The organism is Pseudomonas parafulva, from assembly GCF_000800255.1.
GTDB lineage: Bacteria > Pseudomonadota > Gammaproteobacteria > Pseudomonadales > Pseudomonadaceae > Aquipseudomonas > Aquipseudomonas boreofloridensis.
On the sequence record NZ_CP009747.1, the window covers coordinates 626,642 to 681,071 of the forward strand.

At 64.5% G+C, this 54,430-nt stretch carries 56 protein-coding genes (2 of these 56 cut by a window edge); 33 read left to right on the forward strand and 23 right to left on the reverse strand.

Features of this window, described 5'->3' with window-relative positions:
* A protein-coding gene (locus tag NJ69_RS02780) for a response regulator (RefSeq protein WP_039576052.1) crosses the window boundary here: on the reverse strand, positions 1–530 show its beginning. Its footprint begins 2,227 nt before the window's first position; the window shows 530 of its 2,757 coding nt (coding positions 1–530); its start codon is at positions 528–530; its stop codon lies off the left edge, out of view.
* Between the two features lie 239 nt (positions 531–769).
* On the opposite strand from NJ69_RS02780, the gene cysM reads away from it, so the two are divergent.
* From cysM to NJ69_RS02805, 5 genes are all read left to right on the forward strand, one after another.
* The gene (gene cysM / locus NJ69_RS02785) at positions 770–1,669 is read left to right on the forward strand and encodes a cysteine synthase CysM (RefSeq protein WP_029612915.1); all 900 of its coding nucleotides are present in this window, start codon (positions 770–772) and stop codon (positions 1,667–1,669) included.
* The gene (gene rlmD / locus NJ69_RS02790) at positions 1,669–3,033 is read left to right on the forward strand and encodes a 23S rRNA (uracil(1939)-C(5))-methyltransferase RlmD (RefSeq protein WP_039576054.1); all 1,365 of its coding nucleotides are present in this window, start codon (positions 1,669–1,671) and stop codon (positions 3,031–3,033) included. Before cysM ends, rlmD begins: the two co-directional genes overlap by 1 nt.
* A gap of 96 nt (positions 3,034–3,129) precedes the next feature.
* Positions 3,130–5,370: a GTP diphosphokinase gene (relA, locus tag NJ69_RS02795; RefSeq protein WP_029612913.1), complete on the forward strand. Its 2,241-nt coding sequence runs from the start codon at positions 3,130–3,132 to the stop codon at positions 5,368–5,370.
* Between the two features lie 84 nt (positions 5,371–5,454).
* Complete coding sequence (gene mazG, locus NJ69_RS02800; RefSeq protein ID WP_039576056.1) at positions 5,455–6,288, forward strand: nucleoside triphosphate pyrophosphohydrolase; 834 nt, start codon at positions 5,455–5,457, stop codon at positions 6,286–6,288.
* Positions 6,289–6,314: 26 nt separating this feature from the next.
* Complete coding sequence (locus NJ69_RS02805) at positions 6,315–6,854, forward strand: DUF2058 domain-containing protein (protein WP_029612912.1); 540 nt, start codon at positions 6,315–6,317, stop codon at positions 6,852–6,854.
* Positions 6,855–6,898: 44 nt separating this feature from the next.
* On the opposite strand, the gene NJ69_RS02810 is transcribed toward NJ69_RS02805, so the two are convergent.
* From NJ69_RS02810 to purM, 4 genes are all read right to left on the reverse strand, one after another.
* Entirely contained in the window at positions 6,899–7,081 is a 183-nt protein-coding gene (locus tag NJ69_RS02810; RefSeq protein ID WP_029614650.1) for a hypothetical protein, read from the reverse strand.
* A gap of 168 nt (positions 7,082–7,249) precedes the next feature.
* Positions 7,250–7,960, reverse strand: a complete 711-nt coding sequence (locus NJ69_RS02815; protein WP_029614649.1) for a DUF3108 domain-containing protein — start codon at positions 7,958–7,960, stop codon at positions 7,250–7,252.
* 8 nt (positions 7,961–7,968) lie between these two features.
* A complete protein-coding gene (gene purN, locus NJ69_RS02820) occupies positions 7,969–8,622 on the reverse strand; it encodes a phosphoribosylglycinamide formyltransferase (RefSeq protein ID WP_039576059.1) in 654 nt (217 codons plus the stop codon).
* Positions 8,622–9,680, reverse strand: a complete 1,059-nt coding sequence (gene purM / locus NJ69_RS02825) for a phosphoribosylformylglycinamidine cyclo-ligase (protein ID WP_039576061.1) — start codon at positions 9,678–9,680, stop codon at positions 8,622–8,624. The genes purN and purM overlap by 1 nt, the downstream gene beginning before the upstream one ends.
* Positions 9,681–9,957: 277 nt before the next feature.
* On the opposite strand from purM, the gene NJ69_RS02830 reads away from it, so the two are divergent.
* From NJ69_RS02830 to NJ69_RS22155, 4 genes are all read left to right on the forward strand, one after another.
* The gene (locus tag NJ69_RS02830) at positions 9,958–11,022 is read left to right on the forward strand and encodes a DUF2066 domain-containing protein (RefSeq protein ID WP_039576062.1); all 1,065 of its coding nucleotides are present in this window, start codon (positions 9,958–9,960) and stop codon (positions 11,020–11,022) included.
* 12 nt (positions 11,023–11,034) lie between these two features.
* Positions 11,035–12,108, forward strand: coding sequence for an AI-2E family transporter (locus NJ69_RS02835; RefSeq protein WP_039576063.1), 1,074 nt, complete (start codon positions 11,035–11,037; stop codon positions 12,106–12,108).
* A gap of 266 nt (positions 12,109–12,374) precedes the next feature.
* Positions 12,375–14,018 (forward strand): malate dehydrogenase (quinone), encoded by a 1,644-nt coding sequence (gene mqo / locus NJ69_RS02840; protein WP_029614646.1) that lies wholly within the window; start codon positions 12,375–12,377, stop codon positions 14,016–14,018.
* 250 nt (positions 14,019–14,268) lie between these two features.
* A complete protein-coding gene (locus NJ69_RS22155; RefSeq protein ID WP_052191970.1) occupies positions 14,269–15,117 on the forward strand; it encodes a phage tail protein in 849 nt (282 codons plus the stop codon).
* Here the strand turns inward: NJ69_RS22155 and NJ69_RS02850 are convergent.
* The 4 genes from NJ69_RS02850 to NJ69_RS02865 all read right to left on the reverse strand — a co-directional run bounded on the left by NJ69_RS02850 (position 15,107) and on the right by NJ69_RS02865 (position 18,650).
* Entirely contained in the window at positions 15,107–16,009 is a 903-nt protein-coding gene (locus NJ69_RS02850; protein WP_039576065.1) for a LysR family transcriptional regulator, read from the reverse strand. The two genes, NJ69_RS22155 and NJ69_RS02850, sit on opposite strands and share 11 nt — an antisense overlap.
* A gap of 130 nt (positions 16,010–16,139) precedes the next feature.
* Positions 16,140–17,033, reverse strand: a complete 894-nt coding sequence (locus NJ69_RS02855; RefSeq protein ID WP_039576068.1) for a bestrophin family protein — start codon at positions 17,031–17,033, stop codon at positions 16,140–16,142.
* Between the two features lie 21 nt (positions 17,034–17,054).
* Positions 17,055–18,059: a GTP 3',8-cyclase MoaA gene (gene moaA, locus NJ69_RS02860; RefSeq protein WP_029614643.1), complete on the reverse strand. Its 1,005-nt coding sequence runs from the start codon at positions 18,057–18,059 to the stop codon at positions 17,055–17,057.
* Between the two features lie 132 nt (positions 18,060–18,191).
* Positions 18,192–18,650, reverse strand: coding sequence for an Lrp/AsnC family transcriptional regulator (locus NJ69_RS02865; RefSeq protein WP_039576070.1), 459 nt, complete (start codon positions 18,648–18,650; stop codon positions 18,192–18,194).
* A 154-nt stretch (positions 18,651–18,804) separates the two neighbouring features.
* On the opposite strand from NJ69_RS02865, the gene NJ69_RS02870 reads away from it, so the two are divergent.
* A complete protein-coding gene (locus NJ69_RS02870; RefSeq protein WP_039576073.1) occupies positions 18,805–19,974 on the forward strand; it encodes a trans-sulfuration enzyme family protein in 1,170 nt (389 codons plus the stop codon).
* 58 nt (positions 19,975–20,032) lie between these two features.
* On the opposite strand, the gene NJ69_RS02875 is transcribed toward NJ69_RS02870, so the two are convergent.
* Positions 20,033–20,269: a YdcH family protein gene (locus tag NJ69_RS02875; RefSeq protein WP_039576076.1), complete on the reverse strand. Its 237-nt coding sequence runs from the start codon at positions 20,267–20,269 to the stop codon at positions 20,033–20,035.
* A 275-nt stretch (positions 20,270–20,544) separates the two neighbouring features.
* Between NJ69_RS02875 and NJ69_RS02880 the strand changes: the two genes are divergently transcribed.
* The 6 genes from NJ69_RS02880 (at position 20,545) to NJ69_RS02905 (ending at position 26,534) form a co-directional block, all read left to right on the forward strand.
* Positions 20,545–22,182: a phosphoethanolamine transferase gene (locus tag NJ69_RS02880; RefSeq protein WP_039576078.1), complete on the forward strand. Its 1,638-nt coding sequence runs from the start codon at positions 20,545–20,547 to the stop codon at positions 22,180–22,182.
* Between the two features lie 102 nt (positions 22,183–22,284).
* The gene (gene rnd / locus NJ69_RS02885) at positions 22,285–23,418 is read left to right on the forward strand and encodes a ribonuclease D (RefSeq protein ID WP_039576080.1); all 1,134 of its coding nucleotides are present in this window, start codon (positions 22,285–22,287) and stop codon (positions 23,416–23,418) included.
* Positions 23,415–23,708 carry a YcgL domain-containing protein gene (locus NJ69_RS02890; RefSeq protein ID WP_039576082.1) on the forward strand — a complete coding sequence of 98 codons (294 nt, stop codon included), beginning with the start codon at positions 23,415–23,417 and terminating at the stop codon, positions 23,706–23,708. Before rnd ends, NJ69_RS02890 begins: the two co-directional genes overlap by 4 nt.
* Before the next feature lie 72 nt (positions 23,709–23,780).
* Positions 23,781–24,713: a D-2-hydroxyacid dehydrogenase gene (locus NJ69_RS02895; RefSeq protein ID WP_039576084.1), complete on the forward strand. Its 933-nt coding sequence runs from the start codon at positions 23,781–23,783 to the stop codon at positions 24,711–24,713.
* Positions 24,714–24,838: 125 nt separating this feature from the next.
* Positions 24,839–25,288 (forward strand): YcgN family cysteine cluster protein, encoded by a 450-nt coding sequence (locus NJ69_RS02900; protein ID WP_039576086.1) that lies wholly within the window; start codon positions 24,839–24,841, stop codon positions 25,286–25,288.
* Between the two features lie 40 nt (positions 25,289–25,328).
* Complete coding sequence (locus NJ69_RS02905; RefSeq protein WP_039576087.1) at positions 25,329–26,534, forward strand: hypothetical protein; 1,206 nt, start codon at positions 25,329–25,331, stop codon at positions 26,532–26,534.
* Between the two features lie 10 nt (positions 26,535–26,544).
* Here NJ69_RS02905 and NJ69_RS02910 read toward each other — a convergent pair whose 3' ends face one another.
* The gene (locus NJ69_RS02910; RefSeq protein WP_039576089.1) at positions 26,545–26,886 is read right to left on the reverse strand and encodes a DUF2892 domain-containing protein; all 342 of its coding nucleotides are present in this window, start codon (positions 26,884–26,886) and stop codon (positions 26,545–26,547) included.
* A 101-nt stretch (positions 26,887–26,987) separates the two neighbouring features.
* Positions 26,988–28,034 carry a GlxA family transcriptional regulator gene (locus NJ69_RS02915; RefSeq protein WP_039583062.1) on the reverse strand — a complete coding sequence of 349 codons (1,047 nt, stop codon included), beginning with the start codon at positions 28,032–28,034 and terminating at the stop codon, positions 26,988–26,990.
* Positions 28,035–28,290: 256 nt separating this feature from the next.
* Here NJ69_RS02915 and NJ69_RS02920 point away from each other — a divergent pair, with 256 nt between their 5' ends.
* The 5 genes from NJ69_RS02920 (at position 28,291) to NJ69_RS02940 (ending at position 34,401) form a co-directional block, all read left to right on the forward strand.
* Positions 28,291–29,010: a GntR family transcriptional regulator gene (locus tag NJ69_RS02920; protein WP_052191972.1), complete on the forward strand. Its 720-nt coding sequence runs from the start codon at positions 28,291–28,293 to the stop codon at positions 29,008–29,010.
* Between the two features lie 94 nt (positions 29,011–29,104).
* On the forward strand, positions 29,105–30,424 hold the full coding sequence (locus tag NJ69_RS02925; protein WP_029613709.1) for an NAD(P)/FAD-dependent oxidoreductase: 1,320 nt from the start codon (positions 29,105–29,107) through the stop codon (positions 30,422–30,424).
* Positions 30,425–30,610: 186 nt separating this feature from the next.
* Entirely contained in the window at positions 30,611–31,939 is a 1,329-nt protein-coding gene (locus tag NJ69_RS02930) for an MFS transporter (protein ID WP_039576094.1), read from the forward strand.
* 64 nt (positions 31,940–32,003) lie between these two features.
* Positions 32,004–32,897 (forward strand): dihydrodipicolinate synthase family protein, encoded by an 894-nt coding sequence (locus tag NJ69_RS02935; RefSeq protein WP_039576096.1) that lies wholly within the window; start codon positions 32,004–32,006, stop codon positions 32,895–32,897.
* A 13-nt stretch (positions 32,898–32,910) separates the two neighbouring features.
* Positions 32,911–34,401 (forward strand): aldehyde dehydrogenase, encoded by a 1,491-nt coding sequence (locus NJ69_RS02940; RefSeq protein WP_039576097.1) that lies wholly within the window; start codon positions 32,911–32,913, stop codon positions 34,399–34,401.
* A gap of 54 nt (positions 34,402–34,455) precedes the next feature.
* Here the strand turns inward: NJ69_RS02940 and NJ69_RS02945 are convergent, their stop codons facing one another.
* Both NJ69_RS02945 and NJ69_RS02950 read right to left on the reverse strand, forming a co-directional pair.
* Entirely contained in the window at positions 34,456–34,926 is a 471-nt protein-coding gene (locus NJ69_RS02945) for an RNA methyltransferase (RefSeq protein ID WP_029613706.1), read from the reverse strand.
* A gap of 73 nt (positions 34,927–34,999) precedes the next feature.
* Positions 35,000–35,371, reverse strand: coding sequence for a YajD family HNH nuclease (locus NJ69_RS02950; RefSeq protein WP_029613705.1), 372 nt, complete (start codon positions 35,369–35,371; stop codon positions 35,000–35,002).
* 131 nt (positions 35,372–35,502) lie between these two features.
* Between NJ69_RS02950 and NJ69_RS02955 the strand changes: the two genes are divergently transcribed.
* Positions 35,503–35,772 (forward strand): hypothetical protein, encoded by a 270-nt coding sequence (locus NJ69_RS02955; RefSeq protein ID WP_039576100.1) that lies wholly within the window; start codon positions 35,503–35,505, stop codon positions 35,770–35,772.
* Between the two features lie 2 nt (positions 35,773–35,774).
* Here NJ69_RS02955 and NJ69_RS02960 read toward each other — a convergent pair whose 3' ends face one another.
* Positions 35,775–37,820 (reverse strand): S9 family peptidase, encoded by a 2,046-nt coding sequence (locus NJ69_RS02960; RefSeq protein ID WP_039576102.1) that lies wholly within the window; start codon positions 37,818–37,820, stop codon positions 35,775–35,777.
* A gap of 83 nt (positions 37,821–37,903) precedes the next feature.
* Between NJ69_RS02960 and NJ69_RS02965 the strand changes: the two genes are divergently transcribed.
* Genes NJ69_RS02965 through NJ69_RS02975 form a run of 3 tightly spaced genes read left to right on the forward strand, consistent with a single transcriptional unit; the run spans position 37,904 to position 39,725 of the window.
* Positions 37,904–38,410: a hypothetical protein gene (locus NJ69_RS02965; protein ID WP_039576104.1), complete on the forward strand. Its 507-nt coding sequence runs from the start codon at positions 37,904–37,906 to the stop codon at positions 38,408–38,410.
* Positions 38,411–38,426: 16 nt separating this feature from the next.
* Positions 38,427–39,194 (forward strand): class II glutamine amidotransferase, encoded by a 768-nt coding sequence (locus tag NJ69_RS02970; RefSeq protein ID WP_029613703.1) that lies wholly within the window; start codon positions 38,427–38,429, stop codon positions 39,192–39,194.
* Positions 39,195–39,203: 9 nt separating this feature from the next.
* Entirely contained in the window at positions 39,204–39,725 is a 522-nt protein-coding gene (locus NJ69_RS02975; protein ID WP_039576106.1) for a DUF2937 family protein, read from the forward strand.
* Here NJ69_RS02975 and NJ69_RS02980 read toward each other — a convergent pair.
* Positions 39,722–40,648 (reverse strand): LysR family transcriptional regulator, encoded by a 927-nt coding sequence (locus NJ69_RS02980; RefSeq protein ID WP_029613702.1) that lies wholly within the window; start codon positions 40,646–40,648, stop codon positions 39,722–39,724. The genes NJ69_RS02975 and NJ69_RS02980 overlap by 4 nt on opposite strands.
* A gap of 146 nt (positions 40,649–40,794) precedes the next feature.
* Between NJ69_RS02980 and NJ69_RS02985 the strand changes: the two genes are divergently transcribed.
* The 3 genes from NJ69_RS02985 to NJ69_RS02995 are packed head-to-tail and all read left to right on the forward strand — an operon-like array spanning position 40,795 to position 43,182.
* Complete coding sequence (locus NJ69_RS02985; RefSeq protein ID WP_039576108.1) at positions 40,795–41,562, forward strand: 5-oxoprolinase subunit PxpA; 768 nt, start codon at positions 40,795–40,797, stop codon at positions 41,560–41,562.
* 10 nt (positions 41,563–41,572) lie between these two features.
* Positions 41,573–42,268 (forward strand): 5-oxoprolinase subunit PxpB, encoded by a 696-nt coding sequence (gene pxpB / locus NJ69_RS02990; RefSeq protein ID WP_039576110.1) that lies wholly within the window; start codon positions 41,573–41,575, stop codon positions 42,266–42,268.
* On the forward strand, positions 42,265–43,182 hold the full coding sequence (locus NJ69_RS02995; protein WP_039576111.1) for a biotin-dependent carboxyltransferase family protein: 918 nt from the start codon (positions 42,265–42,267) through the stop codon (positions 43,180–43,182). Before pxpB ends, NJ69_RS02995 begins: the two co-directional genes overlap by 4 nt.
* Positions 43,183–43,207: 25 nt before the next feature.
* On the opposite strand, the gene NJ69_RS03000 is transcribed toward NJ69_RS02995, so the two are convergent.
* From NJ69_RS03000 to NJ69_RS03010, 3 genes are all read right to left on the reverse strand, one after another.
* On the reverse strand, positions 43,208–44,386 hold the full coding sequence (locus tag NJ69_RS03000) for a vWA domain-containing protein (RefSeq protein ID WP_029613699.1): 1,179 nt from the start codon (positions 44,384–44,386) through the stop codon (positions 43,208–43,210).
* Between the two features lie 10 nt (positions 44,387–44,396).
* A complete protein-coding gene (locus NJ69_RS03005; protein WP_029613698.1) occupies positions 44,397–45,242 on the reverse strand; it encodes an AAA family ATPase in 846 nt (281 codons plus the stop codon).
* Between the two features lie 172 nt (positions 45,243–45,414).
* Positions 45,415–46,488 (reverse strand): DUF748 domain-containing protein, encoded by a 1,074-nt coding sequence (locus NJ69_RS03010; RefSeq protein ID WP_039576114.1) that lies wholly within the window; start codon positions 46,486–46,488, stop codon positions 45,415–45,417.
* Between the two features lie 135 nt (positions 46,489–46,623).
* Here NJ69_RS03010 and cysK point away from each other — a divergent pair, with 135 nt between their 5' ends.
* Both cysK and NJ69_RS03020 read left to right on the forward strand, forming a co-directional pair.
* The gene (gene cysK, locus NJ69_RS03015) at positions 46,624–47,598 is read left to right on the forward strand and encodes a cysteine synthase A (protein WP_039576116.1); all 975 of its coding nucleotides are present in this window, start codon (positions 46,624–46,626) and stop codon (positions 47,596–47,598) included.
* Positions 47,599–47,868: 270 nt separating this feature from the next.
* Positions 47,869–48,804, forward strand: coding sequence for an aspartyl/asparaginyl beta-hydroxylase domain-containing protein (locus tag NJ69_RS03020; RefSeq protein ID WP_029613695.1), 936 nt, complete (start codon positions 47,869–47,871; stop codon positions 48,802–48,804).
* Positions 48,805–48,845: 41 nt separating this feature from the next.
* Here NJ69_RS03020 and NJ69_RS03025 read toward each other — a convergent pair whose 3' ends face one another.
* Both NJ69_RS03025 and NJ69_RS03030 read right to left on the reverse strand, forming a co-directional pair.
* Positions 48,846–49,721 (reverse strand): DMT family transporter, encoded by an 876-nt coding sequence (locus NJ69_RS03025; RefSeq protein ID WP_039576118.1) that lies wholly within the window; start codon positions 49,719–49,721, stop codon positions 48,846–48,848.
* 84 nt (positions 49,722–49,805) lie between these two features.
* Positions 49,806–50,666: a DUF6279 family lipoprotein gene (locus NJ69_RS03030; protein ID WP_039576120.1), complete on the reverse strand. Its 861-nt coding sequence runs from the start codon at positions 50,664–50,666 to the stop codon at positions 49,806–49,808.
* 123 nt (positions 50,667–50,789) lie between these two features.
* On the opposite strand from NJ69_RS03030, the gene NJ69_RS03035 reads away from it, so the two are divergent.
* Positions 50,790–51,626, forward strand: coding sequence for a CvfB family protein (locus tag NJ69_RS03035; protein ID WP_039576122.1), 837 nt, complete (start codon positions 50,790–50,792; stop codon positions 51,624–51,626).
* On the opposite strand, the gene NJ69_RS03040 is transcribed toward NJ69_RS03035, so the two are convergent.
* Both NJ69_RS03040 and NJ69_RS03045 read right to left on the reverse strand, forming a co-directional pair.
* Entirely contained in the window at positions 51,627–52,007 is a 381-nt protein-coding gene (locus NJ69_RS03040) for a hypothetical protein (RefSeq protein ID WP_037028026.1), read from the reverse strand.
* Between the two features lie 121 nt (positions 52,008–52,128).
* A complete protein-coding gene (locus tag NJ69_RS03045; protein ID WP_039576125.1) occupies positions 52,129–53,601 on the reverse strand; it encodes a right-handed parallel beta-helix repeat-containing protein in 1,473 nt (490 codons plus the stop codon).
* Between the two features lie 213 nt (positions 53,602–53,814).
* On the opposite strand from NJ69_RS03045, the gene NJ69_RS22265 reads away from it, so the two are divergent.
* Together NJ69_RS22265 and NJ69_RS03050 are read left to right on the forward strand one after the other, a co-directional pair.
* Positions 53,815–53,991 carry a CsbD family protein gene (locus tag NJ69_RS22265; protein WP_080754705.1) on the forward strand — a complete coding sequence of 59 codons (177 nt, stop codon included), beginning with the start codon at positions 53,815–53,817 and terminating at the stop codon, positions 53,989–53,991.
* A gap of 194 nt (positions 53,992–54,185) precedes the next feature.
* Positions 54,186–54,430, forward strand: partial view of a YihY/virulence factor BrkB family protein gene (locus tag NJ69_RS03050; protein WP_029613693.1) — the start only. 712 nt of this gene lie beyond the right edge of the window; only the first 245 of its 957 coding nucleotides appear in the window; its start codon is at positions 54,186–54,188; the stop codon falls past the right edge of the window.

The window sequence follows — 54,430 nt, forward strand, 5'->3', positions numbered from 1 at the left end:
ATCAGCAGCAGGCTGGTGAACAGGTTGCGGTAGCCGCGCAGCAGGGTGCCGTCGTGGGACAGTTCGATCTCGACCCAGCCCAGCAGGCGTTCGCGCTCGTCCGGCACCGCCGCGGTGGCCAGGTCGCGGTGATGGCCGAACACCGGCATCAGATAGCGCGTGGCGTCGTTGCCGCTGCGTTGCAGCAGTTGCGTGCCGGTGCCGCCGCTGGGTGGTGGGTTGAGCATGCTCGGGCCTGCGTGGGCCAGGCGTGAGCGGTTCGGGGCGAGGAACGCCACCGCGCGCACATCGGCTTGTTCCAGCGCCTCGGCGGCGATCCGCTCCAACTGCGCCGGCGTGTTCTGCGCCAGGGCTGGCGCGGCCAGCGGGGCCAGTTGCTCGGCGATCATCTTGCCGCGTTGCAGCAGTTGGCTGCGCAGTTCGTTCTGCTGCAGCCAGGTGAAATAACTGCCCAGCACCAGCGCCATCAGCCCGGCGGGCAGGAGGGCCAGCAGCAGGACGCGGCTTCTGATTCCCAAACGATCGAGCACACTGGTCTCCTGTCATGTGCGGGCGGGCCGTCCACGCAGGACGGCGAGCAGGCTGAACGTTACTCCGCGTTCGGCCCCAATGCACTGGGTTTGTGCACCTCGGTGTTGAGCGGGATCACGCAAGAACGCGCTGGAGCGATATAGCTGAATGCTATAGACCTCAACGATTGCGTGATATGGCCAAACCGGCTTTGCCGGTATGATAGTCGCCCCTGCCGTCCTGATTGCGAAACACGCCCATGACCCTGCAGTACCCAACCATCGCCGACTGCGTCGGCAACACCCCGCTGGTGCGCCTGCAGCGCATGGCCGGGCACACCAGCAACACCTTGCTGCTCAAGCTCGAAGGCAACAATCCTGCCGGTTCGGTCAAGGATCGCCCGGCGCTGTCGATGATCGCCCGAGCCGAACGGCGCAACCAGATCAAGCCCGGCGATACGCTGATCGAGGCCACCTCCGGCAACACCGGTATCGCCCTGGCCATGGCCGCAGCGATCAAGGGTTACAAGATGATCCTGATCATGCCGGACAACTCCACCGCCGAGCGCAAGGCCGCCATGACCGCCTACGGCGCCGAGCTGATCCTGGTGTCCAAGGAGGAGGGCATGGAAGGCGCGCGCGATCTGGCCGACAAACTGCAGGCCGAAGGCCGCGGCCTGGTGCTCGATCAGTTCGCCAATGGCGACAATCCCATCGCGCACTACACCAGCACCGGCCCGGAGATCTGGCAGCAGACCCAGGGCGGCGTGACCCATTTCATCAGTTCCATGGGCACCACCGGCACCATCATGGGCTGTTCGCAGTACCTCAAGGAGCAGAACCCGGCGGTGCAGATCGTCGGTCTGCAACCGATGGAAGGTTCGGCCATCCCCGGTATTCGCCGCTGGCCTGAGCAGTACCTGCCGAAGATCTTCGACGCCACGCGGGTGGATCGAGTGGTCGACATGTCCCAGGAAGAAGCCGAAGCGACCATGCGCCGGCTCGCCCGCGAAGAGGGCATTTTCTGTGGCGTGTCCTCTGGCGGTGCGGTGGCGGCGATGCTGCGTCTGTCCCGAGAAGTGGAAAATGCCGTGATGGTCGCGATCATCTGCGACCGCGGCGACCGCTACCTGTCCACCGGCCTGTTCGACGCGACCTGATGTCCAGAAAGAAAAGCACCAGCAGCAACCTGCGCTTCCAACCTGCCGGCGGCGATCGCCGCGCGCAGGTGCCCGTGGGCAAGAAACAGCGCCTGGACATCGAGCGCCTGGCCGGAGACGGTCGTGGCATCGCCTTCGTCGAGGGGCGCACCTGGTTCGTCAGCGGCGCCTTGGCGGGCGAGGCGGTCGAGGCGCGGGTGCTCAGTGCCCGCGGCAAGATCGTCGAAGCGCGCCTGGAGCGGGTGCTGCAAGGCAGCCCTGAACGTCGCGAAGCGCCGTGCCGACACTACGCCCGTTGCGGTGGCTGCACCGTGCAGCACCTGCCGCATGCCGCGCAGTTGGCGCTCAAGCAGCGTCAGTTGGCCGAGCAGTTGCAACGGCTGGCGGGTGTCCAGCCAGAGGCGTGGGCCGCGCCATTGGCCGGGCCGGAGTTTGGCTACCGCCGCCGCGCACGCCTTGCCGTGCGCTGGGACGCCAAGGCCCGCGAGCTGCAGGTCGGTTTTCGTGCCGAGGCCAGCCAGGACATCATCGCCATCGACGATTGCCCGGTGCTGGTACAGCCCTTGCAGGCGATCCTGCGCCATTTGCCGACCGTGCTGCGCAGCCTGAGCACGCCGCAGGCCCTGGGGCATGTCGAGCTGTTCAGCGGCAGCGCCGAGTCGGTGCTGGTGCGTCATGTGTCCGCGTTGCCCGAGCAGGATGTGGCGCGGTTGCAGGCGTTCTGCCAAGAAGCCGGGGCGCAGCTCTGGCTGCAGGGCGAGGGCGAGCCTGCGCCCTGCGATCCCGCCTCCAGGCTGGGTTTCAGCCTGGCACCCTGGGGGCTGGAACTGGCCTGGCGGCCGGGCGACTTCGTCCAGGTCAATGCGCAGGTCAACACGCAGATGATCGAGCAGGCGCTGGCCTGGTTGAACGTGCAGCAGGACGAGCGGGTGCTGGACCTGTTCTGCGGCCTGGGCAACTTTGCCCTGCCGCTGGCACGTCAGGCGCGCGAAGTGGTCGCGGTGGAGGGCGTGCAAACCATGGTTGACCGCGCCGCCGCCAACGCGCAGGCCAACGATGTGCATAACGTGCAGTTTTTTCAGGCCGATTTATCGCAGTCGCTGGCTGCTGCCGAGTGGGCCGCCGAGGGCTTTTCTGCGGTACTCTTGGACCCACCTCGCGACGGTGCCCACGAGGTGGTGCAAGGCATCGCCCGGCTCAAGGCCCGGCGATTGGTGTATGTATCGTGCAACCCCGCGACGCTGGCGCGAGATGCGCAGGTGCTGGTCGGCCAGGGGTACCGGTTAAAAAGGGCCGGGATTCTCGACATGTTTCCTCAGACGGCCCATGTCGAGGCCATGGCGTTATTCGAAGCGGGCCAGTAACGGCTGGCCCCTTGGTAGCGCTTCCACGGAATGGAAGCGGTACGGTTGATTGCCAGTGCGTCCGTTGGGCGCGCTGTATGGAAAGGTAAACGAAACATGGTACAGGTGAGAGTGCACCAGCCGGTCAACACCGACGGCAGTATCAACCTCGATGCATGGCTCGATCATGTGGTGAGCGTCGATTCGGCGCTGGATCGCACGGCCCTCAAAGAGGCCTGCGATTTCGCCCAGGACGTCGAGAAGAAGGGCAACCCCGCCAAGCACTCCTGGGCCGACGGCACCTCGAGTTTCCAGGCGGGCCTGGAAATCGCCGAGATCCTCGCCGACCTCAAGCTCGACCAGGATTCGCTGGTCGCCGCCGTGATCTATCGCTCGGTGCGCGAGGGCAAGGTGACCTTGGCCGAGGTCGGTCAACGTTTCGGGCCCGTGGTGTCCAAGCTGGTCGACGGGGTGCTGCGCATGGCGGCCATCAGTGCCAGCCTCAGTCCGCGCCAGTCGCTGGTGCTCGGCTCCCAGGCCCAGGTGGAAAACCTGCGCAAGATGCTGGTGGCGATGGTCGATGACGTGCGTGTGGCGCTGATCAAGCTGGCCGAGCGCACCTGCGCCATCCGTGCGGTGAAGTCTGCCGATGACGAAAAGCGTCTGCGCGTGGCCCGCGAGGTGTTCGACATCTATGCACCGCTGGCCCACCGCCTGGGTATCGGCCACATCAAGTGGGAACTCGAAGACCTTTCGTTCCGCTACCTGGAGCCCGACCAGTACAAGCAGATCGCCAAGCTGCTGCACGAGCGAAGGCTGGACCGCGAGCGGTTCATCTCCGATGTGATGAACCAGTTGCAGAACGAACTGCTGGCCACCGGCGTCAAGGCCGACATCAGCGGCCGGGCCAAACATATCTATTCGATCTGGCGCAAAATGCAGCGCAAAGGCCTGGAATTCAGCCAGATCTACGACGTGCGTGCGGTGCGCGTGCTGGTCCCGGAAATCCGCGACTGCTACACCGCGCTGGGTATCGTCCACACCTTGTGGCGGCACATTCCCAAGGAATTCGACGACTACGTCGCCAATCCCAAGGAAAACGGCTACCGCTCGTTGCACACGGCGGTGATCGGCCCCGAGGGCAAGGTGCTCGAAGTGCAGATCCGCACCCACGGCATGCACGAAGAAGCCGAACTGGGCGTCTGTGCGCACTGGAAGTACAAGGGCACCGACGTCAAGTCCAGCTCCAACCATTACGAAGAGAAAATTTCCTGGTTGCGCCAGGTGCTGGAGTGGCACGAGGAACTCGGCGACATTGGCGGCCTGGCCGAGCAACTGCGGGTCGACATCGAGCCGGACCGGGTCTACGTGTTCACCCCCGATGGCCACGCCATCGACCTGCCCAAGGGCGCCACGCCGCTGGATTTCGCCTACCGCGTGCACACCGAGATCGGCCATAACTGCCGAGGCGCCAAGATCAACGGGCGCATCGTGCCGCTGAACTACAGCCTGCAGACCGGCGAGCAGGTGGAGATCATCACCAGCAAGCACGGCAGCCCGAGCCGTGACTGGCTGAACTCCAACCTGGGCTACGTCACCACCTCGCGGGCGCGGGCCAAGATCGTCCACTGGTTCAAGTTGCAGGCGCGCGACCAGAACGTCGCGGCCGGCAAGACCCTGCTCGAGCGCGAGCTCAGCCGCTTGGGGCTGCCGCAGGTCGACTTCGAACGCCTGGCGGAAAAGGCCAACGTCAAGACTGCCGAAGACCTGTTCGCGGCCCTGGGGGCTGGTGATCTGCGCCTGGCTCATCTGGTCAACGCCGCCCAGCAGTTGATCGAGCCGGAGCGCATCGAGCAGGTCGAGTTGATTCCGCGCGCGGCGCGCGGCACCCGTGCCGGCAAGCGCAGCGACATCCAGATCCAGGGGGTCGGCAACCTGCTCACGCAGATGGCGGGCTGCTGCCAGCCGCTGCCGGGCGATGCCATCGTCGGTTACATCACCCAGGGGCGCGGGGTGAGTATCCACCGCCAGGATTGCGCCTCGGTGCTGCAATTGGCTGGCAAGGAACCCGAGCGCATCATTCAGGTGAGCTGGGGGCCGATTCCGGTGCAGACCTATCCGGTCGATATCGTCATCCGCGCCTACGACCGGCCGGGGCTGCTGCGCGATGTGTCGCAGGTGCTGCTCAACGAGAAGATCAACGTGCTGGCGGTCAACACCCGGTCGAACAAGGAAGACAACACCGCGCTCATGTCGCTGACCATCGAGATTCCCGGCCTGGATGCATTGGGGCGCCTGCTCGGGCGCATCTCGCAACTGCCGAATATCATCGAGACGCGGCGTAATCGCACGCCCTGAGACCGTACCCCCTTGTCAGGCTGACCCCGCCCCAGTGGGCGCGGGGTCAGCCGCGATGAAACCGCCACCGAAGGACTTGCCCCCATGACTTACGCCCTGGACGACCTGCTGCACCTCATGGCCCGTCTGCGCGACCCGCAGTTCGGTTGCCCGTGGGACGTGGAGCAGGACTACGCCAGCATCATCAAGCACACCCTCGAGGAAGCCTACGAGGTGGCCGATGCCATCGAGCAGGGCGATCTGGTCCAGTTGCAGGGCGAGCTCGGCGACCTGCTGTTCCAGGTGGTCTACTACAGCCAATTGGCGCGCGAGGACGGGCGGTTCGATTTTGCTGACGTGGTCGATTCGATCACCCGCAAGCTGATCCGTCGTCATCCCCACGTGTTCCCAACGGGCGACTTGTACGCACCCGTCGATGCCCCGCGCCTGAGCGAAGCGCAGGTCAAGGCGCGCTGGGAGCAGATCAAGGCCGAGGAGCGCGCCGAGAAGAGCACGCCTGAGCAGTTGTCGTTGCTCGACGATGTGCCGGCCGCCTTGCCGGCGCTATCGCGTGCGGCCAAACTGCAGAAGCGCGCCGCCACCGTCGGTTTCGACTGGCCCGAAGCGCTGCCGGTGCTGGACAAGGTCCGAGAAGAGCTCGACGAGGTGCTGCAAGCGATGGCCGAGGGCGATGCCCTGGCGCTGGAAGATGAAGTCGGCGACCTGCTGTTCGCTGCCGTGAACCTGGCTCGCCACCTCAAGTTGGACCCAGAAAACGCCCTGCGTGGCGCCAACCGTAAATTCGAACGACGTTTTCGCTTCATCGAGCAGGCACTGCGCGACGCCAGCCGCCCGATCGAAGCCTGTAGCCTTGACGAGCTGGACGCCCTCTGGGGCGAAGCCAAGCGTCAGGAAAAGAACCTGCCCAGCTGCGGCTGAGCCGATGCATAAGTGAGTGAACACCCATGAGCCTTTCCCTTCGCGATCAATTGCTCAAGGCCGGTCTGGTCAACCAGAAGCAGGTCTCCCAGACCAACAAGGCCGAGAAGAAACAGAAACGCCTGCAGCACAAAGGCCAGTTGGAGGTCGATGACAGCCAGCAGCGCCAGGCCAAGGAAGCCATGGCCGAGAAGGCCAGGAAAGACCAGGAACTGAACCGTCAGTTGCAGGAGAAGGCCGAGCAGAAGGCGCGTGCCGCCCAGGTCAAGCAACTGATCGAGGCCACCCGGCTGCCGAAGCTCAATACCGAGGACTACTTCAACTTCGTCGACGACAAGAAGGTCAAGCGCATCGCCGTCAATGCCCTGATGCGCAGCAAGCTGAGCAATGGCTCGTTGGCGATCGTTGCCCATGGCGGCGGCTATGAAGTGATTCCTCGCGAAGCCGCGGTGAAGGTCCAGGAGCGTGCGCCACAGCGCATCCTGCTGCTCAACACCCATGTCGAGGAAGCTGACGAGGACGATCCGTACGCGGCCTACAAGATCCCTGACGATCTCATGTGGTAAATGACGAAAACCCCGCCGAGGCGGGGTTTTTCGTGAATGGGCACTTACTGCGTGCGGCGCTGGTTCTCGAGGGTCTCGAGCTCCTGGCGGTACTGATGGGCTTGGTGCTCGTCATGGAACATGCCGACCAGTTGGCCCTGCTGGTGCACATCCCAGATCCGCACGCCAGCGGCCAGGCCTTCGTGGGACATTTTCGATTCGTCGCGTTCGGTTACTTGGACAGTCATCGGTAAACTCCACTTTCGTTGGTCTGCGACACTGTGTCGCACACCCTCTTTATAGAGTTTGTTAGCAGGCTAAGTAAATAAAACGACGATGAAACAATGTTCATCAATGTGCGGGGAACAAAACAAAGCCCCGCACAGGGCGGGGCTTGGGAAACAGCACAGAGGCGATCAGCTGCCTTTTACCGACTTGCCGTCGACCGTGCCGTCCTGCAGCACGATCACGTATTCCTTGCCATCGGTCTCCACCTGGCGCAGTTGCACCAGCAGGTAGTCCCAATCCTTGGCGAACCACAGCTCGGTGATACGTTTGCTTTGGCTTGGATCGCGGACACGCTCCACTTTCACGGCATCGACCTGACCGGTCTTGGTGGCGACCTTCTCGGTGCCCAGCACGCGGAAGTCGTAGGTGTCGATCTCGTCACCGTCGACCACTTGGTAGGTCATGCTCTTCTTGCCAGCCGCCACGTCATGTTGCAGCGCCAACTGGTAGGACGACTTGTCCAGCACGCCACGGTTGAGCGGCAGGCTGATGGCATCACCACGGTCGCTACCGGTGACTTTCTTGCTGCTCCAGTCGAAATCCAGGTCGACTTTCTTGGCCTTGCCCAGGCCGCCGCGTTCGAAGTGATACTTCTGCGGCAGCAGGGTGTCGTTTTCCATGCGCACCGTGCTCTGCTCGGTGAGGCTGGCGATCATCATGGAGGCTTTGAAATTGAGGTCCCAGGTGCCGTTGGCATTCTTGACCAGGCTGCGCTCGGCGGTACCGCTCATGGGCAGTTGTTTCCAGTCGGCAGTGTAGCTGGCCGAGAAGGGCTTCAGGTCAGCTGCCTGGAGCGGCAGGGCAAGCACGGCGAGAGCCAAAAACAGGGCGCGACGCATACATTCTCCTAGGGTCGAATCAAGTGGCCGCTGGCCGCCAGCGGCTGGCCATCCAGTAATGCACCGTGATCGCCCAGGCGCAAGCGTCCTTCAGCGAACCAGCGCACTGCCAGCGGATAAATCTGATGTTCCTGTCGGTGGACCCGTTGTGCCAGGCTCTGCGCATCGTCGCCTGGCGCGACCGCTACCACAGCCTGTACGACCAAGGGCCCGCCGTCGAGTTCCTCGGTGACGAAATGAACACTGCAACCGTGTTCCGTGTCGCCGGCCTCCAGCGCCCGCTGATGGGTATGCAGCCCCTTGTACTTGGGCAGCAGCGAGGGGTGGATGTTGAGCAGTCGGCCGTGGTAGTGGCGCACGAAGCCGCCACTGAGGATGCGCATGAAACCGGCGAGTACCACAAGGTCGGGAGCATAGCTGTCGACCAGGTGCATCAGCGCCGTATCGTACGCTTCACGCCCGGCGAAGCCGCCGTGTTCGAGCACGGCGGTGTCGATCCCGGCGGCGCGGGCACGTTCCAGCCCATAGGCGTCGGCGCGGTTGGCGATCACCGCGCCGATTCGCGCCGGGCTGCCCTCGGCGCGGTTGCTGTCGATCAGCGCTTGCAGGTTGCTGCCGGACCCCGACAGCAGGACGACCACATTGCAGGACTTGCTCGGCATCAGTGTGCCTTGAGGTTGTGCAGCTCGACCTGCGCGGCGCCTTCGGCGGCCACGTCGATGCGACCGATCACCCAAGGCTGCTCGCCGGCCTGGCGCAGTACGGCCAGGGCGCCATCGACCTGGTCCTGGGCCACGCAGATGACCATACCTACGCCGCAGTTCAGCACGCGGTGCATTTCATGCTCGTCGACATTGCCTTTTTCCTGAAGGAAATCGAAGACTGCCGGACGCTGCCAGCTGGCCACATCGACCACGGCCTGGGCGCCTTTTGGCAGCACGCGCGGGATGTTGTCGAGCAGGCCGCCGCCGGTGATGTGGGCCATGGCCTTGACCGCGCCGGTCTTCTTGATCAGTTCCAGCAGCGGCTTGACGTATATGCGCGTCGGCGCCATCAGCAGGTCGGCCAGCGGCTTGCCGTCGAGTTGGGTGTTGTCGATGTCGGTGTTGGACACTTCGAGGATCTTGCGGATCAGCGAGTAGCCATTGGAGTGCGGGCCGGAGGAGGGCAGGGCGATCAGGGCGTCGCCGGTGACCACTTTCGAGCCGTCGATGATTTCCGATTTTTCCACCACGCCGACGCAGAAACCGGCCAGGTCGTAGTCTTCGCCTTCGTACATGCCGGGCATTTCGGCGGTCTCGCCACCGACCAGCGAGCAGCCGGCCAGTTCGCAGCCGGCACCGATGCCGGTGACCACGGTGGCCGCGACGTCGACGTTGAGCTTGCCAGTGGCGTAGTAGTCGAGGAAGAACAGCGGCTCGGCGCCGCACACTACCAGGTCGTTGACGCACATAGCGACCAGGTCCTGACCGATGCTGTCGTGTTTGTTCAGGTTCAGCGCCAGGCGCAGCTTGGTGCCGACGCCGTCGGTGCCGGACACCAGCACGGGCTGCTTGTAGCCGGCCGGGATCTCGCAGAGGGCGCCGAAGCCGCCCAGGCCACCCATGACTTCAGGGCGTGCGGTGCGCTTGGCCACGCCCTTGATGCGTTCGACCAGTGCTTCGCCGGCGTCGATGTCTACACCGGCGTCCTTGTAGCTCAGGGAGGGTTGCTTGCTCATTGATCCAGGCCTTTAGAGGGAGGGATTCAGGAAAACGACCAGCGCGGCCAAGGCCGGCTTCGAGGGCGGCGGCTGCCTGTACGTGACTGGTCTGCGAAGGCGCGCGATTTTATCAGGGTTGCCCGGCAGCGGCCATCCTCCATTGAACGGCCGGTGGCAACCGCCAGGCGGCGAGCTATAAGAAAAGACAGGCGGTATCGCCGTGCGCTTTTGCTTGCCGCTGACCGCTCGCAGCTTGTAGCTTCTGCGAGGAACGTCACCTGGACAGGAATTCTTCATGCGTTTTTTTCATTACCTGGCAGTGGCCTGTGCAGGCCTGATCGCCGTGACGGCGCAGGCCGAGACCGTTTCGGGCCTGTATCAGGTTCGTGAGCCTGTCGAGGGCCAGGGCAGCGAGGCCCGTACCCAGGCCACCAGCAAGGCGCTGGATACCCTGGTGCTGCGCCTGACCGGCGACCCGAAGGCGATTCAGAATCCAGCCGTGGCCGCACTGCGCAAGGATCCGCGGCAGATCATCAATCAGGTCGGCAACGAGGCCGGCCCGCCCGAGGCGGTGGTGGTCGAATTCGATCCCGGCAGCACCGAGCGCGCCTTGCGCCAGGGCGGTCTGGCGCTGTGGGGCAGCAATCGGCCGTCGATCCTCGGGTGGTGGTTGAACGACACCGTCGAGGGCAGCAGTCTGGTGGGCGATGGCCAGACTAGTGCCGAACCGCTGCGCCAGGCCGCCCAGCATCGTGGCCTGCCCTTGCGCCTGCCGTTGGCCGACCTGCAGGAGCAACTGGTGGCCAATGCCAAGCAGCTCGAAGGCAAGGATCCGGCGCCGCTGCGCGAGGTCTCCGAGCGCTACAACGCCGATGCCTTGCTGGCTGTGCACGCCCAGGAAACCGACGGCAAGTGGCAGGGCAAGTGGCAGTTGTGGTTGGGCGACCAGCGCGAGCAGGGCAGCGCCGAGGGCGCCGATCAGGCGGCGTTGGCCGACGCCGTGATGCTGGCGATCAGCACCCGCTTGGCGCCGCGCTATGTCGTGCGGCCCGGGACGAGTAGCGAACTGCAGGTGCAGGTACAGGGCATGAACCTGCAGCGTTACGCCGAACTGGGACGGGTGCTCGAGCCTTACGGTCCGCGACTGCAGGCAGCCGAGGGCGACACACTCACCTACGCCGTCAGCGGCAATCGCGAGCAGTTGCGTGCCCAATTGGGTCTGGCGCACCTTCAAGAGGTGCCTGCCGAGCAGATCGCGCCTGTCGCGCCGACGCCTGCGCCGCAAACCGCGTCCGGTCAGCCAGGCGCAGCGCAGCCGGTTGCGCCGGCTGCGTTCGATGGCCTACGTTTTCGCTGGTAAGGAGTGTCGACGATGACCGATATGCGCCGTTGGGCCTGGCTGGGCGTGGCCTTGTTGATCGCCCTGTTGTTGTTCCTGCTGCACAACATCCTCTCGCCATTCCTCATCGGCATCCTGCTGGCGTACCTGGCCGACCCGCTGGTCGACCGCCTCGAACGACTGGGGCTGTCGCGCACCTGGGGCGTGGTGGTGGTGTTCGGCCTGTTCACCCTCATCTTCCTGGCATTGTTGCTGGTGCTCGTACCGATGCTGGCCAAACAGTTGGTGCGCCTTTATGAGCTGACCCCACAGATGCTCGACTGGCTGCAGCATGTGGCGCTGCCCTGGGTGCAGAGTCGTTTGGGCCTGGCTGACGGGTTCTGGAAGTTCGACAAGATCAAGGCCGCCATCGGCGAGCACATGGGGCAGACCACCGATATCGTCGGCGTCGTGCTGTCCCAGGCCACCGCCTCGAGCCTGGCGCTGATCGCCTGGCTGGCCAACCTGGTGCTGATCCCGGTGGTGGGCTTCTACCTGCTGCGCGACTGGGACCTGATGATGGCCAAGTTGCGCAGCCTGTTGCCGCGCCAGCGCGAAGAGCAGGTGGTCGGGCTGGCGGGCGAATGCCATGAAGTGCTGGGCGCCTTCGTTCGGGGTCAATTGCTGGTGATGCTGGCCCTGGGCGTGATCTACGCCGCAGGCCTGTCGTTGCTGGGGCTGGAGCTGGGGCTGTTGATCGGACTGCTGGCAGGGCTGGCGGCCATCGTGCCGTACATGGGCTTCATCGTGGGGATTGGCGCGGCGCTGATCGCCGGGCTGTTCCAGTTCGGCGGCGACCTGTACCCGATGCTGGGTATCGTCGCGGTGTTCATGGTCGGCCAAGCTTTGGAAGGCATGGTGCTGACGCCGCTGCTGGTGGGCGATCGCATCGGCCTGCATCCTGTGGCGGTGATCTTCGCCATCCTCGCCGGCGGCGAGCTGTTCGGCTTCACCGGCGTGCTGTTGGCGCTACCGGTGGCGGCGGTGATCATGGTGTTGCTGCGCCATGCCCACGACCTTTATAAAGAGTCGGACATGTATGGCGCGGACATCGACCCGCAACTCTAGCCGCCTGCGCGCCCGGCCTGCGTGCCGGGCGTCCCTCGCCCCTGGGACAAAGCGCCACCTTGACGGGCGCATCGGCAATTTGTTTGTGCTGGCATTTCAGTTACAATCCGCAACCGTTTCAGCCCACCCGCGTCAATCAGACCAAAGGCTGTCGCGCTCTAAGGGTTCTCTGGCTGCCGAATAATGATCACAAAAAGCCTGCGCTGAAGAACAAGAAACACCCGGGCCAGCCACAGGCCCTCCGTTCTACTGACTGGAAGTGATCAATGTTCAAGAAAGCTGGCAAGACCTTGCTGAGTCTGGCTGTCGCGGCGTCCTTCATGCAGGCGCACGCCGAAGACACCAAGAAAGTCGATGTGCTGCTGATCGGCGGCGGCATCATGAGCGCAACCCTGGGCGTCTGGCTCAACGAGCTGGAGCCGAGCTGGTCGATGGAGATGGTCGAGCGCCTCGATGGCGTCGCCGAAGAAAGCTCCAACGGCTGGAACAACGCCGGTACCGGCCACTCCGGCCTGGCCGAGATGAACTACACCCCGATCGATAAAGACGGCAACGTCAGCATCGCCAAGGCCGTTGAAATCAACGAAGCCTTCCAGGTGACCCGTCAGTTCCTCGCCTGGCAAGTGCGTCAGGGCGTGCTGAAGAACCCGCACTCGTTCATCAACAGCACCCCGCACATGAGCTTCGTCTGGGGCGACGACAACATCAGTTACCTGAAGAAGCGCTACGAAGCGCTGCAGGCCAGCCCGCTGTTCCGCCCGATGCAGTACTCCGAGGACCACGCGCAAATCGCCAAGTGGGTTCCGCTGATGATGGAAGGCCGTGACCCGAACCAGAAACTGGCGGTCACCTGGACGCCGATCGGCACCGACGTCAACTGGGGTGAAGTGACCCGTCAGTACGTTAGCCACCTGCAGACCCGCGACAACTTCAAGCTGAAGCTGTCCAGCGAAGTGCGCGACATTACCCGTAACAAGGACGGCTCCTGGCACGTCGAGTACAAGAACCTGAAGACCGGTGACACTGCAGCCACCGACGCCAAGTTCCTGTTCATCGGTGCCGGTGGCGGCGCGCTGAAGCTGCTGCAGAAATCGGGCATTCCGCAGGCCGAAAACTACGGCGGCTTCCCGGTGGGCGGCTCGTTCCTGGTCACGGAAAACCCGACGGTGGCCATGCAGCACATGGCCAAGGCCTACGGCGTTGCCTCCACTGGTGCACCGCCCATGTCGGTTCCGCACCTCGATACCCGCGTGCTGGACGGCAAGCGCGTGATCCTGTTCGGGCCATTCGCCACCTTCTCGCCGAAGTTCCTCAAGAACGGTTCGTACATGGACCTGCTGAGCAGCACCACCGTGCATAACGTGTGGCCGATGACCCGCGTCGGCATCGACGAGTACCCGCTGGTGGAGTACCTCGCCGGCCAGCTGATGCTCTCCGACGACGAGCGCATGGAAGCCCTGCGCACCTACTTCCCGCACGCCAAGAAGGAAGACTGGCGCCTGTGGCAAGCCGGTCAGCGCGTGCAGATCATCAAGAAGGACCCGGAGAAGGGTGGCGTGCTGAAGCTGGGCACCGAAGTGGTGACGTCCGACGACCGTACCCTGGCCGCACTGCTGGGCGCCTCGCCGGGCGCATCGACCGCCGCACCGATCATGATGGGTGTGCTGGAAAACGTGTTCAAGGACAAGGTCGCCACGCCTGAGTGGCAGGCGCGTCTGCACGAAATCGTACCGAGCTACGGCACCAAGCTGAACGACTCGCCTGCCGCCGTGCAGAAAGAGTGGAACTACACCGCCGAAGTGCTGCAACTGGACAAGCCGCCAGTGATCGACCAGAGCGTCGGCACCAGCACGGGTGCTGCGTCGAGCGCACCGGTCGAAAGCAAGGCTGCCAACGACATGGCGCTGTAAGCCGTCTGGCGAAGGCCTGTCAGCAGACGGGCCTTCACCCGAAAAGCCACGAGGATCGCCACAGGCGGGCTCGTGGCTTTTTTGTGCCTGAAGGGGTGGGGCTGGGTCGGAAGGCAGTCGTTGATAGAGGATATGCATGCATTAATTATAATTGCGTTTATGCATTGAATGGTTATGCTTTTGTGCATATATTGAGTGTGTGCGCCGCTTTGTGGCGGCACAACGTCCAATTCACTCAAGGAACTTTACGATGACTACGGTCTACTCCGCACAAAATGCCCTCCCTTTTTCTTCTCTTCCCACCACCAATGGCGTGGTTCAGCGTTTCCGCGCATCGGCTACCAATGTGGCCGACGCTTCTTATGCACCGGATGGGCTAGCCGAAGCGCCCATTTACGGCTTGGCCGGTCGGCCACTGCAGGGTGACGAAATCGTGGCGGGTGGTAATGTCACACTGGTTTCCCATCAGGGTGGGTCGCTCAATAACGGCGCGCTGTGCTGGATCCTGCTCGAATGCGAAGGCGGCGCCCAGCAGGTCGCTAATGCCACACGTAGCCAACATGCTGTAACGCTGGGTCAGTTGTCTGGCTATGCAGGCGCAGCACCTGGTGATATCAAATACACCGCTGCCAGCGTTGCGACGGAAGGTTGGCTCAAGGCCGACGGCGCGAATGTCTCGCGCACTGCATTCAGTGCCCTGTTCGCCGCGATTGGTACTACCTACGGCCAGGGTGATGGTTCTACAACCTTTACCTTGCCTGACCTGCGCGGTGAATTCATTCGCGGCCTCGACGGTGGCAGAGGCGTGGACCAGGATCGCGTCCTGGGATCCCGGCAGAAGGGCAGCCTTTATGCCTATGACACGACCGAAAGCAAACCCAATGGCATCTGGAGCGCCTCGGCGACCCAAAACACCGCTTCTGCATCACGTGTCGCAATGGGCGTCGATGCTTACTCGACAAGCGACTACGCCGGTGTGGCATTGGGGGGCGTGGATGCAACCGTGGTCTACCAACTGCCCGGCATGGCTGCGGACCGAGGCTACTCGGGCGTCATGCGGCCGCGTAACGTTGCCATGCTCGCGTTGATCAAGTACTGATCTTCACAGTCGTCCCAAACAACGCCCGCGCGTGTTCGAAGCACTGTTCGGCAATCGCCGGGCGCGGCTCGCTGCGGCGCAGCAGCAGGCCGACGGGGCTGTGGATGCTGGCGTCGGCCACCGGGACGATGCGCAGGTGCTCGTTCAGCGCTTCAAGGCCGCAGTCCAGCGGCATCACCGCGCAGCAGATGCCGGCGTTCACTGCCTGGATCAGTTGGAAGGTGGAGTCGCTTTCCAGCACTGCCTGGGGCGCCAGGCCGCGACTGCGGAAACTCAAGTCCAGGGACTGGCGGTAATGCATGCCTTTGCTCAGCAGGCCGAGCGGAACCCCTGCCAGCGCTTGCCACTGCAATTGCGCGTCTGGGAACTGGAAATGCCGGGTGTCGTGCAGCAGGCCCATGGTGGTGGTGCCCAGTTCGATCACTTCGAAGAAGGTGAGGTCGACCTGATCCAGGTAGCAAATACCCAGGTCCAGCTGATTGCGACTCAGGCCATCGACCACCTGCTGCGAGCTCAGCGAGCTCAATTGCAGGTGCAGTTCGGGGTATTTCTCGCGCAGCGGCAGTAGCAGCGCCATTGGATTGAAGCTGGCCAGCGGCACGCTGCCCAGGCGCAGGTTGCCGACTACTTGGCCGCGGCAACTGGCGGCTTCGGCCTGCAGACCGTCGTGGGCGGCGAGCAGGGTCTTGGCCCAGGCCAGGATGCGCTCGCCGGCTTCGGTGAAGCCTTCGAAACGCTGGCCGCGCTCGACCAGCACCAGGTCCAGTTCTTCTTCCAGGTTGCGCAGGCGCATTGACAGGGTCGGCTGGGAAATGTGGCACAGCTCGGCGGCCTGGCCGAAATGCCGAGTCTGGTCGAGGGCGATGAGGAACTTGAGCTGCTTGATGTCCATGGTCCGGCCTGGCAAGAAAGGGGATCGGACGGGGCGTCGTGAAGAAGGGACGCGCGTGCCGCCAGCGCCAGGGTGACGCAAAAGGCCAGCAGAGACAAATCGGTAGCGAAGCGCCTGGGCGCTGTTCGACTCAGCTCAGCACATGCTCCACCGGTTCGAGCAGCGGCGGCAACGGCTCGCCGAGCGCCGACAGCACGTCACGTTCGAGCAGGCGCACCAGCGAGTCGGTGGGCAAGTCGTTTTCGTCACGGCCGAAGGGGTCTTCCAGCTCATTGCCGATAGCGTCCAGGCCCAGGAACGTGTAGCTGACGATCGTGGTGAACAAGGGTGCCAGCCAGCCCAGTGGCTCGGCCAGGGCGAACGGCAGCAGCAGGCAGAAGATATAGATGGTGCGGTGCAGCAGCAGGGTGTAGGGGAAGGGCAGCGGCGTGCCTTTGATGCGCTCGCACGTGGCCTGCACCTCCGACAGCCCGACCAGGCGTTGCTCCAGCGTCATGTAGCGAAACTCGCTGATCCGTCCTTCGCTGGCCAGACGCGAGCAGCGCTCGCCAAGATCGCGCAGAATGCCATCGCAAACGTTGTGCGCCGAGATGTCCGCGTCCTTGGGCAGCCATGGCGTCGCGGCGTGCAGGTCGTCCTCGTTGCGCAGGCGCGCATTCAAGCCATGGGCGAAGGCGCACAGGCTGCGCAGCAACCGCGCACGCTGGGTTGAATCGTCGATCACTGCGCTTTCGCGCACGAACGAGCGCACCTCGATGATCATCCGGCCCCAGGCCTTGCGGCCCTCCCACCAGCGGTCGTAGCAGGCGGTGCGAAAACTCATGAAGATCGACAGCGACAGCCCGAGCAGTGTGAAGGGCGTAGCGCTGACCGGGTAGAAGAACGCCGGGTAGTGCCGTTCGACCAACACGATCAGTGCGGCCAGCAGGGTCACCATCAGGCAGCGCACGGCAATGCGCTTGACCACGGAACCGCGCAAGGTGAACAACATGCGCAGCAGGTCGGTGTGAGCGTGGACGATCAAGGCAGTTCCAGAGACGGCCGATCAGCCGCCGGTCATGTTCATGAAACGCAGGATCTGCACCTCGCCACCCACCTCGAAATGATGGCGGTAGGGCTTGAGGTGCAAGGCATCGCGGATCGCCTGGTCCAGACGGGCGCTGTCGCCAGGGTGGCTGCGCAATACCTGCTTGAGGTCCAGCGAGTGCTCGTTGCCCAGGCACAATAGCAGCCGGCCTTCGACGGTCAGGCGCACTCGGTTGCAGGTGGCGCAGAAGTTGTGGCTGTGCGGCGAGATGAAGCCGACCCGCGTCTGCGGGGCCTCGGTCAGGCGCCAGTAGCGGGCCGGGCCTTGGGAGGACTCGGCCGACTCGATCAGGCTGAAATGCTCGGCCAGGCGTTCGCGCACCGCGTCGCTGGAATAGAACGACTCGCCGCGCTCGTGCTCGTCGATCACCCCCAGGGGCATCTCCTCGATGAAGGTGATATCCAGTTCGCGATCAATGGCGAAACGCACCAGGTCGACCAGTTCGTGGTCGTTGCGGCCCTTGAGCACCACGCAATTGAGCTTGGTGCGGCGAAAACCGGCACGGCGCGCAGCGTCGATGCCCGCGATCACCTGGGCAAGGTCGCCGGTGCGGGTCAGGGCCTTGAAGCGCTGGGCGTCGAGGCTGTCCAGGCTGATGTTCAAGCGCGTCACGCCGGCATCGAACAGCGGTTGGGCCAGGCGCCCGAGCTGCGAGCCATTGCTGGTCAGGCACAGTTCGCGCAGGCCGGGCAGGGCGGCGATGCGCCCGCACAGCTCGACGATGCCCTGGCGCACCAAGGGTTCACCGCCGGTCAGGCGGATCTTGCGCGTGCCCATGGCGACGAAGCGCTCGGCCACCTGGTACAGCTCTTCGAGGCTGAGGATTTGCTGGCGCGGCAGGAACTGCATGTCTTCGGCCATGCAGTAGACGCAACGGAAGTCGCAACGGTCGGTGACCGACATCCGCAGGTAGTCGATTTTTCGGTTGAAATCGTCGATCAGGGCCGGCGGGTTCTGTTCCACGTTTGCGCTCGAAAGGAGGGGGCGGCGTTGTCGCCGCGCATGGGGTCCACGCTATAACCTGTGGGCAGGCACGTCAAATCGCTTTGGCCGACTGGACGATAGGTGGGCTCTATCACGCTCCAGGCCCGGCAGTCAGCGTGACACCGGAAACGCGGTGGTGTACTTGATCTGCTCCATGGCGAAGCTGGAGGTGATGTTCGACAACCCTTCGGTACAGGTGATCAGCCGCTTGTAGAAGCGGTCGTAGGCAGCGATGTCGCTGACCACCACGCGCAGCATGTAGTCCCAGTCGCCGGACATGCGGTAGAACTCCATCACCTCCTCGAACGCGGTGACGGTACGGGCGAAGTCCTCCAGCCAGGCGCTGTCATGGCGCTGGGTCTTGAGTTGGACGAACACGCTCAGGCCCAGGTTCAACCGCTGTGGATCGAGCAAGGCCACGCGGCCGCGGATATACCCTTCGTCTTCCAGGCGCTTGACCCGCTTCCAGCACGGCGTGGTGGTGAGGTTGACGGCTTCGGCCAGGTCCTTGAGCGACAGCGAGGCGTCGCGTTGGAGCAGGGTGAGAATGTGCTGGTCGAAACTGTCCATTGCCATTGCGTGCGTGCCGGTGTGTGCGGAACAAGAAGTGCGCAGCCTAGCGCACTCGGGGAACGGCTGGCCACGGGCCTGTCGCTGCGGCGAGTCAGGGCCGGATATGCCATAGTGGCACTTTTCCCCGCCCCCAGTGCAGACGGACCCGATCATGGCTGAAAAACCGCGCAGTTTCGCCACCCGAACCATCCATGCCGGCGAGCAGTCCAGCGTCGCCGACAACGCCATCTTCCCGGCCATCGTCACCTCCAGTTCGTTCATCAAGCGAGGTCTGGACGACCATCCCGAGTACGCCTACAGCCGCGTCGCCAACCCCACCCGGCATGCCTACGAGACCTGCGTTGCGGCGCTCGAAGAAGGCGTGGGTGCGGTGGCCTGCGCCTCGGGCGTGAGCGCCACTGCCACCGTGCTTGAACTGTTGCCCAAGGATGCCCATGTGGTGGTGATGAATGGGGTCTACGGCGGTACCTTCCGCCTGATGGAGGACTACCGTGCCCACACCAGTGGCCTGACCACCACCTATGTCGACCTCAACGACCTCGACGCGGTGGCGGCCGCGATCCGTCCGAACACGCAGATGATCTGGCTGGAGTCACCCACCAACCCGCTGCTGCACGTGGTGGACATTGCTGCATTGAGCGAACTGGCCCAGGCGCGCGGCATCCTCACCTGTATCGACAACACGTTCTGCTCGCCCTGGAACCAGCGGCCGATCACCCTTGGCGTGGACCTGGTGATGCACTCGGCCAGCAAGTACATCGGTGGCCATTCTGACCTGACCGGCGGTGTGGTGGTGGCTGGCAACCCCGAGTTGCTGACGCGCCTGCGCAAGATCAGCATGGCCGTGGGCGCGATCCAGGGCCCGTTCGACTGCTACCTGGCGCTGCGCGGCCTGAAAACCCTCGACGTGCGCATGGAGCGCCAGTGCGCCAATGCCTTGCGCGTGGCGCAGCACCTGGAGCGTCACCCGCAGGTCGAGCAGGTGTTCTACCCAGGGTTGGAAAGCCATCCCCAGCACGCCCTGTGTCAGCGCCAGATGCGCAGCGGCGGCGCCGTGGTGGCGCTGCGGGTCAAGGGCGACCGGGCGGCGGTCAACCGACTGGTGGAGGCATTGTCGATCTTCGTGCTGGCCGATTCGCTGGGCGGTGTGGAGAGCATGATCAACCACTCCTGGAGCATGTCGCACAACTCGCTCAGCCCGCAGCAGAAGGCGACGATGGGGATCAGCGAGAACCTGGTGCGCTTGTCGATCGGCATCGAGGACTGCCGCGACCTGATCGAGGATCTGGAGGCGGGCTTGCAGGCGGCGGCCGTGGCGTGACAGGAGAGGACTGATCGCGGCGGGGGATGCCGCGATCAGAGGGTCATTCAGCGAGGGGTCAGGCCTTGGGCGGATGGACGATCCGTTCGATCTTGTCCTTGATCAGCAGGCGCTCGCGACGCAGGCGGTTGACCGCCTCGTCGTTGGTGCCGTTGCCCTCGGCGGCCACCACCTCCTTGTCCTTGGCGTTGTATTCCTTGTGCAGCCGGTGCAGGTCGTGGTTGTTGTCGACCAGGGCCTGGAAGGCGTCTGCGCTGGTGTGCAGGTCGGCTAGCAGATCGTGCGGTACGGGCATCTTTTCACCTCGATTTCAGGGATTGCGGAAAGATCCTGCTGCTTCAGGATAGCTGTGTAAATGGACCGCCGCAGGGGCCAGAGGTGCAATTCATCTTTTATGCCGTTGCCAAGCGTGAAGATGTGAAACTTTGTTAATCATGAAATACACTTCATAACTTAATAATCCTGAAGTTTTCACGAAAAATTGATGGTAACTTCCCTAGAGTGCGGCCATCCAGCCAAGGTGCCCGATCGGTCGCGCCTGGTCGTTTCTCAACTTTAACGGCGAACGCCATGATAAAAATCAGATCCCTGCGGACCGAATGGGTCACGCTGCTGGCCAGCCTGTACCTGCTGATTGGCCTCAATCTGTTTCTCTGGAAACACCTGGAGAGCATCGTACCCCCCGGTTTGGTGGGGCTTTGGTTGAGTCTGGCGTTTGCCTTGCTGATGGTGTTCGCCTTCAATTTGCTGCTGACCTTGCTGGCCTTCAAATATGTATTGAAGCCGGTATTGATCGTGCTGTTCATGGCCGGCGCGGCGGTCGCCTATTTCATGAATCAATATGGCGTTCTTATTGATGTCGGCATGTTCCGCAATGTTGTGGAAACCAACATCGAAGAAGTACGCGACTTACTCTCGCTGAAGTTTGCCTTGTATATGCTCGGGCTCGGTGTACTGCCTTCCTTGTTGCTCTGGAAGACGCCGGTCGCCTATCGCCCCTGGCACCGTGAGCTGCTGGGCAAACTGGTGGTCAGCGGGGCCTGCGTGACCGCGCTGGCTTCGGTGGCGCTGATCAATTATCAGGGCCTGTCGTCGCTGTTTCGCAACCACCACGAGATCCGCCTCATGCTCACCCCGAGCAACATCGTCGGCGCCTCTTTGACCTACGCCAGCGAGAAACTCGGCAGCGCTGCACGGCCTTTCCAGAAATACGGTGAGGATGCCCGCCGGGACGCCGCCTGGCAGCAGCATGCGCGCAAGTCGCTGACCGTGCTGGTGGTCGGTGAAAGTGCTCGCGCCGAGAACTTCGGGGTACTGGGCTATGCCCGCGACACCACCCCGCGCCTGGCCAAGGAGCCTGGCCTGCTGGGCTTCACCGATGTGCACTCGTGCGGCACCGAGACCGCGGTGTCGGTGCCGTGCATGTTCTCCGGCATGACCCGCAAGGACTACGACCCCAGCCTGGCCAGCCGTCGCGAGGGGCTGCTGGACATTCTCGGCCGCGCCGGCCTGCAGGTGAAATGGCGTGACAACCAGTCAGGTTGCAAAGGCACCTGTTCGCGCTTCGACTACGTCAACCTGACCACGGCGAAGGACCCGGTGCTGTGCGCTGGCGGCGAGTGCCATGACCAGATCCTGCTGCAGAATCTCGATACCTTGCTCGATAACCTCGACCAGGACACCGTGCTGGTCCTGCACCAGATGGGCAGCCACGGCCCGGACTACTACAAGCGCTACCCCGAGGGCTTCGAGCACTTCACGCCGGTGTGCCGCAGCAACGCCCTGAACCAGTGCAGCCGCGAGGCGATCGTCAACAGCTACGACAACACCCTGACCTACACTGACGCGGTGCTGGCCTCGCTGATCGATACCCTGCGCAAACACCAGGACAAGGTCGACACGGCCATGATCTATCTCTCCGACCACGGCGAATCGCTGGGTGAATACAACGTGTTCCTGCACGGCACGCCGTACATGCTGGCGCCGGACCAGCAGAAGCACATCCCGCTGCTGGCCTGGTTCTCCGACAGCTACCGGCAGGACTTCGCGGTGGACACCGACTGCCTGGCCAAGCTGCGTGATACGCCCCTGAGCCAGGACAACCTGTTCCACTCGATGCTCGGCCTGTTGCAGGTGCACACCCAGGTCTACCAGCAGTCGCTGGACCTGTTCGCCGGCTGTCGGCCCTGGTTGACGGCGAAAAACTGAGGGTCGCGCTCGCGACCGCTGATCGCCACCACGGATGGCCCGGGTTTCACCAGCAGTGCCCGCGCCGTATATACTGCGCGCCAATGTTTGTGGGAGAGCCTCGTGGCCATCGAAATACACTGGATCCGTGATGACCAGACCCTGGCCGAACGCTGCCGGGCCTGGCGCGAACTGCCTTTCGTGGCCGTCGACACCGAGTTCATGCGGGTCGACACCTTCTATCCCAAGGCCGGCCTGGTTCAGGTCGGCGACGGTCAACGGGCCTTCCTCATCGATCCGCTGGCGATCCGCGACTGGCAGCCGCTGGGCGAGTTGCTCGAAGACAGCACGGTGGTCAAGGTGCTGCACGCCTGCAGCGAAGACCTCGAGGTGCTGTTGCGCCTGACCGGCAAACTGCCGCAGCCGCTGTTCGACACCCAGTTGGCGGGCGGCTATCTGAACATCGGCTTTTCCATGGGCTATTCGCGCCTGGTCCAGGACGTGCTCGGTATCGAGCTGCCCAAGGGCGAGACCCGCTCCGACTGGCTGCAGCGACCGTTGTCCGACACCCAGGTGAGCTACGCCGCCGAAGATGCCGTGCACCTGGCCGAGCTGTTCGAAGCCCTGCGCCCGCGGTTGTCCGACGACAAGTACGCGTGGGTGCTGGAAGACGGTGCCGAGCTGGTGGCGCAGATGCGCCGCGAGGTCGATCCGCAGACGCTCTACCGCGAGGTCAAGCTGGCCTGGAAGCTGGGTCCGCAGCAGCTCGCCGTGCTGCGCGAGCTGTGTGCCTGGCGCGAGCGCGAAGCCCGCAGCCGCGACGTGCCGCGCAATCGCATCCTCAAGGAGCACGCACTTTGGCCCATGGCCAAAGGTCAGCCGGACAACCTCTCGGCCCTGGCCAAGATCGAGGACATGCATCCGCGCACCATCCGCCAGGACGGCGAAACGCTGCTCAAGCTGATCAAGGACGCTGCCAGCCAACCGCCCGAGCAATGGCCGGCGGTGCTGGCCGAGCCTCTGCCGATCGAGGCCGCCGGCCTGATCAAGCGCCTGCGCGCCATCGGCCAGGCTGAAGGTGAACGCCTGGGCATCGCGCCGGAACTGATGCTGCGCAAGAAATCCCTGGAAGCCCTGCTCAAGAGCGGCTATCCCAACGGCCCCTACCAACTGCCCGAATCGCTGCGCGGCTGGCGCCGCGAACGCATGGGCCAGGCCCTGCTGGCTGATCTGGCAGGTGCCGGAGAGACGCCATGAAACGTATCTGTTCGATCTACAAGAGTCCGCGCAAGCAGGAAATGTACCTCTACGTGCTCAAGGCCGATGGCCTGGCGCGCGTGCCCGAGGCGCTGCTGCCGTTCTTCGGCGCCCCGGTGCATGCCTTCGACCTGGTGCTGTCCCCCGAGCGAACCCTGGCCCGCGAGGACATCGCCAAGGTGCTGGAAAACCTCGAAAGCCAGGGCTATCACTTGCAGATGCCACCGCCCCAGGACGATTACATCGAGCACCTGCCCGAAGAATTGCTGCGCCGTAACGATCCGGCTTGAGCCGGGTTCGATCACCCCCATTCAGGCGGTCGCTGACGGACTGCCTGCGTCGTACGTCAAGGTTTTCTAGAAATGCGCGTTTTGATCGCTGAACAGGATCATGCCCTTTACGCTCGCCTGCTGGGCGAGCTGGCACCGGACCTGGAGGTCCTGACCAGTGGCGATTCCGCCGAGCTGGCGCGTCAGGCGCCGCAGTGCCCGGTATGGCTGGGCGAGCCGCACCTGGTCGCCAGCCTGCTGCGCCAGGGGCACGTCCCGGCCTGGCTGCAGTCCACTTGGGCCGGTATCACCCCGCTGCTGGCCGAGGGCCTGCCGCGCGACTATCGGCTGAGCCGCGCCGTGGGCATTTTCGGTCAGGTCATGGCCGAATACATGCTCACCTACATGCTGATTCACGAGCGTGACGTGCTGGCGCGCCTGGTCAGCCAGGTGGAGCGGCGCTGGGACGCTCGCCCGGGAAACAGCCTGCAAGGGCGCAAGGTGCTGATCGTCGGCACTGGCGACATCGGCCAGCGCGTCGCCGAGTTCCTGCTGCCGTTCGGCGTGACCCTGTACGGCATCGCCAGTACACCGCGCGAGCAGGCGCCGTTCGTCGAAGTGGCCGGGCTGGAGGCGCTGCCGCGGCGGGTGGCAGAAGTCGACTACGTGCTCAACCTGCTGCCCGACACCCCGGCCACCCACGACCTGTACGATGCCGCGCTGTTCCAGCGCTTCAAGCCCACGGCGCTGTTCATCAATGCCGGACGCGGCGTGGCGGTGGTCGATGCCGACCTGGTCGAGGCGCTCAAGAACGGTCATCTGGCCGGTGCGGTGATCGACGTGTGCCGTCAGGAACCGCTGCCGCAGCGCCATCCGTTCTGGACCGCCTGGGGCTTGCTGCTGACCGGGCACAGCTCGGCACCGACCTCGCCCGAGGCCATGGTGCGACTGTTCATCGACAACCTGCGGGCCTACACGGCGGGGCAGCCCGTGCGCGGCGAAGTGGATTTCGCCCGAGGCTATTAACCCGTTTCCCCAGGCCAGCGCAGGGTCTGGGCGCTGACCGGCGGTCTGGCATTGCGCCGGGACAGGCTCTAGACTGGCGCCGCCGCGCGCCGCGGCCTTTTTACGTGACTGCAGGAACCTGTCTGATGATCGCCGACACCGCGCCGTTCTGGCGGCGCAAGACCCTCGACCAGCTCGATGCGCACGAGTGGGAGTCGCTCTGCGACGGCTGCGGGCTGTGCTGTCTGCAGAAGCTTGAAGACGAGGACGACAACAGCATTTACTACACGCGTATCGCCTGCAAACTGCTGGACCTGAAATCCTGCCAGTGCAGCGACTACCCCGGGCGCTTCGCCCAGGTGCCCGATTGCATCCAGCTCACGCCGGGCAAGGCCGACCAGTTCAAGTGGCTGCCGACCACCTGTGGCTATCGTCTGGTCAGTGAGGGCAAGGACCTGCCGGCCTGGCATCACCTGGTATGCGGCGATCGCGAGCAAGTCCATGAGCAGCGCATTTCCCAATCCGGACGCATGTTCAGCGAGAACGATGTCGACGAAGACGATTGGGAAGACCATCTGATTTTCCGCGCCGGTTGAGCCCCGGCGTCTGTCCTGTTGCCGAACGAGGAACCTGAATATGCGCCCGTGGTTGTTGCTGCTAGGTCTGCTGGTCAGCGTGCCGGCCTGGGCGAAGAAGGTCGATCTGGATTATCAGGTGCGCCTGTTGCCCAAAAGCGGCCAGGCTGAGGTGCGTGTGACCCTGGCCGATGGCAGCGCCGTGCGCAGCCTGGACTTCGATCTCGGGCGTCAGGGCGTCTACAGCGATTTCCAGGCCGACGGCCAGTGGCAAACGCACGACGGTCGTGGCGTCTGGCAACCCGGTCCCGGCAAGACCCGTCTCAGCTACCGGGTGCAGTTGGACGTCAAACCGGCGAACAGCGCCCACGAATCGCGGATCACGCCACACTGGGCGTTGTGGCGCGGTGAGCAACTGGTGCCGGCTGCACGCCTGGATCAGCAGGACGGCACCGAGCTGGTGGCGCGCCTGAGTTTCGAGCTGCCGTCGGGCTGGCAAAGCGTGGAGACGGCCTGGCCGCGCATCGGCAAGCGCAGGTTCCGTATCGATGACGTCTCGCGGCTGTTCGACCGGCCCACTGGCTGGATGCTGGCGGGCAACCTGGGCAGTCGACGCGCCCGCCTGGGCGATACCGAAGTGACGGTGGCCGCGCCGCAAGGGCAGGGCATGCGACGCATGGACACCCTGACATTGCTCACGTTCGTGTGGCCGCAGGTGCAGGCGGTCTTCCCGCGAACGCCGGCCAAGCTGCTGGTGGTCGGCGCGCGTGACGACGTGATGCGCGGCGCTCGGGCCTCTCACAACTCGCTGTACCTGCACAGCGGCCGTGCATTGATTGGCGAGAACGGTAGCAGTGCGATGCTGCGCGAACTGGTGCAGGTGTTCGCGCAGATCAAGGACCGCGAGCGCAGCGACTGGCTGGGCGAGAGCCTCACCGACTACTACGCCACCGAACTGCTGCGCCGCGCTGGCGGACTCAGCGACGACCGCTACCGCGTCGTGCAAGCACGCTTGCAGAACGACAGCGCCCAGGTAGGCTCGCTGCGCGGCGATCAGGCTGACGCGGCACAGGTGGCCCGCGGCGTGTTGCTGCTACAGGCGCTGGATCGCGAGATTCGTCTGCACACCCACGACCAGCGCTCGCTGGACGACGTCACCCGTGCCCTGATGCGTCTGCCCAGCGTGAGCACGGAGGAATTCGTGCAGATCAGCGAGCGTGTGTTGGGGCGCCAGTCCGACGTCCTGCAGAGCAAACTGCTGCGCTGAGAGGCCGTCCTCAGACTTCGCTGAGTGGATCCTTGCCGGTCACGGTCACTGTGCGCGTGGCCGATTCGGCGCTGTCCTTGAGTGCCCTGAGCTCGGCGGCGCCGCGATCGATTTCGGCGTTCAGGCGACGGTAGTCCGCGCGCTGTTTCTGCAGCCACGCCTTGGCCTGGCACTGGCCTTTGAGCCCACGGGCCAGCGCGAGGCCGCCAACCGTCACCTGCAGCAGGCCGATCAGGCCACCACGGCGCATGCCTTTGCTGACCATCAGTGCACCACCGGCCAGCGAGCTGACGCGTTCCCAGCCTGTGACGTTGTGATCGTGCTCGGCAGCGGGTGAGTGGATATCGAACATGGGGGAATCTCCTGATGGGGTGGGTTCATCAGCTGACCCAGGGGCACGACTGGCGTTCAGTACAATCGCTCAGCGGCCCGTGCGCGTGATGGGCTGCGGACTCAGTGAGCGTGGCTCGCAGGGCGTCGGCCGCCCTTGACGCAGCCCTGGCGTTTTTCCCGAGAAGGCCCATAGCCAAAGAACGATCGATAGCACTTGCTGAAGTGGCTGGCCGAGACGAAGCCGCAGGCGACGGCGACTTCCATGATCGGCAGATCCGAATGTTGCAGCAGGCGCCTGCTTTCGGTGATCCGCAGCTCCAGGTAGTAGCGCACCGGTGTGGTGTTGAGTTGACGCTGAAACAGCCGACCAATCTGACGTTTGGAGCGTCCGACGTATGCCGCGAGCTGGTCCTGGCTGAGCGGCTCCTCGAGATTGGCGCTCATCAGGGTGATCGCTTCGCGCAGCGGCTCGCTGATGTTGGCTTGCGCAGCCGGAGTCGTGCGTCGGTAGCGCGAGGACTCGAAGGCAAGAATGGCTGTGATGCCTTCGGCCAGGGCAGGGCCCCGGCGCTGGCCGATCCACTCCAGCATCATGCTCAACGCACCCGCCGGACTGGCCGCGCTGAGCCGGTCGCGATCAATGCAGTAGGCCTCGCTGCTCACTTGTCCATGGCGCGCAAGTTCGGCGAGCGCCGCGCGATGTTCTGGGTGTACCGCACATCGATAGCCGTCGAGCAGCCCAGCCCGGCCGAGGAACCAGGCACCGTTCCACAGGCCGGCCAGAGCCACCTTTCGGCGGGCCAGTTCCTGCAAGCTGGTCGCCAGATCCTCGGGCAACGTCAACGGGGTCCGTAGCCCGCCACAGATCACCAGCAGGTCCAAGGGCTGGGCCACGCATTCGCTCAGGCTTGCGCTAGGGCCGATCAGGATGGCCAGGTCACTGGTCAGTGCTGCGCTATCCAGGCTGCAGGTGCTGTGGCTGAAGGCGCCGGGCTGGATCAGGTTGGCGGTGACCAGTGCGTCCAGCGCCTGGGTGAAGGCCAACAGGGAAAAGTGCTCCAGCAGCAGGAAGCCTACGTTCAGGCCAGGGCCGCCAGTCTCCAGGTCGGCAGGAATGAAGCGGGAATTGGGGCCATGCAGGGCCGAACCGAACGTTCTCTTGGCAATCAACGTGAGGCGCCTCGCAAAGTGAAAGAGGAGGAAAAAGCGCGCGCGACTGATTGTATTCTTTGTGTATACATTGCGTCGAGGTCTGGCCAAGACGCCGGTTTACCTCGCGCCGACACCCATTTATGGTCAAATAGCGACGCCTTTGTCTGAGGCCGACCCCTCGCCTGATTCGCTGTAGACACATTGTCTAAAGCGTCCCTATATTCGTTATACAAATTGTAGACATAGACCTATGAGCCCTCGAAAAGCCGCCATGAACGTCAGTCACGATGACCACCACGCCCCCACAGTCGGGCCTGATCGCAAGGCGGTGCTGGCCGATGCCCTGCGCCGACGCATTCTGAGCATGGAGCTGGCGCCCGGTGCCGGAGTAGACGAGCTGGCACTGTGCGAAGAATTCGGTTTGTCGCGACCGCCAGTGCGTGAACTGCTGCGTCAGATCGCTGCCGAGGGCTACATCGAACTGGAAGCCAATCGCGCCCCGCGCGTTGCGGCGATGAACCATGACTCTCTGCACAGCTTTTTCCTGGCTGCGCCGCTGATCTACATCGCCACCACGCAACTGGCGGCGACCCATGCCCGTGCCGAAGAAATCGACGAGCTCAAGGGAATACAGGCGCTGTTTCGTGCGGCGATCGAGCAACAGGATGTGGAGAACCGCGTGCTGTACAACGACGCTTTCCACCTGCAGATCGGCAAGATGGCGCACAACGACTACCTGATGCCCAGCCTGCGACGGCTGCTGATCGACCACACCCGCCTGGGCAAGATTTTCTACCGTCACCCGACCACCGATGACATGCAGCGCGACCTGGAGCTGGCCTGCGTGCAGCACGATCAGATGATCGAAGCGATCGAGGGTCGCGATCCACAGACGGCTGGGGAGCTGGTGCGCGAGCACTTCGAGCTGTCCCGGCGCCGCATGGCCGAATACGCGGCACCCCAGGGAATGGAAGTGGCATTGGCCTTGTAGCTGCAGCACTCACCGTCACCCTGGACGCCGGCAGGACGCTGGCAGGGGCGAGCGTGATGAGGAACAGACGCTAACAACAATATCGGGTTCCTACATGACAAAGATCACCTCGTTGCCCGCCGACGACAGCACCTGTGGCTGGTATCACCTCAGCCAAGGCCGCCGCGTCGCGCCTGCCCACAGCGGCCATAGTCAGGCGCGGTGGGTCGTGGTCGGCGCCGGTTTTACCGGGCTTGCCGCCGCGCGTCAGTTGGCTGTGCATTTTCCTGACGATCAGGTGGTGCTGATCGAAGCCCAGGAGGTCGGCTATGGCGCATCCGGGCGCAACGCGGGCTTCGCCATCGACTTGCCCCATGACATCGGCGCTGAAGACTACATCGGTGATATCGCCATCGCCCGCAAGACGCTCAAGCTCAACCTCAGCGGCCAGTCGTTTCTCAAGGAACTGGTCGAGCGCTACGCCATCGAGTGCCAGATGACGCATTGCGGCAAGTACCAGGCCGCTGTCGAGCCACGCGGCATTGCCGTGCTCGAGGCTTACCGCCGCGGCCTGGACCGGCTCGATCAGCCTTATCAGATGCTCGAGGCCGGCGAACTGCCGGAGCACATCGGGACCGATTTTTACCGCCAGGCGCTGTTCACCCCCGGCACGTCCTTGATCCAGCCCTCGGCGCTGGTCAAGGGGCTGGCCGATAACTTGCCGGCCAACGTGACACTTTACGAGCATACGCCGATCACCGACGTGCAGTACGGCGCCAAGACGGTGCTCTCCCATGCGCGAGGGTCGATCACGGCCGATCAGTTGGTGCTCACCACCAACGCCTTTGGTATGAACTTCGGATTTCTCAAAGGCCGCATGCTGCCGGTCTTCACCTACGCCAGCCTGACTCGGCCGATGACGGCGCAAGAGCAGGCGAGCCTGGGCGGCAAGCCCTACTGGGGGCTGATTCCGGCCGATCCTTTCGGCACCACGGTGCGCCGCACGCCGGATAACCGGTTGCTGATCCGCAACAGTTTCAGCTTCAACCCGGACGGTCGGGCCAACGCCAGATACCTCGCCCGGGTCGCCCAGCGGCATCGCCAATCCTTTGCCCGGCGATTTCCGATGTTGCCGGCGCTGCCGTTCGAATACACCTGGGGTGGCGCATTGGCGATGTCGCGCAATCACATGGGGCATTTCGGCAAGTTGGCGCCCAATGTCTACGGTGCGTTGGGCTGCAATGGCTTGGGCGTGACCCGTGGCACGGCGACCGGAAAGTTGCTCGGCGACTGGTTGGCAGGCCAACGCAATGAATTGATCCAGTTCGTCCTCGACACGCCTGGACCCAGTGCCAACCCCCCGGCGCCGCTGGTGTCGCTGGGGCTCAATTTCAATCTGAAGTGGGGGCAATACCGCGCCGGGCAAGAAAGCTGAAGGGCATTGAAGCGTTCGACATCACTTGATATTCGCTGGACTCGGTAAGTCCGGCCTGCACTTTCCATTGCGTGCTGTTTCGGTTCGAAGAACAACTTCGGGCTCCCGTCGCTGACGCCAAGTTCAGTGTCGCGGGTTCGTGCGTCCTGAAAACGGCCTGCGTTCGATATAAGCAGGGGAAAAATAATGACAACGAATACTGTATCAATCGAAGACGTACCGCTTAATCGCTTTCATCAGTGGCTCACCGTGCGTTCCGGCGGTGGCTCTTTCGTCGATGGTTACGTGCTGAGCATCATCGGTGTCGCCATGGTGCAGATGACCGCCGGACTGTCGTTGGACAGCTTCTGGCAGGGCATGATTGCCGCGTCGGCGCTGATCGGCATTTTCTTCGGTGGTTTCCTGGGCGGCTGGCTGACCGACCGTTTCGGTCGCAAGCGGGTGTTCTTCGTCGGTCCGACCCTGTTCATTCTCGCTTCGCTCAGCCAGTTCTGGGTGGAGTCGGCAATGGCGCTGTTCCTGCTGCGCTTCGTGGTGGGCGTCGCGGTCGGTATCGAGTACCCGGTAGCGACTTCGCTGCTGGTCGAGTTTCTGCCCAAGCGCAACCGCGGTCCGCGCCTGGCCACGTTGACCATCCTGTGGTTCGCCGGTGCCGCCTTCGCCTACATGCTCGGCGATTTCCTCTTGCGCCAAGGGGGCGACGATGCCTGGCGTCTGGTGCTGGCCAGCCCGGCGTTGATCGGCGCGCTGCTGTTCGTGGTGCGCATCGGCACGCCCGAGTCGCCACGCTGGTTGCTCAGCAAAGGGCGAGCGGAGCAAGCCGACGCCGTGATTCGCAGCGTATACGGCAACGATTTCAGCCTGCGCAACCTGCCCGAGGAGCCCGAGCAGCAGACGCTGTCGTTTCGCAGCCTGCTGCACTCGGGCTACGGCAAACGCATGATGTTCGTCGCCGTGTTCTGGTCCTGCTCGGTGATCCCGGTGTTCGCCGTGTACGCCTTCGCGCCCAAGGTGCTCGGCGCGCTCAACCTGAAAGGAGACTGGGCCTCGTTCGGCTCGGTGGCGATCACCTTGCTGTTCGTGGTCGGGTGCATCATCGCCACGCGCCTGATCAATGGCATGGGCCGGCGCAGCATGCTGATCCACAGCTTCTTCTGGTCGGGCCTGGCATTGCTGGGACTGGGCGTTTTCCACGCCGGCGCCGAGTGGCTGATCCTCGCCTTGTTCGGTGCCTATGCGCTGTTCATCGGTGGAGCCCAGGTCCTGCAACTGGTGTACCCCAACGAACTGTTCCCCACCGAGATCCGCGCCAACGCCGTCGGCGTGGGGACGTCGCTGTCACGGGTCGGTGCGGCTATCGGTACCTGGCTGGTGCCGATCGTGCTCGATCGCTACGGCATCGCCTTCACCATGTACGCCGCTGCGGCGGTCACCTTGCTCGGCCTGGTCGTGTCCTGGGCGCTGGCGCCTGAAACCCGTTCGCTGAATCTGCAGCAAGCAGCCTCGCTGAGCTGATCCCTCCGGCCGCGCCGGTGTCTCGGTGCGGCCGACACCCTTTGCATTCACAGGAGAACCCGTCATGCACTTCGAAGGTATCTACACCCCTGCTATCACCCCGCTGGCTGCCGATGGCTCGATCGACATGGCTGCATTCGCCGAAGTCCTCGAATACCTGGTCGAGGCGAAAATCCATGGCGTCATCATCGGCGGCTCGACCGGGGAGTACTACGCGCACACTGCCCAGGAGCGGATCGACCTGGCTGCCAAGGCCAAGGACGTGCTCCAAGGGCGCTTGCCGCTGATCGTCGGGACCGGTGGCATTCGCACCGAAGATGCGGTGGCCTTCGCCGAACACGCCAGGCAGATCCAGGCCGACGCACTGCTGGTCGGAACCCCACCCTATGCACTGCCCACCCAGCAGGAAATCGCGTTGCACGTGAAGGCGGTGGACGCCGCCGCCGGTTTGCCGATCATGCTCTACAACTACCCAGGCCGCATGGGCGTGGGCATGGGCGATGCGTTCTTCGACGCCGTGGCTGAAGTCGGAAACATCGTCGCCATCAAGGAAAGCTCCGGTGACATGGGCCAGTTGCACCGCCTGGCGACGCGCCGGCCGCACATCCAGTTGTCCTGCGGTTGGGACGATCAGGCCCTGGAGTTCTTCGCCTGGGGCGCGAAGAGCTGGGTCTGCGCCGGCTCCAACTTCATCCCGCGTGAACATGTGGCGCTGTACGAGGCCTGCGTGGTCGAGAAGAACTTCGACAAGGGCCGCCGGATCATGGCCGCCCTGATGCCGCTGATGGACGTCCTCGAGGGCGGCAAGTTCGTGCAGTCGATCAAGCATGGCGTGGCGCTCAATGGCCTGAAGAGCGCAGGAGTGCGCAAGCCTTTGCAAGACCTCGACGTGGCCGAGCAGCAAGCGCTCGCCCAGGTGGTCAGCGAACTCAAGGCCACCATCGCCAAGATCAATTGAGGAGAACAGGACCATGGCCCCATTGTTGAGCAAGGCCGAATACGCGGCCATCGCTGCCAGATTGCAACTGCGCACGCAGGCGTTCATCGACGGGGAGTTCCGCGATGCGATCGGCGGCAGAACCTTCGTCACCACCAATCCGGCCACCGGCCAGCCACTGGCCGAAGTTGCCGCCTGCGACAGGCACGACGTCGACGTGGCCGTGGCGGCTGCCAAGCGCGTGTTCGAGGCCGGCTCCTGGTCCAAGCTGCAGCCCGGCGAGCGCAAGCGCCTGCTGCTCAGGTTCGCCCAACTGCTGGAGGACAATGCCCATGAGCTGGCAGTGCTGGAAAGCCTGGACAGCGGCAAACCGGTGAGCGAATGCCAGACCGTCGATGTCCCGGAAACCATTCATACCCTGCGCTGGCACGCGGAACTGATCGACAAGATCTACGACGCGACCGCGCCCACCGGCCACGACGCGGTGACGCTGGTGGTGCGCGAAGCCATCGGCGTGGTCGGCCTGGTGCTGCCCTGGAACTTTCCGCTACTGATGCTGGCCTGGAAGATTGCTCCGTCGTTGGCTGCGGGCTGCTCGATCGTGGTCAAACCGGCCAAGGAAACCACGCTCAGCGCCCTGCGTGTGGCGCAACTGGCCCATGAGGCGGGCATTCCGGCGGGGGTGTTCAACCTGGTGCCGGGCGGCGGCCGCGAAGTGGGCGAGGCCATCGGCCGGCACATGGACATTTCGATGGTCAGTTTCACCGGTTCGACCGACACCGGCCGGCTGTTCCTCAAGTACGCCTCGGAATCCAACCTCAAGCGCGTCGTCCTGGAGCTGGGCGGCAAGAACCCTGCGGTGGTCATGAACGATTGCGAGAACCTCGACGAGGTGGCCCAGTTCGTGACCGCCGGAGCTTTCTGGAACATGGGTGAGAACTGTTCGGCGTCTTCGCGGCTGATCGTTCACGAGGACGTCAAGGACGCGCTGCTGGGGCTGATCGGCAAGCATCTGCAGGACTGGAAGCTGGGTGATCCGCTCGATCCGCAGAATCGTTTGGGGGCGATGGTCAGCAAGGCGCACTTCGAGAAGGTCAAGTCGTACCTGGCGTATGCGGCTGAACAGCAGCTTGCTGTGGTTCAGGGCGGGCAAACCCAGGCTGGGGTGTTCGTGCAGCCGACCATCGTCGACAACGTGGGCCGCGACAACCGATTGTTCGTCGAAGAAATCTTCGGCCCGGTGCTGAGCGTGACCAGTTTCAAGACCCTCGACGAGGCGATCGAGATCGCCAACGACACGGTCTATGGACTGGCCGCATCCGCCTATACCGGCAGTCTGCGCAACGCGTTGCGCCTGTCGCGGGAAATCCGCGCCGGTGTGGTGACGGTGAATTGCTTCGGCGAAGGCGATGCCTCGACGCCGTTCGGCGGCTACAAGGAGTCCGGGTTTGGTGGGCGCGACAAGTCGATCTGGGCGCACGATCAGTACACCGAGCTCAAGACCATCTGGATCAACGCGTCGTGAGGAGGTGCCAAGGCGCGCGGTCCGGTGCACGGCGGCGCTGGCCGCTGCGCACCATTACTTGAACTTCGGCCCTGAGCGGGTGTTCAGGCCCTTGGCCAGGCGGTCGTAGAGCACCACGTTGACCGTCGCGGCCAGGTTCATGCAGCCGTGGGTGGGGATGTAGATGGTCTCTTCGCACCAGGCGCGCACGCTGTCGTCCAGGCTGCCGTCTTCGGGGCCGAAGATGTAGATCGCGCGGTCGGGGTGGGTGTATTCCGGCAGCGGCCGGGCGCCCTCGACCAACTCCACCGCCACCGGCGTGCAGCCCAGCGGGATGATGCGCTGCAGATCGTCGATGCCGATCAGCGGGATGTCGTAGTGCACGCGCTTGGTGTCGGTGACGAAGTCGCGGGCGCGCTCGTAGCGCTTGCCGGTGTAGAACACCGAGTTGACCCCGTAGCAGCCTGCGGCGCGCATCACCGAGCCGACGTTTTCCGCGGATTTGGGGTTGAACAGGCCGATGCAGCTGTACCGTTTGTTCGCCACGAGTCGGGGCCCTTCGCAAAAAAAGAGCGCGATTATACGGGCTCGCCGACGTCGTGTGGGCGCGATTGGACGGTCAGTCCTTGTTCATCAGCGCGGCGAGGCCGGCGAAGGGGTTGTGCGTGGCCACGTTGGTCTTGGGCGTGCTCAGCGACCCTTCGCCGAAGTATTGCTGGTCGGTGTAGCGCGAGTGTTCGTTGTCGTGGCAATACAGGCACAGCAGTTCCCAGTTCGAGCCGTCCTGGGGATTGTTGTCGTGGTTGTGGTCGCGGTGGTGCACGGTGAGTTCCGACAGGCGCTTGCCGGCGAATTCACGGGCGCAGCGTCCGCAGACGTGCGGGTACATCTTCAGCGCCTTGTCGCGGTAGCCCATTTCCTTGTCGCGCTTGGCGTCGGCGAGGATGCGGTCGAGACGGGCGGTGGCGGCGGAGGTGGAGGCCGAGCTCATGGTGTTACCTTTATCGTTATCAGGGCTATGACGGTGGTTGCGCTGAGTCTAGCGCGACTGCGGTGCAGCGCACAGGCAAACGCGCGCGATTGGGCGTAGCCTGTAGGCAGGTTCCGGACGGGAGGTGATCGATGTTGCCTGTACTGCTTGCCAGTGTGTGGCTGCTCGCCGCGCCGTGCGCCGCGCTTGCCGGCCAGCCTTCGGGCGGTTTGGCCCCGGTGCCCGGTGCGCCAGGTACGCCCACGCCCACGCCCTATCCACAGATCACCCCGAGCGTGCCGCCTAAGGCCGGCGGCAGCGAGGCCGGCGGGCCGCTGTTGCCGCCCATGCCCAAGCCAGGGCCGCCGAAGGATCAGCCCCTGCCGGGCCTGTCGCCCGCGCCGCCGGTCAAAAGCGACTGACGTTAGCGCGTAACGCCCAGTTCATCGAGCACGAAGGCGTACTCCAGGGCCACGTCGCGCAAGCCCTGGTAGCGCCCGCTCATGCCGCCGTGGCCGGCGCCCATTTCGGTCTTGAGCAGCAGCAGGTTGTCGTCGGTCTTGCGGGTGCGCAGCCGGGCCACCCACTTGGCCGCCTCCCAGTACTGCACGCGGCTGTCGTTGTAGCCAGCCACCACCAGCATCGCCGGGTAGGCCTGGGCCTTGACGTTCTCGTAGGGCGCATAGGCCTGGATGCGCGCGTACACCTCGGGCTCTTCGGGGTTGCCCCACTCGTCGTACTCGGTGACGGTCAACGGCAGCTCGGGGTCGAGCATGGTGTTGAGCACATCGACGAAGGGCACTTCGGCAATGGCGCAACGGAACAGCTCGGGACGCTGGTTGAGCACGGCGCCGATCAGCAGGCCGCCGGCGCTGCCGCCGCTGATCGCCAACTGCTCGGAGCGGGTCACGCCTTGGGCGATCAAGTGTTCGGCGCAGGCGATGAAGTCGTCGAAACTGTTCTGCTTGTGCGCCTGCTTGCCGGCGCGATACCAGGCTTCGCCCAGCTCACCGCCGCCGCGCACGTGGGCGATGGCGAAGGCCACGCCGCGCTCGAGCAGGCTCAGGCGAGCGTGGGAGAACCAGGGGTCCAGGCTTTCGCCGTAGGCGCCGTAGCCATACAGGTACAGTGGCACGCTGCGGCCCAGGTCCTGGCGTCGGCGCACCAGGCTGATCGGCACCTGCGTGCCGTCCGCCGCGGTGGCCCACAGGCGCTGGCTGACGTAGTCGTCGGCATCGAATGGGCCCAGCACTGGCGTTTGCTTGAGCACCTGCTGCGCGCCGTTGGCCAGGGTCAACTGGCGCGCCTGGGCGGGGCGGTTGAGGGCCTCGTAGCGCAGGCGGATAGACGCGCTGGCGAACTCCAGGCTGTCCTGCACGTACAAGCTGTAGGCCGCGTCCGGCAGTTCGACGCGGTAGGCCGGCAGACCCTGGGGATGCACCTCGATGATCGGCAGACCGCCTTCGCGCAGGCTCAGCGTCAGCGCGCTGGCATTCAGGCTAAGGCCTTCGAGCATGATCTCGTTGCGGTGCGGCACCAGCACCTGCCACTGGGCGTGGGTGGGAACCCTGTCGGCGGGCGCATGGAACAGGGCGAAGTTGATGCCATCCTGGTTGCTGCGGATGAACCAGCGCCATTGGCCGTCGAGTTGGCCGTGGTCGGGGAAGTATTCGTGGCCTTCGACCCGTGGCGCCAGGCAGGTGAAGGGCGCCTTGGGCGTCTGGGCATCGAGCACCCAGGCCTCGCTGGTGGTCTTGCTGTTGAGCAGCAGCACCAACTGACGCTCCGAGCTGCTGCGGTAGCAGTGCAGGAAAAAGCGACCGTCCGACTCTTCGAAGACCTGCGTCGCGTCGGCCTCGCCCAAGGTGTGGCGCAGCAGGCGCCAGGGCCGGTGGGTCTCGTCCAGCTCGGCGAAGAACAGGGTGCGGCTGTCGTTGGCCCAGGTCAGGCTGCCGTCGCAGTCGTCGAAGGGCAGGGCGGTGAGGGCGCCGGTGTCCAGATCCTTGACGTACAGCGTGTAGATTTCATCGCCACGGGTGTCCAGGCTGTAGGCCAGCAGGCGATGGTCGGGGCTGACGTTGAACGCGCCCAGGGCCAGGAAGCCGCCCTCGGCCAGGGCATTGGGGTCGAGCAGCAACTGCTCGGCGCTTTCGTCGACCTGCAGGCTGTCGTCGGCCGGACGCGGGCAGCGGTAGTGACGTGGGTACTCGTCGCCGGCGGTGGTGCGGGTGTAGTAGAGGAAAGGGCCCCAGGGCGAGGGCAGCGACAGGTCGGTTTCCAGGATGCGGCCCTTGATCTGCTCGAATAGCTGCTCGCGCAGTTCGGCCTGGTCGGCCAGGCACGCCTGCTGGTAGGCGTTTTCCTGCTCCAGGTAGTCCAGTACCTCGGCGCTGTCGCGTTCCTGCAACCAGGCGTAGGGATCGTGGCCGGGGGCTTGGCGGGCAATGGGGGGCTGGGGTCTGATAGGCATGAAATGTCCCGAGATGGAAAGGGCACCTGTGCCCCTAAAAGTGTTTATCATAGGCGCCTCTTCGCCTGCCTTGCACGGACACCATGATCGAACAAGACTACACACTGGCCTGGGGCCTCTACGCCGTCGCCGCCGTGGGCTGCCTGCTGGTGGCCTTCAAGCTCACCGGCTGGATGTGGCGCTGGCTGCGCGAGCCGCTGCGGGTCTTGGTGGCCGTGCTGCTGTTCAGCCCCACCATCGTCGATCCGGTCAAGGACAGCTTCGCCCCGGCCATTGCCATCACCGCCTTGGACCTGGCGTTCAAGGTGGGCAACAACGCCTGGCGCGCGGCGTCGGACCTGGCCATGTACGGCATGATCGCCTTCGCCCTGTACCTGCTGTTCGTGCTGGTGCGCTGGCCGCTGGAAAAGCGTGCTCGCGAGCGCAAGGCGCGGGCCGAGGCCGCTGCCAGCCGACGCGCCGCCGAAGACGAGGCGATGGTCGACGATGCCCCGCAGGTCGACCTGCGCGACCGCTACCGCAGCGAGCCGCCCGCCCCGGCACCGCGCCGTCCCGCCAATGGCGGCGGTCGCGTCGAACCCCGGATCTGACACGGAGCGCTGGTCGATGTGTGAATTGCTGGGCATGAGCGCCAACGTCCCGACCGATATCGTTTTCAGCTTCACCGGCCTGATGCAGCGCGGCGGGCGCACCGGCCCGCACCGCGACGGCTGGGGCATCGCCTTCTACGAGGGGCGTGGCCTGCGCCTGTTCCAGGACCCGACCGCCAGCAGCGAATCGGAAGTGGCCAACCTGGTGCAGCGCTACCCGATCAAGAGCGAGGTGGTCATCGGCCACATCCGCCAGGCCAACGTCGGCAAGGTCTGCCTGTCCAACACCCACCCGTTCGTTCGCGAGTTGTGGGGGCGTAACTGGTGCTTCGCGCACAACGGTCAACTGGCAGGCTTCGTCGGCGAGAAGACCTTTTACCGCCCCGTGGGCGACACCGACAGCGAAGCAGCCTTCTGCGACTTGCTCAACCGCGTGCGCGAGGCCTTCCCCGAGCCGGTCGAAGCCGAGGCGCTGCTGCCGGTGCTGGTCGAGGCGTGCGCCGGTTACCGTGACAAGGGCGTGTTCAACTGCCTGCTCAGCGACGGCGACTGGCTGTTCTGCTACTGCTCCACCAAGCTGGTACACATCACCCGGCGCGCCCCGTTTGGCGCCGCGCGCCTGAAGGATGTCGACCTGATCGTCGACTTCCAGTCGCAAACCACCCCCAACGACGTGGTCACGGTGATCGCCACCGAGGCGCTCACCGAAAACGAAACCTGGCAGCGCTACACCCCCGGCCAGTGGGCCCTGTGGCGCCATGGCGAGTGCGTCGCCAACGGCTGAGGAGCGAGCATGTTCAGAAGTTACCTGCGGTTGCTGCTGTTCACCGTCGGCCTGCTGGCCGGCATCCAGGTGCCGGGGCTGGTCAAGGACTACAGTCAGCGCGTCGAAGCGCACATGCTCGAGTCGCGCGAGGCCCTGGCGGGCTTCCAGGAAACCGCCGAGCGCTTCTTCAACGGCGATCTGCAAGCGTTGCTGCGGCACTACCGCAGCAGCGACGACCCGGTGTTCAACAGCGATGCCAACAGCATCGAAAGCCTGATGACCCGTAACCAGTTGCTGGAGAGCGAGTGGCAGGCGTTGCAGGGCAACTGGGTCAGCCGTACCTGGCATGTCGTGGCGCAGGCCGATCCGCAGCTTCGCGAGGAAACGCTCAAGGGCTACAGCTACCAGATCCTGCTGGTGCCCGAGGCGATCGGCTGGGGCATCGGTTGCGGGTTCCTGCTGGCGCTGCTGGTCGAGAGCCTGTTGCTGGGCATCGGCTGGGTGATCCTCGGTGGTCGGCGGGGCGCGGTGAAGGAGAGCTGGCGCTAGGCTCTACTTCCCTGCACCAGCACGATCCTGCGCTCGCCCGCCTCCTGCGCGTAGCGCGCCAGCACCTGCCGGCACACGCCCACCACTTCCTCCACCAGGTCCACGCCCGTCTGCCAAGACGCCACCAGTTCCAGGCTCGGCGGCGCCAATAGGCCGTCGAGCAAGGCCAATTCGCCCCGTGCCAGCTCGCTGGCCACCAGCGCCGGGGGCAGTGCAGCGACGCCGAAGCCGTCACGCAGCAGTCGGGTGATCGCCGACACCGAATTCACGCAATTGAGCCGCAACCTGTGCGCGCCCGCCGCCTGCAGCAGGCTGGCGACGTCCTGATGCGGACGCGAGTTGCGTGAAAAGGTGAGGATTCGCTCGCGTGCCAGCTCGGCCAGGTCGGCGTACTCGCGGTGCAGGGCCGAGCCGCTGGCGACGATCCAGCCCATGGGGTAGCGCGCCAGGTCCAGGCTGCGAATGCGTTCTTCACGCAGCAGGTCGGTCTGCAGGATCACATCGACGAAGCCCTTGTGCAGGTGCTCGCGCAGGTTCAGCGCGGTGTCGGCGACCAGTTCGATCTCCACCTGCGGATAGCGCGCGGTCAGCTCGGCCACCAGCGCGCTCATCCAGGTGTGGATCACCGTGTCCATGATGCCCAGGCGTACCCGGCCTACCCGCGTGCGCTCGGCGCCCAAGGACTGCTTCATCGCCTGGGCGGTGTCGAGCATGCGTTCGGCGTATTCCAGCACGCGGCTGCCTTCGGGCGTCAGGCTCACCCCGCGCGAGTCGCGCAGCAGCAGCTTCACGCCCAGGTCGGCCTCCAGCGCGGCGATGCGGCTGGACACCGAGGCCTGGGTGGTGAACAGCTTCTCGGCCGTCAGGCGAAAGCTCTTGAGCCGGGCGACCCAGACGAAAGTTTCGAGAAAGCGCAGGTTCATGGAGGGCTCGCAAGGCTGGGCGATCGGTTTTTCTTGTTCCAGACCGCAGGTTTTTCTCATTGGACGCCGGTTGCGCGGCGTTCGGACAATGACGCACACGCCGCAGCGCGGCTCGCCCCGAACCATACCAACAAGACGAGGCCCTGATGAACCCCTCGACACACCGCCAACGCCTGCTGCTCAACTGCGACATGGGCGAAAGTTTCGGCAACTGGCGCACCGGCCTGGACGCCGAGGTGATGCCCTTCGTCGACTGCGCCAACATCGCCTGCGGCTACCATGCCGGCGATCCCGGCACCATGCGCCGCACCGTCGCCCTGGCGCTGGAGCATGGCGTCAGCATCGGCGCACACCCAGCGTACCCCGACCTCAACGGCTTCGGTCGCCGCTCCATGGCCTGCAGCAGCGAGGAAATCCGTGACCTGCTGCATTACCAGATCGGCGCGCTGGACGGTATCTGCAAGGTGCTCGGCGGGCGCGTGGCCTACGTCAAGCCCCATGGCGCGCTGTACAACGACATGATGGCCGACCCGCGTCAGTTGCGTACCGTGCTCGAAGCGGTGGCGGCGTACGAGGCTGGTCTGCCGCTGATGCTGATGGCCACCGCCGACGACAGCGCCGCGCAGGCCTTGGGCGAGGAGGTTGGCGTGCCGCTGTGGTTCGAGGCCTTCGCCGACCGCGCCTACACCGCCAGCGGTCACTTGGTGTCGCGACGCCTGCCCGGCGCTGTGCATCACGATCCGGCCCTGGTCGTGGAGCAGGCTGTCCGCCTGGCGCGCGGTGAGGCGCTGGTGGCCGACGACGGCAGCGCGCTGCGGCTCAACGCCGCCACCCTGTGCGTGCATGGTGACAACGAAAGCTCGGTGGCGGCCGTCCGGCAGATCCGCGAGGCCTTGGATGCGTTGCAGGCATGAGGGCGCCGCGATGAACCCGCGTATCGAAGTGGTGGCCATCGACAGCCTGATGGTGCGGCTGTTCGACGCCATCGACGAGGCCAACATGCCGTGGATCCTCGCCGCCAGCCAGCGCCTGCGCGCGGCGTTCGGCGCGCACCTGATCGACCTGGTGCCGTCCTATACCACGCTGATGCTGCAGTCCGACCTGGCCCCGGCCTTGGCGCGGGCGCGCATCGACCAGGCGCTGGCGGGACTTGCGCCCGACGCAGGCAGCAGCGGACGCCGCCATGAGATCCCGGTGTGGTACCACCCCAGCGTCGGTCCCGAGCTGCCCTTGCTGGCCGCACGCAGTGGCCTGAGCGAGCAGGAGGTCGTGCAACTGCACAGCGAGCGCGAATACCCGGTGTTCGCCCTGGGCTTCGCGCCGGGCTTCGGCTTCATGGGCCTGGTGGACGAGCGCTTGGCCACGCCGCGCCTGAGTACGCCACGCAAGCGCGTGGCCGCTGGCAGCGTGGGGATCGCGGAGCGGCAGACGGCGGCCTATCCGGCGGTGTCGCCGGGCGGCTGGAACCTGCTCGGGCGCACTCCGGTGCGCCTGTTCGACCGTGAACGTGACGGCTACAGCCTGTTGCAGCCGGGTGACCGGGTGCGTTTCGTGGCCGTATCGCACGCCGAGTTCATCGCCCTGGGCGGCGACGATCACCCGCAGGAGGCCTACGCATGAAGCAGTTGACGATCGAGGCCAGCACCGCCCTGTGCCAGTTGCAGGATGGCGGGCGCCTGGGTGTGCGGCATTTGGGCGTGACCCAGGGTGGCGCGCTGGACTGGGTGGCGATGTACTGGGCCAACTGGCTGCTGGGCAATGCCCTGGACGCCCCGGTGCTGGAGGTGGCGCTGGGCGGTTTCACGGTGCTGGCCGAGCAGGACTGCGTGGTGGCCCTGGCCGGCGCCGACCTGGACGCGCGCGTCGATGACCAGCCAGTTGCCCCTTGGCGCAGCCTGGCCTTGGGTAAAGGCCAGCGCCTGACCCTCAGGCAGCCCCGTCAGGGCGTGCGCGCCTACGTGGCTGCGCCCGGCGGTTTTCACGGGGCGGCGGTGCTGGGCAGTTGCGCCACCGTGGCACGTGAGCAACTCGGCGGCCTGGACGGCTGCGGCGGGCCATTGGCCAGAGGGCAGACGTTGCGCTTCGGCGAGGGCATACCAGCGGTGCGTGAGGTGCCTGCCGCCCTGCGCCCGACCGCTTCGGCCAAGCCGCAATTGGACCTGGTGATGGGCGCGCAGATCGGCGCGTTCAGCGGCCTCAGCCTGTTCGAGGCATTCAACCGCGACTGGACCCTGGACAGCCGAGCGGACCGCATGGGCAGCCGTCTGCTGGGGCCGCCCTTGGTGTACCAAGGACCGCCGATGATTTCCGAAGGCATTCCCCTGGGCGCCGTGCAGGTGCCGCCGGATGGCCAGCCGATCGTGCTGCTCAACGACCGCCAGACCATCGGCGGCTATCCGCGACTCGGGGCACTCACGCCCCTGGCGCTGGCGCAGTTGGCGCAATGCATGCCGGGGGCGGTGGTGCGCTTCAGGGCGGTGGTGCAGGACACTGCATGGCGCGAGCAGCAGGCGTATCTGCAACGTTGGCGGTAAGGCCCATCGCGGATGAATGGTCGCGCTACTTCGACAGGTAGCGCATCGCTTCTTCCAGGCCCTGCAAGGTCAGCGGGTACATGCGGTCTTCCATCAGTTCACGTACCAGGTGCGTGGACGCGGTGTAGTCCCAGGTCTGCCGGGGATACGGGTTGATCCACACGATCTTGCGGAATTTCTCCCTGAAGCGCTGCATCCACACATAACCCGCTTCTTCGTTCCAGTGCTCGACACTGCCGCCCGGCTGGGTAATTTCATACGGCGCCATGGCGGCGTCGCCGACGAACACCACCTTGTAGTCGTCGCCGTACTTGTGCAGCAGGTCGAACGTGGCGAAGCGTTCGGCGTTGCGGCGCAGGTTGTTCTTCCACACCGTCTCGTAGACGAAGTTGTGGAAGTAGTAGTACTCCAGGTGCTTGAACTCGGTCTTGCAGGCCGAGAACAGCTCCTCGCAGACCTTGACGTGGGCGTCCATCGAGCCGCCGATGTCGAACAGCAACAGCAGCTTGACGGTGTTGCGTCGCTGCGGGCGCATCTGGATGTTCAGCAGCCCGGCATCGCGGGCGGTATGGTCGATGGTGCCGTCGATGTCGAGTTCCTCGGCGGCGCCTTCACGGGCGAACTTGCGCAAGCGGCGCAGGGCCATCTTGATGGTGCGTGTGCCCAGTTCGACCTGGTCGTCGAGGTTCTTGTACTCACGCTGATCCCACACCTTGACCGCCTTGCCCTGGCGCTGCCCGGCATCGCCCACGCGAATGCCCTCGGGGTTGAAACCGCCCGAGCCGAACGGGCTGGTGCCGCCGGTGCCGATCCATTTGTTGCCGCCGGCGTGACGTTCCTTTTGCTCTTGCAGGCGCTGCTTGAAGGCTTCGATCAGCTTGTCCAGCCCGCCCAGGGACTGGATCTGCGCACGCTCTTCGGCGCTGAGCGAACGCTCGAACTCCTTGCGCAGCCAGTCTTCGGGGATCAGCGCCTCGAGGTGACGGTCGAGGCGGTCCAGACCGTTGAAATAGGCGGAAAAGGCGCGGTCGAATTTGTCGAAATGCCGTTCGTCCTTGACCAGAATGGTCCTGGCCAAGTAGTAGAACGCGTCCATGTCGGCGAAGACCACCCGCTGCTGCAGGGCGTCGAGCAGGTCGAGCAGTTCGCGCAGCGACACCGGCACCTTGGCTGCGCGCAGTTCGTTGAACAGGTTGAGCAGCATGGCCAGGCCCTCAGCGGTTGCCGCGACGGCTCATGAAGGCCAGGCGTTCGAGCAGTTGCACGTCCTGCTCGTTCTTCACCAGCGCGCCGGCCAGCGGTGGAATGGCTTTGGTCGGATCGCGCTCGCGCAGCACCGCTTCGCCGATGTCGTCGGCCATCAGCAGCTTGAGCCAGTCGACCAGCTCGGACGTGGAAGGCTTTTTCTTCAGGCCCGGCACCTTGCGCACGTCGAAGAACACATCCAGCGCTTCGCTGACCAGTGAGGCCTTGATGTTCGGGTAATGCACATCGACGATGCGCTGCAGGGTGTCGCGGTCGGGGAAGGCGATGTAGTGGAAGAAGCAGCGGCGCAGAAACGCGTCGGGCAGTTCCTTCTCGTTGTTTGAGGTGATGATGATGATCGGGCGCTGGGCGGCCTTGATGGTTTCGTCGGTCTCGTAGACGTAGAACTCCATGCGATCGAGTTCCTGCAACAGGTCGTTGGGGAATTCGATGTCGGCCTTGTCGATTTCGTCGATCAGCAGGATGACCCGCTCCTGGGCCTCGAAGGCTTCCCAGAGCTTGCCTTTCTTCAGGTAGTTGCGCACGTCGTGAACCTTGTCCACGCCCAACTGCGAGTCGCGCAAACGGCTGACGGCATCGTACTCGTACAGGCCCTGCTGGGCCTTGGTGGTGGACTTGATGTGCCAGGTGATCAGGCGCGCGCCCAGGGCCTCGGCCAGTTGTTCGGCGAGCAGGGTCTTGCCGGTGCCGGGCTCGCCCTTGACCAGCAGCGGGCGTTCGAGGGTGATGGCCGCATTGACCGCCAGCTTCAGGTCGTCGGTGGCGACGTAGTTGCGGGTGCCTTCGAATTTCATGAAACCGTTCCTTTATGAGGTGTCAGGGGTGGCCTTGGGGGAGCGGGTTCATCCGCGAAGGCTGCACCGCTGACGACGCGTGTCGGTAATGTGCCCGCGACTATAACCCGCACCTCGGCGAGCGAAAATGCAGACCCGATATTCACTGGCTGAATGCCCCGTCAGGCAATGCTCAATTCGAGGTCGGCGCGGGCTGTTCGTAGCGGGCATTGAAGGCCTGGACGAAGCCATTGCGCAGGATCTGCAGGAATGCCTCGAAGGCGCTGATGTCCTGCTGGTGAACGCTGCCGCTGAGCTCGACGCGGGTGGCGAATTGATTCTTCGGCTGGTTCTTGAGCACGGTTTCGCTGGCCCCGACCAGCGCTTCCCAGATCGAGCGGAACACGCCCTTGTTCTTGTTCTCGACGTCCTGCTGCCAGTCGAACACGTCCACGTTGCGCAACAGCGGCTTGATGTAGCCCTTGAGCCGGCCGTTTTCGGCCTGGGCCTCGATCACCACATCGCCATTACCGGCGTTGAAATCGAATTTGCCGTAGGCGCTGGCGAAGTCGTTGAGGCGGCGCAGTTCGATACCTGTCGCACGCAGGCGGAACTCGAAGTCGTCGAAGTCGCTGAACGGATCGAAGGTGGCGCGGCTTTCCACCTTGGCGTCGCCGGCGATCAAGGCTGTGGCCTGGAAGCTGGCATCGCGCCGGCCAGCCTCGTCGCGCACGTTGGTCAGGTTGCGGATGCTGGCCTGCAGTCGAGTGGCCTTGAGATTGACCGGGGGCTTGGAATTGAAGTTTCGGAAGGTCAGGGTGCCGTCGTCGATGCGCACCTCGTTCAGGGTGATCGGCAACAGCTTTTCCAATTGGGCGCGCCAGTCGGTGCCCTGGCCGGTCTGGGAGTTCTGCTTGCTTCCGCCGTCGACGAAGTTCAGTTCCGGGTGCACGAAGGCCACTTCGGCCACTACCGCCTGGTCGTACCACAGTGCATGCCAGCTCACCGACAGGTCGATCAGCGGTGCATCGAGCAGCGGCACCGGCACCTTGCCGCTGGTCTTGACGATCTTCAGCCCGTTGATCTGGTAGGCCCCGCGCCACCAGGCCAAGTCCACGTCGCTGACCTGGCCGCGGTAGTCGCCCATGTCGGCCAGCTTGTCGTTGAGGTAGTCGCGCACCAGGTAGGGCAGGGCCAGGTGCAGGGCCACCAACAGCACGACCAGGCCAGCCAGGCCGAGCAGCGGCCAGCGATAGCGAGCTTTCATCCCAGGGTCTCCAGGTCAGGTTGTGCGGTTGACCGCCCGTTGCCCGGCTTGGTTCGACCGGGCTTTACGCCGTGCCGGGGGCAGGCTTACCCTTGAGGTTTTCCGCCTGTTTCCCACGATTCAAGGACTGCAGCCATGAGCCGTATCTACGCCGACAACGCCCATTCCATCGGCAACACGCCGCTGGTGCAGATCAATCGCATCGCCCCGCGTGGGGTGACCATCCTGGCGAAGATCGAAGGACGCAACCCAGGCTATTCGGTCAAGTGCCGCATCGGCGCCAATATGGTCTGGGACGCCGAAGGCAGCGGCAAGCTCAAGCCGGGCATGACCTTGGTCGAACCGACCTCGGGCAACACCGGCATCGGCCTGGCCTTCGTCGCGGCTGCACGTGGCTACAAGCTGATCCTGACCATGCCGGCGTCCATGAGCCTGGAGCGGCGCAAGGTGCTCAAGGCGCTGGGCGCCGAGCTGGTGCTGACCGATCCGGCCAAGGGCATGAAGGGCGCGATCGAGAAGGCCGACGAGATCGTCGCCTCCGACCCTGCGCGTTACTTCCTGCCAGGCCAGTTCGAGAACCCAGCCAACCCGGCCATCCACGAGAAGACCACCGGCCCGGAAATCTGGAACGACACCGACGGCGCGGTCGATGTGCTGGTGGCGGGCGTGGGCACCGGCGGCACCATTACCGGCGTATCACGCTACCTCAAGCACACCCAGGGCAAATCGATCCTGTCGGTGGCGGTGGAGCCGGCGGCCTCGCCGCTGATCACCCAGGCCCTGGCCGGTGAGGAGCTCAAGCCAAGCCCGCACAAGATCCAGGGCATCGGTGCCGGTTTCATCCCGAAGAACCTGGACCTGTCGATCGTCGACCAGGTGGAGTTGGTCACCGACGAAGAAGCCAAGGCCATGGCCATCCGTCTGATGCAGGAAGAGGGCATCCTCTGCGGCATCTCCTGCGGCGCCGCCATGGCCGCTGCCGTCCGCCTGGCAGAAAAGCCGGAAATGCAAGGCAAGACGCTGGTGGTGATTCTCCCGGACTCCGGCGAGCGCTACCTGTCGAGCATGCTCTTCAGCGACCTGTTCACCGACCAGGAACTCCAGCCCTGAGCGCAGGCGCTCAGCGCCAAGCGCTAACAAGCTACAAGCTGCAAGCTACAAGCTACAAGCTACAAGCTGCAAGCTACAAGCTACAAGCTACAAGCTACAAGCTACAAGCTACAAGCTGCACCGTGGAACGCCACCGATCAGCTTGCCGCTTGAAGCTTGCCACTTACCGCTCGAAAAAAGGCTTGATCGGGATCAGGTTGCAGCTGTCTGGGATGGGTTTATCATGTCCGGCTATTCGGGGACGGCCTGATTCCCCCAAAGGAGTGTTGCATGACCTTTTCCTTCCTCGCCAAGGCGGGTGTCCTGCTGGTGTTCTTCGGCAGTGTGCTGTTCGTGCACCTGCGGGGCAAGGCGCGCTTGCCGGTGCTGCGCCAGTTCGTCAACCATTCGGCGCTGTTCGCGCCCTATAACAGCCTGATGTACCTGTTCTCCGGGGTGCCGTCCAAGCCGTACCTGGACCGTCAGCGCTTTCCCGAGCTGGATGTACTGAAGAACAACTGGCAGGAAATTCGCGAAGAGGCCATGCGCCTGTTCGACGAGGGTTACATCCGCGCTGCGGAAAAGGACAATGATGCCGGCTTCGGTTCGTTCTTCAAGAAGGGCTGGAAGCGTTTCTACCTGAAGTGGTATGACAAGGCCCTGCCTTCGGCCGAGGCGCTGTGCCCACGCACCGTGGAACTGGTCAACAGCATTCCCAACGTCAAGGGTGCGATGTTCGCCCTGCTGCCGGGCGGTAGCCACCTCAATCCGCACCGCGATCCGTTCGCCGGCTCCCTGCGCTATCACCTGGGGCTGTCCACGCCGAACTCCGACGACTGCCGCATCTACGTCGACGGCCAGGTCTACGCCTGGCGTGACGGCGAGGACGTGATGTTCGACGAAACCTACGTGCACTGGGTGAAGAACGAAACCGACGTGACCCGGGTGATCCTGTTCTGCGACGTCGAGCGTCCGCTGAACAGCCCGCTGATGACCCGCATCAACCGTAAGGTCAGCGCGTTCCTCGGCCGCGCCACCGCGCCGCAGAACACCGACGACGAGCGCGTGGGTGGCATCAACCAGGCCTACGCCTGGAGCAAGCGCTTCAGCAACCGCATCAGTACCCATGTGAAACAGTTCAAGCGGGCCAACCCCAAGGCCTACCGTGTGCTGCGACCGGTGCTGGCCGTATTGGTGGCCTACCTGTTGTATCGCTGGTTGTTCTGATCTGCCTGCCCCGGCGTCGTCGACGACGCCGGGGCCTTCCCTCAGCGGCGCGCCGGTCGCAGCACCAGCCACAAGGCCGCGCCGATCATCACCCCGCCATACAGGTGCGCCAGCGACAGCGGCTCGCCCAACAGCCACGCCCCCCAGAGTACGCCGAATACCGGAATCAGAAAGGTCACCGTGGTGGCCTTGACCGGCCCGATCTCGTCCAGCAGGCGGAAGTACAGGATGTAGGCGAACGCCGTGCACACCAGCCCCAGTCCCAGCAACGAGCCCCACACCGACCAGCCGCCCCAACTGGGCGGCGGCTGGGTCAAGGCGCTCCAGGCGAACAGCGGGGCCAGCAGCAAGGTGGCACCGAGCATGCTGCCCAGGGCCGATAGCCGACTGTCCAGCCCGCTGATCCAGCGCCGTGCGAGAAAGCCGGCGAAGCCATAACAGGTGGTTGCCGCCAGGCACGCCAGCGCGCCTTGCAGCAGCGCCAGGTCCAGCGCGACCGGGCCGGCACCGCTGAGGATGGCCACGCCGAACAGCCCCAGGAAAATCCCGCACAGCTTGGGCAGGGTCATGGCCTCATGGAAGAACAGCGCGCCGATCAGCACGCCCATCAGCGGCGTGGTGGCGTTGAAGATCGCCGAGTAGCCGGCGGGCAGCACTTGCGCGGCCACCGAATAGAAGGTCGCCGGAATGCCCGAGTTGATCATGCCCAGCACCAGACAGGCGCCGAGCTTGCCCTGAAAGTCCCAGCGCACGCGCCCGGCGGCGAGGATGGCGATCAGCCCGAGGCAGGCGATGGACACGCGGAAAAAGGCGGTAGGCAGTGCGCCCAGCTCTGGCGCGATGATGCGCATGAACAGGAAGCTCGCGCCCCAGACGGCGGCGAGGGTCAGCAGGCGGGCGAGGGCGATGGGGCTCACGGACATCTCCGGTGGACGGGACAGGGGCGCGAGTGTACGTGAGCGGGGAGGGGCTTTCCTGTCGTTTCTTGCGATGTGAACCGGTCAGCCCTTGAGGCACTTCAACTGGCTGAAGTCCTGGCGCACCTTGCCCAGCCGCTCGATCAGCAACTGGCGCTGCGCCGCGCTGCTCTGCTGCAGCAAGTCGACCAACAGGCTGCGGGCCTGGCGCTCGGTGTTGTCGAAGGCAGCGCGGTAGGCCGGCGACCACAGGCTCTGCTTGTCCTGTAGCAACTGCGCCAGGCGCGGCTCGAAAGCCGGGGTTTGGCGCTGGTCCATGGCCAGCAGCAACTGCTGCTGCCAGGCCTGGCGGTTGGCGATCCACTCACGGTTCTGATCGCCCAGCGCCTGGGACCAACTCATCACCCGCTGACGCTGGACGGCGCTGAGCTCGCCCAGCCAGGGCTTGAGGCGCTTGTGCATACGCGTGGCGCGCTCTTCTATCTGCCTGGGCAGCGGGGTATCGACGTACTCTTTCTGGCGCTCGGCGATGTCGTCGCTGAACGCCTTGCGCATCTCGGCCACCTGGGCATCGCTCATGTCGCGCAATAGCTCGGCGGCCGACGGGGTGATCGCCTCGGCCACCCGCCCGATGGCCAGGCGCGCCTCGGCGGTGCGCTGTTGCAAGGCCTGGTCGGTGACCGCCTGGTCGGCGACCATCTGCCGGACCTTGTCGAGCCAGTCGAGATAGCCCGGCAACTGCGTTTTGCAGTGCCAGGCCAGGTGATCCTTGAGCCGTTCGTCGAGCAGCGCCTTCTGCTGGCGGTTCATGTCCAGGTAGTCGCCCAGCGACCAGGGCACCAGGCGGTCGAGGTTGCGGTAGGCGAGGTCGATACGCGTGCAGGCCCCCAGCGTCAGGGCCAGGCCGACGATGAGCACCAGGGTGCGGATGAGCTGGGCAGGCATGCGCGAATCCTTGCAGTGACGGACCAGGGAGTAGACGCGGCGGCACGCTCGGCGGTTCCAGCGGATCGGCAGCCCGGGCGCATCGGGTGTAGAATAGCCGCCTTGTCTGGAGGAACATCGGAAATGGCTCTGCTTGGGCGTTACAACAGTTTGCAAATCGTGAAACACGTGGAGTTCGGTCTCTACCTGGACGGCGGCGCCGACGGCGAGATCCTCCTGCCCAGGCGCTACTTCCCCAAAGACGCTGAGCTGGAGCTGGACGACTGGCTCAACGTGTTCATCTACCTGGACAGCGAAGATCAGCTGATCGCCACCACCGAAAAGCCCAAGATCCAGGTCGGTGGATTCGCCAGTCTCAAGGTCAAGGACATCAACGGCGCCGGTATCTTCCTCGACTGGGGGCTGTCCAAGGACCTGCTGATGCCCTACTCCGAAGAAGTGCAGCCGCTGAAGATCGGCGACTACTGCGTGGTCCACGCCTACCTCGACAAGCGCACCCGGCGCATCACCGCCACCGCGCGCCTGGACCGCTACCTCGATCGCACCCCGGCCGACTATTCGCCGGGTCAGCCGGTGGAACTGCTGGTGGCTGGCGAGACGCCGATGGGCTTCAAGGCCATCATCAACAGTCGCCACTGGGGCCTGATCCACAAGAACGAGGTGTTCAAGTTCCTGCGTTCGGGGATGCACGAACAGGGCTTCATCAAGGAAGTGCGCCACGACGGCAAGATCGCCCTGAGCCTGCAACCGGTGGGCGCGGCGCTGGCCGACGACCTGCAGGCGCAGATCCTCAAGCGCCTGGAGGAGGCCGGTGGGGTGTTGCCGGTGTGCGACAAGAGCGCGCCGGACGTCATCGCCAAGCTGTTCAACGTCAGCAAGGGCAACTTCAAGAAAGCGATCGGTGGCTTGTTCAGGCAGGGTCTGATCGTCATCCATGACGATCGCATCGAGCGCGCCTGATCAGCCCTGCACGAAGGGGCTGAAGTCCAACTGCTCACCGCCCGGGCGGGTGTCGCGCAGCAGCGAGTCGCGGTCGGCGCTGAGTGCCAGGCTGATGGTCGAGCGGCGCTTGCCGGGGTTGCGGATTTCCATCTGCTCCTGATGCGCGCGCAGGAAGTTCACCGGCACCTTCAAGTGTTGCAGCGTGTCGGTATCGGGGGTGTGCAGCAGCAGGTTGACCCAATCGGGCTGGCCTTTGCGCAGCAAGCCCACCGGCACCTCGAACCACCACAGGTTGCGTTTCTTGTCGAGGATGGCGAACAGGGTGTTGTCGCGGTCGAGCACCGGCCGGGCCAGCGCTTCGTTGCGCCGGGCAATGGCGGTGGGTTTGTCGAGTTTCATGCAGGTTCCTGCGGGTTGACGCCTGAAAGGCCTGACATTGTGCAAGGCGGCGCGGGGCGCGGCAAGGTCTGCAGGGTTCACGGCAGCCACGGCGCACCGGCCGTCGCTGCCGTGGCCCGGCTCATCGCCGTAATGACGGGCTCAACTCCGAGGTCGCGCCATCGGCGGTCGTCACCGTGGCGGTGAAACTGTGCAGTGCGTCGATGTCGCTCAACATCATCTCGAAGCGTGCGTGGCCTTGAGCATCGCTGTTGGCCAGCACCTCGCCCAGATAGTGTTCGGCCTCCTGGCCATCGGCCGTGGAGTTGCCGAACACTTCGACACGCAGCCGGCTCGAGGCCGGTCCCTGCACCTCTCCTCTGAGCAACGCGCCGTCCAACGCCAACAGTCGTGGCGCGGGTTGATTATGGTTGGGCAGCGGCTGGCACGGCTGGGGCTGGCCGTTGGCGTCGCAGATGATCGCCTGGTCCTGTTTCGCCAATTCCGCTCCGACGCCGCGCGAGCCGACGTACAGCGCATGCGCCTGGGCCGGCACGCCGAAGACGATGGCCCCGGTACGCTGGTTCGGCACGCACGAGCCGCCCGCCTGGCAGCGACGGATGTCCAGGCCGTTGCCCCAGATGCGGTTGGCGGTCAGGCGCGTGGCAGTCACTTGTGGCTCTGGACGCAGGGCCACACCGATGCGGTTGCCGTGGATCAGGTTGCCGTCGAGCACGTTGTCTTCGCCCGTGACGCTGACGCCGATGGAGTTGCCGGTGAAGGTGTTGGCGCCCAGGTAGTTACGCTTGCCCCAGTTGATCTGCAGACCGTCGGAGTAGTGCTCGAAGCGGTTGCGCACCACGGTGTTGTCGTTGCCCAGCAGGATTTCGATGCCTTGGGACGGCTCGGGATTGGCGTCGGTGGAGCGGAACAGGTTGTCGGCCACCAGGTTGAAGGCCGCGCCACGGGTCAGTTCCAGACCGTCGCCGTTGTCGATCAGTTGATTGCGCAACACCTTGTTGTTGATCGTGGTGGTGGCGGTCGGATTACCGGCGCCGTCGTCGCCGGTGAGCATGATGCCGGCACCGCCCTTGTTGGCGACGATGCGGTTGTCCTCTATCACGTTGCCGCTGGCGCGGTTGACCAGGATGCCGATGCAGAAATTGCGCACCTCCAAACCGCTCACGTGCACGCCCTGGGTGTCGCGCAGCACTAGGCCGGGGTAGCTGGTGCTGCGCACGTTGGTGCCGAACTGGCCGGGCAGGGCGCCGGGGCAGGTCCGCACGCCCTGGTCGCGGATGTAGCCGGAGCCGTCAATGGCGATGTATTGACCGTCACGCGCCCAGGACAGCCCGGTGATGCGCAGCGGCCCCTTGATCTCCGGCAGCGCCCGGTTGGGGCGGATGACATAAGGCGGCTCGCCCGCGGGCACGATGTCGATGCGATAACGGCCAGGGGCTGCATTGCTGGTTTCCAGCGCCCAGCGCAGGGTGCCGGGCTGGCCATCGTCGCTGTAACGATCGACGCGCAGGATTTCAGGGGTGGTCGGGTCTGCCGCCAGGGCAGGCAGGGGCAGCAGCGGCAGGGCGGCTGCGAGCAAGGTGATCAGACGCATGGGCAGGTTGGTCCGCAAACTGTTGTTGTTATGAGCGGCCGATTCTAGAGGCGCGGGTCAGGCTCTTGCAGTGAGCGAAGGTCGATTCGGTGCGGTATTCGCCCGCTGTTTGCCGCCGGGTTCGGCGAGGTGAAAAAGTTTGAAACTCCCCGACAAGCCCAGCGGTCAACCTTTTGTCGGCACGGTTCACGTGTCTCTATCAGGAGATTCACCATGAGCGGCACTAAAGACAAAGCGAAGGGCCTGGCGAACGAAGCCATCGGCAACGTCAAGCAAGGTGTTGGCAAGGTCACCGACAGCGACAAGCTGAAGGCCGAAGGTAAAGCCCAGGAACTGAAGGGTGAAGCTCAGCAGAAAGTCGGCAAGGTCAAGGACAAGCTCGACAAGTAACTGCCTGTAACGCTCAAGGCCGCCCAGTGGATGAGCGACTACGCTCTTTCACGCGGCGGCCTTTTACTGTGGGTTGTCGCAACCTGAGTAGGTTTTTTCCTGAAACAGGCAGGGAGCAGTACACCAGCCGCGTGGTCTATTAGACTTGACCGCCTTGTGACAACCACGACGATCGAGCGGCGAAAGGAGACGCTATGATTTTTCCCGCCTTGCAGGGGCTGCCTCTGCACCGCGTGATGGTGCGCACCGTCCAGGAGTTCCTTGACGACGAGATGTCCACCTACGCCTCGGCACTGGCCTACCAGATGCTGTTTTCGCTGTTCCCCTTCATCCTGTTCCTGATCGCCCTGATCGGTTTCCTGCACCTTCCCGACTTCTTCTCCTGGCTGCGCCTGCAAACCGAACTGGTGTTACCGCCCCAGGCGCTGGAACAGGTCAA

What these genes read in the sequence shown, in the direction of transcription:
- cysM (WP_029612915.1), top strand. Translation starts at nt 770, where the DNA reads ATGACCCTGCAGTACCCAACCATCGCCGACTGCGTCGGCAACACCCCG.
- rlmD (WP_039576054.1), top strand. Translation starts at nt 1,669, where the DNA reads ATGTCCAGAAAGAAAAGCACCAGCAGCAACCTGCGCTTCCAACCTGCC.
- relA (WP_029612913.1), top strand. Translation starts at nt 3,130, where the DNA reads ATGGTACAGGTGAGAGTGCACCAGCCGGTCAACACCGACGGCAGTATC.
- mazG (WP_039576056.1), top strand. Translation starts at nt 5,455, where the DNA reads ATGACTTACGCCCTGGACGACCTGCTGCACCTCATGGCCCGTCTGCGC.
- NJ69_RS02805 (WP_029612912.1), top strand. Translation starts at nt 6,315, where the DNA reads ATGAGCCTTTCCCTTCGCGATCAATTGCTCAAGGCCGGTCTGGTCAAC.
- NJ69_RS02810 (WP_029614650.1), bottom strand. Translation starts at nt 7,081, where the DNA reads ATGACTGTCCAAGTAACCGAACGCGACGAATCGAAAATGTCCCACGAA.
- NJ69_RS02815 (WP_029614649.1), bottom strand. Translation starts at nt 7,960, where the DNA reads ATGCGTCGCGCCCTGTTTTTGGCTCTCGCCGTGCTTGCCCTGCCGCTC.
- purN (WP_039576059.1), bottom strand. Translation starts at nt 8,622, where the DNA reads ATGCCGAGCAAGTCCTGCAATGTGGTCGTCCTGCTGTCGGGGTCCGGC.
- purM (WP_039576061.1), bottom strand. Translation starts at nt 9,680, where the DNA reads ATGAGCAAGCAACCCTCCCTGAGCTACAAGGACGCCGGTGTAGACATC.
- NJ69_RS02830 (WP_039576062.1), top strand. Translation starts at nt 9,958, where the DNA reads ATGCGTTTTTTTCATTACCTGGCAGTGGCCTGTGCAGGCCTGATCGCC.
- NJ69_RS02835 (WP_039576063.1), top strand. Translation starts at nt 11,035, where the DNA reads ATGACCGATATGCGCCGTTGGGCCTGGCTGGGCGTGGCCTTGTTGATC.
- mqo (WP_029614646.1), top strand. Translation starts at nt 12,375, where the DNA reads ATGTTCAAGAAAGCTGGCAAGACCTTGCTGAGTCTGGCTGTCGCGGCG.
- NJ69_RS22155 (WP_052191970.1), top strand. Translation starts at nt 14,269, where the DNA reads ATGACTACGGTCTACTCCGCACAAAATGCCCTCCCTTTTTCTTCTCTT.
- NJ69_RS02850 (WP_039576065.1), bottom strand. Translation starts at nt 16,009, where the DNA reads ATGGACATCAAGCAGCTCAAGTTCCTCATCGCCCTCGACCAGACTCGG.
- NJ69_RS02865 (WP_039576070.1), bottom strand. Translation starts at nt 18,650, where the DNA reads ATGGACAGTTTCGACCAGCACATTCTCACCCTGCTCCAACGCGACGCC.
- NJ69_RS02870 (WP_039576073.1), top strand. Translation starts at nt 18,805, where the DNA reads ATGGCTGAAAAACCGCGCAGTTTCGCCACCCGAACCATCCATGCCGGC.
- NJ69_RS02875 (WP_039576076.1), bottom strand. Translation starts at nt 20,269, where the DNA reads ATGCCCGTACCGCACGATCTGCTAGCCGACCTGCACACCAGCGCAGAC.
- NJ69_RS02880 (WP_039576078.1), top strand. Translation starts at nt 20,545, where the DNA reads ATGATAAAAATCAGATCCCTGCGGACCGAATGGGTCACGCTGCTGGCC.
- NJ69_RS02890 (WP_039576082.1), top strand. Translation starts at nt 23,415, where the DNA reads ATGAAACGTATCTGTTCGATCTACAAGAGTCCGCGCAAGCAGGAAATG.
- NJ69_RS02895 (WP_039576084.1), top strand. Translation starts at nt 23,781, where the DNA reads ATGCGCGTTTTGATCGCTGAACAGGATCATGCCCTTTACGCTCGCCTG.
- NJ69_RS02900 (WP_039576086.1), top strand. Translation starts at nt 24,839, where the DNA reads ATGATCGCCGACACCGCGCCGTTCTGGCGGCGCAAGACCCTCGACCAG.
- NJ69_RS02905 (WP_039576087.1), top strand. Translation starts at nt 25,329, where the DNA reads ATGCGCCCGTGGTTGTTGCTGCTAGGTCTGCTGGTCAGCGTGCCGGCC.
- NJ69_RS02910 (WP_039576089.1), bottom strand. Translation starts at nt 26,886, where the DNA reads ATGTTCGATATCCACTCACCCGCTGCCGAGCACGATCACAACGTCACA.
- NJ69_RS02920 (WP_052191972.1), top strand. Translation starts at nt 28,291, where the DNA reads ATGAACGTCAGTCACGATGACCACCACGCCCCCACAGTCGGGCCTGAT.
- NJ69_RS02925 (WP_029613709.1), top strand. Translation starts at nt 29,105, where the DNA reads ATGACAAAGATCACCTCGTTGCCCGCCGACGACAGCACCTGTGGCTGG.
- NJ69_RS02930 (WP_039576094.1), top strand. Translation starts at nt 30,611, where the DNA reads ATGACAACGAATACTGTATCAATCGAAGACGTACCGCTTAATCGCTTT.
- NJ69_RS02935 (WP_039576096.1), top strand. Translation starts at nt 32,004, where the DNA reads ATGCACTTCGAAGGTATCTACACCCCTGCTATCACCCCGCTGGCTGCC.
- NJ69_RS02940 (WP_039576097.1), top strand. Translation starts at nt 32,911, where the DNA reads ATGGCCCCATTGTTGAGCAAGGCCGAATACGCGGCCATCGCTGCCAGA.
- NJ69_RS02950 (WP_029613705.1), bottom strand. Translation starts at nt 35,371, where the DNA reads ATGAGCTCGGCCTCCACCTCCGCCGCCACCGCCCGTCTCGACCGCATC.
- NJ69_RS02955 (WP_039576100.1), top strand. Translation starts at nt 35,503, where the DNA reads ATGTTGCCTGTACTGCTTGCCAGTGTGTGGCTGCTCGCCGCGCCGTGC.
- NJ69_RS02960 (WP_039576102.1), bottom strand. Translation starts at nt 37,820, where the DNA reads ATGCCTATCAGACCCCAGCCCCCCATTGCCCGCCAAGCCCCCGGCCAC.
- NJ69_RS02965 (WP_039576104.1), top strand. Translation starts at nt 37,904, where the DNA reads ATGATCGAACAAGACTACACACTGGCCTGGGGCCTCTACGCCGTCGCC.
- NJ69_RS02970 (WP_029613703.1), top strand. Translation starts at nt 38,427, where the DNA reads ATGTGTGAATTGCTGGGCATGAGCGCCAACGTCCCGACCGATATCGTT.
- NJ69_RS02975 (WP_039576106.1), top strand. Translation starts at nt 39,204, where the DNA reads ATGTTCAGAAGTTACCTGCGGTTGCTGCTGTTCACCGTCGGCCTGCTG.
- NJ69_RS02980 (WP_029613702.1), bottom strand. Translation starts at nt 40,648, where the DNA reads ATGAACCTGCGCTTTCTCGAAACTTTCGTCTGGGTCGCCCGGCTCAAG.
- NJ69_RS02985 (WP_039576108.1), top strand. Translation starts at nt 40,795, where the DNA reads ATGAACCCCTCGACACACCGCCAACGCCTGCTGCTCAACTGCGACATG.
- pxpB (WP_039576110.1), top strand. Translation starts at nt 41,573, where the DNA reads ATGAACCCGCGTATCGAAGTGGTGGCCATCGACAGCCTGATGGTGCGG.
- NJ69_RS02995 (WP_039576111.1), top strand. Translation starts at nt 42,265, where the DNA reads ATGAAGCAGTTGACGATCGAGGCCAGCACCGCCCTGTGCCAGTTGCAG.
- NJ69_RS03000 (WP_029613699.1), bottom strand. Translation starts at nt 44,386, where the DNA reads ATGCTGCTCAACCTGTTCAACGAACTGCGCGCAGCCAAGGTGCCGGTG.
- NJ69_RS03005 (WP_029613698.1), bottom strand. Translation starts at nt 45,242, where the DNA reads ATGAAATTCGAAGGCACCCGCAACTACGTCGCCACCGACGACCTGAAG.
- NJ69_RS03010 (WP_039576114.1), bottom strand. Translation starts at nt 46,488, where the DNA reads ATGAAAGCTCGCTATCGCTGGCCGCTGCTCGGCCTGGCTGGCCTGGTC.
- cysK (WP_039576116.1), top strand. Translation starts at nt 46,624, where the DNA reads ATGAGCCGTATCTACGCCGACAACGCCCATTCCATCGGCAACACGCCG.
- NJ69_RS03020 (WP_029613695.1), top strand. Translation starts at nt 47,869, where the DNA reads ATGACCTTTTCCTTCCTCGCCAAGGCGGGTGTCCTGCTGGTGTTCTTC.
- NJ69_RS03030 (WP_039576120.1), bottom strand. Translation starts at nt 50,666, where the DNA reads ATGCCTGCCCAGCTCATCCGCACCCTGGTGCTCATCGTCGGCCTGGCC.
- NJ69_RS03035 (WP_039576122.1), top strand. Translation starts at nt 50,790, where the DNA reads ATGGCTCTGCTTGGGCGTTACAACAGTTTGCAAATCGTGAAACACGTG.
- NJ69_RS03040 (WP_037028026.1), bottom strand. Translation starts at nt 52,007, where the DNA reads ATGAAACTCGACAAACCCACCGCCATTGCCCGGCGCAACGAAGCGCTG.
- NJ69_RS03045 (WP_039576125.1), bottom strand. Translation starts at nt 53,601, where the DNA reads ATGCGTCTGATCACCTTGCTCGCAGCCGCCCTGCCGCTGCTGCCCCTG.
- NJ69_RS22265 (WP_080754705.1), top strand. Translation starts at nt 53,815, where the DNA reads ATGAGCGGCACTAAAGACAAAGCGAAGGGCCTGGCGAACGAAGCCATC.